The sequence below is a fragment of the Thermostichus sp. MS-CIW-23 genome, from assembly GCF_054059455.1.
This window is the reverse complement of the sequence record NZ_JBSSCC010000014.1, coordinates 1-56300: the sequence shown is the minus strand read 5'-3', so window position 1 is coordinate 56300 and position 56300 is coordinate 1. Positions and strand designations below refer to the sequence as shown.

The 56300-nt window shown below is 58.6% G+C and carries 52 protein-coding genes and 2 pseudogenes (1 of these 54 running past the window's edge); 26 read left to right on the top strand and 28 right to left on the bottom strand.

From position 1 onward, the window contains the following. Positions 1-40 carry the 5' end (the start) of a 4-hydroxy-tetrahydrodipicolinate synthase gene (dapA, locus tag ACVW0B_RS06940; RefSeq protein WP_457491302.1) on the bottom strand. It extends 881 nt beyond the left edge of the window, so the window shows 40 of its 921 coding nt (coding positions 1-40); its start codon is at positions 38-40; the stop codon falls past the left edge of the window. A 275-nt stretch (positions 41-315) separates the two neighbouring features. Here dapA and ACVW0B_RS06935 point away from each other — a divergent pair, with 275 nt between their 5' ends. Then, on the top strand, positions 316-942 hold the full coding sequence (locus tag ACVW0B_RS06935) for a nitroreductase family protein (RefSeq protein WP_011431721.1): 627 nt from the start codon (positions 316-318) through the stop codon (positions 940-942). Between the two features lie 51 nt (positions 943-993). Here ACVW0B_RS06935 and trpD read toward each other — a convergent pair whose 3' ends face one another. Further along, complete coding sequence (gene trpD / locus ACVW0B_RS06930) at positions 994-2025, bottom strand: anthranilate phosphoribosyltransferase (RefSeq protein ID WP_414329730.1); 1032 nt, start codon at positions 2023-2025, stop codon at positions 994-996. Between the two features lie 469 nt (positions 2026-2494). Here trpD and trmFO point away from each other — a divergent pair, with 469 nt between their 5' ends. Beyond that, positions 2495-3874: an FADH(2)-oxidizing methylenetetrahydrofolate--tRNA-(uracil(54)-C(5))-methyltransferase TrmFO gene (gene trmFO / locus ACVW0B_RS06925; RefSeq protein ID WP_414388594.1), complete on the top strand. Its 1380-nt coding sequence runs from the start codon at positions 2495-2497 to the stop codon at positions 3872-3874. A gap of 239 nt (positions 3875-4113) precedes the next feature. Here trmFO and ACVW0B_RS06920 read toward each other — a convergent pair whose 3' ends face one another. Further along, the gene (locus ACVW0B_RS06920) at positions 4114-5130 is read right to left on the bottom strand and encodes a phosphotransferase enzyme family protein (protein ID WP_457491291.1); all 1017 of its coding nucleotides are present in this window, start codon (positions 5128-5130) and stop codon (positions 4114-4116) included. Positions 5131-5489: 359 nt separating this feature from the next. Between ACVW0B_RS06920 and remA the strand changes: the two genes are divergently transcribed. The 6 genes and pseudogenes from remA (at position 5490) to ACVW0B_RS06890 (ending at position 10065) form a co-directional block, all read left to right on the top strand. Then, entirely contained in the window at positions 5490-5759 is a 270-nt protein-coding gene (remA, locus tag ACVW0B_RS06915; RefSeq protein ID WP_414330335.1) for an extracellular matrix/biofilm regulator RemA, read from the top strand. 99 nt (positions 5760-5858) lie between these two features. Next, a complete protein-coding gene (gene gmk, locus ACVW0B_RS06910) occupies positions 5859-6506 on the top strand; it encodes a guanylate kinase (protein WP_369791759.1) in 648 nt (215 codons plus the stop codon). 210 nt (positions 6507-6716) lie between these two features. Beyond that, positions 6717-7235, top strand: a pseudogene (locus tag ACVW0B_RS06905) (RNA-guided endonuclease TnpB family protein); the annotation flags it as partial. A gap of 68 nt (positions 7236-7303) precedes the next feature. Beyond that, positions 7304-7762, top strand: coding sequence for an adenosylmethionine decarboxylase (gene speD, locus ACVW0B_RS06900; protein WP_414328672.1), 459 nt, complete (start codon positions 7304-7306; stop codon positions 7760-7762). A 119-nt stretch (positions 7763-7881) separates the two neighbouring features. Further along, on the top strand, positions 7882-8820 hold the full coding sequence (locus ACVW0B_RS06895; protein WP_414328671.1) for a fused MFS/spermidine synthase: 939 nt from the start codon (positions 7882-7884) through the stop codon (positions 8818-8820). Positions 8821-8913: 93 nt separating this feature from the next. Next, a complete protein-coding gene (locus ACVW0B_RS06890) occupies positions 8914-10065 on the top strand; it encodes an NAD-dependent epimerase/dehydratase family protein (protein WP_457491290.1) in 1152 nt (383 codons plus the stop codon). Here the strand turns inward: ACVW0B_RS06890 and ACVW0B_RS06885 are convergent. From ACVW0B_RS06885 to ACVW0B_RS06845, 9 genes are all read right to left on the bottom strand, one after another. Next, a complete protein-coding gene (locus ACVW0B_RS06885; protein WP_457491289.1) occupies positions 10062-10973 on the bottom strand; it encodes a histone deacetylase family protein in 912 nt (303 codons plus the stop codon). The two genes, ACVW0B_RS06890 and ACVW0B_RS06885, sit on opposite strands and share 4 nt — an antisense overlap. Positions 10974-11030: 57 nt before the next feature. Then, positions 11031-11351, bottom strand: coding sequence for a hypothetical protein (locus ACVW0B_RS06880; RefSeq protein ID WP_457491288.1), 321 nt, complete (start codon positions 11349-11351; stop codon positions 11031-11033). Between the two features lie 596 nt (positions 11352-11947). Then, on the bottom strand, positions 11948-12319 hold the full coding sequence (gene rsfS / locus ACVW0B_RS06875) for a ribosome silencing factor (RefSeq protein ID WP_011431734.1): 372 nt from the start codon (positions 12317-12319) through the stop codon (positions 11948-11950). Positions 12320-12361: 42 nt separating this feature from the next. Then, positions 12362-12955 carry a bis(5'-nucleosyl)-tetraphosphatase (symmetrical) YqeK gene (yqeK, locus tag ACVW0B_RS06870; protein WP_457491287.1) on the bottom strand — a complete coding sequence of 198 codons (594 nt, stop codon included), beginning with the start codon at positions 12953-12955 and terminating at the stop codon, positions 12362-12364. Positions 12956-12959: 4 nt separating this feature from the next. Continuing rightward, positions 12960-14771: a translation elongation factor 4 gene (lepA, locus tag ACVW0B_RS06865; RefSeq protein WP_414350006.1), complete on the bottom strand. Its 1812-nt coding sequence runs from the start codon at positions 14769-14771 to the stop codon at positions 12960-12962. A 329-nt stretch (positions 14772-15100) separates the two neighbouring features. Beyond that, entirely contained in the window at positions 15101-15628 is a 528-nt protein-coding gene (locus ACVW0B_RS06860) for a low amplitude/bright protein LabA (protein WP_011431737.1), read from the bottom strand. Between the two features lie 150 nt (positions 15629-15778). After that, positions 15779-16765: a glycine--tRNA ligase subunit alpha gene (gene glyQ, locus ACVW0B_RS06855; RefSeq protein WP_414356301.1), complete on the bottom strand. Its 987-nt coding sequence runs from the start codon at positions 16763-16765 to the stop codon at positions 15779-15781. Positions 16766-16817: 52 nt separating this feature from the next. Beyond that, entirely contained in the window at positions 16818-17582 is a 765-nt protein-coding gene (locus ACVW0B_RS06850) for a peptidase (protein WP_457441515.1), read from the bottom strand. 60 nt (positions 17583-17642) lie between these two features. Further along, positions 17643-19052, bottom strand: a complete 1410-nt coding sequence (locus ACVW0B_RS06845) for a DUF697 domain-containing protein (RefSeq protein WP_414328677.1) — start codon at positions 19050-19052, stop codon at positions 17643-17645. Between the two features lie 231 nt (positions 19053-19283). Between ACVW0B_RS06845 and ACVW0B_RS06840 the strand changes: the two genes are divergently transcribed. The 7 genes and pseudogenes from ACVW0B_RS06840 (at position 19284) to ACVW0B_RS06810 (ending at position 28088) form a co-directional block, all read left to right on the top strand. Beyond that, entirely contained in the window at positions 19284-19568 is a 285-nt protein-coding gene (locus tag ACVW0B_RS06840) for a DUF427 domain-containing protein (protein ID WP_414328853.1), read from the top strand. 58 nt (positions 19569-19626) lie between these two features. Beyond that, positions 19627-20211 (top strand): TolB family protein, encoded by a 585-nt coding sequence (locus tag ACVW0B_RS06835; RefSeq protein ID WP_414380455.1) that lies wholly within the window; start codon positions 19627-19629, stop codon positions 20209-20211. 49 nt (positions 20212-20260) lie between these two features. Next, positions 20261-21445: an LL-diaminopimelate aminotransferase gene (locus tag ACVW0B_RS06830; protein WP_457491286.1), complete on the top strand. Its 1185-nt coding sequence runs from the start codon at positions 20261-20263 to the stop codon at positions 21443-21445. Positions 21446-21554: 109 nt separating this feature from the next. After that, complete coding sequence (locus ACVW0B_RS06825; RefSeq protein WP_457491285.1) at positions 21555-22298, top strand: hypothetical protein; 744 nt, start codon at positions 21555-21557, stop codon at positions 22296-22298. 247 nt (positions 22299-22545) lie between these two features. After that, the gene (hisD, locus tag ACVW0B_RS06820) at positions 22546-23859 is read left to right on the top strand and encodes a histidinol dehydrogenase (protein WP_414422451.1); all 1314 of its coding nucleotides are present in this window, start codon (positions 22546-22548) and stop codon (positions 23857-23859) included. A 201-nt stretch (positions 23860-24060) separates the two neighbouring features. Then, positions 24061-25289: pseudogene (locus ACVW0B_RS06815) on the top strand (RNA-guided endonuclease InsQ/TnpB family protein). Between the two features lie 387 nt (positions 25290-25676). Beyond that, positions 25677-28088: a glycoside hydrolase family 10 protein gene (locus ACVW0B_RS06810; RefSeq protein WP_457491284.1), complete on the top strand. Its 2412-nt coding sequence runs from the start codon at positions 25677-25679 to the stop codon at positions 28086-28088. A 55-nt stretch (positions 28089-28143) separates the two neighbouring features. Here ACVW0B_RS06810 and ACVW0B_RS06805 read toward each other — a convergent pair whose 3' ends face one another. Continuing rightward, positions 28144-28569: a hypothetical protein gene (locus ACVW0B_RS06805; RefSeq protein WP_457491283.1), complete on the bottom strand. Its 426-nt coding sequence runs from the start codon at positions 28567-28569 to the stop codon at positions 28144-28146. 148 nt (positions 28570-28717) lie between these two features. Between ACVW0B_RS06805 and ACVW0B_RS06800 the strand changes: the two genes are divergently transcribed. Continuing rightward, positions 28718-29317 (top strand): pseudouridine synthase, encoded by a 600-nt coding sequence (locus ACVW0B_RS06800; protein WP_457491282.1) that lies wholly within the window; start codon positions 28718-28720, stop codon positions 29315-29317. A 267-nt stretch (positions 29318-29584) separates the two neighbouring features. On the opposite strand, the gene ACVW0B_RS06795 is transcribed toward ACVW0B_RS06800, so the two are convergent. From ACVW0B_RS06795 to ccsB, 5 genes are all read right to left on the bottom strand, one after another. Further along, entirely contained in the window at positions 29585-30934 is a 1350-nt protein-coding gene (locus ACVW0B_RS06795) for an adenylosuccinate synthase (RefSeq protein ID WP_011431751.1), read from the bottom strand. A gap of 211 nt (positions 30935-31145) precedes the next feature. Then, positions 31146-32645, bottom strand: coding sequence for a S41 family peptidase (locus tag ACVW0B_RS06790; protein WP_457491281.1), 1500 nt, complete (start codon positions 32643-32645; stop codon positions 31146-31148). Between the two features lie 165 nt (positions 32646-32810). After that, positions 32811-34493: a trigger factor gene (gene tig / locus ACVW0B_RS06785; protein ID WP_457491280.1), complete on the bottom strand. Its 1683-nt coding sequence runs from the start codon at positions 34491-34493 to the stop codon at positions 32811-32813. Positions 34494-34569: 76 nt separating this feature from the next. Beyond that, positions 34570-34953 (bottom strand): LapA family protein, encoded by a 384-nt coding sequence (locus ACVW0B_RS06780; RefSeq protein WP_011431755.1) that lies wholly within the window; start codon positions 34951-34953, stop codon positions 34570-34572. Positions 34954-35037: 84 nt separating this feature from the next. Beyond that, the gene (gene ccsB, locus ACVW0B_RS06775; RefSeq protein WP_457491301.1) at positions 35038-36090 is read right to left on the bottom strand and encodes a c-type cytochrome biogenesis protein CcsB; all 1053 of its coding nucleotides are present in this window, start codon (positions 36088-36090) and stop codon (positions 35038-35040) included. A 225-nt stretch (positions 36091-36315) separates the two neighbouring features. On the opposite strand from ccsB, the gene ACVW0B_RS06770 reads away from it, so the two are divergent. Beyond that, on the top strand, positions 36316-37704 hold the full coding sequence (locus ACVW0B_RS06770) for a hypothetical protein (protein WP_457491279.1): 1389 nt from the start codon (positions 36316-36318) through the stop codon (positions 37702-37704). Positions 37705-37960: 256 nt separating this feature from the next. Here the strand turns inward: ACVW0B_RS06770 and ACVW0B_RS06765 are convergent, their stop codons facing one another. After that, the gene (locus ACVW0B_RS06765; protein ID WP_457491278.1) at positions 37961-39115 is read right to left on the bottom strand and encodes an AI-2E family transporter; all 1155 of its coding nucleotides are present in this window, start codon (positions 39113-39115) and stop codon (positions 37961-37963) included. A gap of 124 nt (positions 39116-39239) precedes the next feature. Between ACVW0B_RS06765 and xseA the strand changes: the two genes are divergently transcribed. The 3 genes from xseA (at position 39240) to folD (ending at position 41654) form a co-directional block, all read left to right on the top strand. Beyond that, on the top strand, positions 39240-40469 hold the full coding sequence (xseA, locus tag ACVW0B_RS06760; RefSeq protein WP_457491300.1) for an exodeoxyribonuclease VII large subunit: 1230 nt from the start codon (positions 39240-39242) through the stop codon (positions 40467-40469). After that, positions 40450-40686 (top strand): exodeoxyribonuclease VII small subunit, encoded by a 237-nt coding sequence (xseB, locus tag ACVW0B_RS06755; protein ID WP_414408568.1) that lies wholly within the window; start codon positions 40450-40452, stop codon positions 40684-40686. The genes xseA and xseB overlap by 20 nt, the downstream gene beginning before the upstream one ends. 92 nt (positions 40687-40778) lie before the next feature. Continuing rightward, positions 40779-41654 carry a bifunctional methylenetetrahydrofolate dehydrogenase/methenyltetrahydrofolate cyclohydrolase FolD gene (gene folD, locus ACVW0B_RS06750; RefSeq protein ID WP_457491277.1) on the top strand — a complete coding sequence of 292 codons (876 nt, stop codon included), beginning with the start codon at positions 40779-40781 and terminating at the stop codon, positions 41652-41654. Positions 41655-41927: 273 nt separating this feature from the next. Here the strand turns inward: folD and ACVW0B_RS06745 are convergent, their stop codons facing one another. The 4 genes from ACVW0B_RS06745 to ACVW0B_RS06730 all read right to left on the bottom strand — a co-directional run bounded on the left by ACVW0B_RS06745 (position 41928) and on the right by ACVW0B_RS06730 (position 45537). Then, positions 41928-42404, bottom strand: a complete 477-nt coding sequence (locus ACVW0B_RS06745) for a hypothetical protein (RefSeq protein WP_457491276.1) — start codon at positions 42402-42404, stop codon at positions 41928-41930. 338 nt (positions 42405-42742) lie between these two features. Next, a complete protein-coding gene (locus ACVW0B_RS06740; RefSeq protein WP_457490562.1) occupies positions 42743-43360 on the bottom strand; it encodes an Npun_F5749 family FMN-dependent PPOX-type flavoprotein in 618 nt (205 codons plus the stop codon). A 48-nt stretch (positions 43361-43408) separates the two neighbouring features. After that, positions 43409-44683 carry a GNAT family N-acetyltransferase gene (locus tag ACVW0B_RS06735; RefSeq protein WP_457491275.1) on the bottom strand — a complete coding sequence of 425 codons (1275 nt, stop codon included), beginning with the start codon at positions 44681-44683 and terminating at the stop codon, positions 43409-43411. Positions 44684-44883: 200 nt separating this feature from the next. Then, the gene (locus ACVW0B_RS06730) at positions 44884-45537 is read right to left on the bottom strand and encodes a DUF3386 domain-containing protein (protein WP_011431766.1); all 654 of its coding nucleotides are present in this window, start codon (positions 45535-45537) and stop codon (positions 44884-44886) included. Between the two features lie 345 nt (positions 45538-45882). Between ACVW0B_RS06730 and murA the strand changes: the two genes are divergently transcribed. The 3 genes from murA (at position 45883) to sixA (ending at position 50275) form a co-directional block, all read left to right on the top strand. Continuing rightward, on the top strand, positions 45883-47205 hold the full coding sequence (gene murA / locus ACVW0B_RS06725; protein ID WP_457491299.1) for a UDP-N-acetylglucosamine 1-carboxyvinyltransferase: 1323 nt from the start codon (positions 45883-45885) through the stop codon (positions 47203-47205). Positions 47206-47390: 185 nt separating this feature from the next. Further along, complete coding sequence (locus ACVW0B_RS06720; RefSeq protein WP_457491274.1) at positions 47391-49526, top strand: lytic transglycosylase domain-containing protein; 2136 nt, start codon at positions 47391-47393, stop codon at positions 49524-49526. Between the two features lie 137 nt (positions 49527-49663). Further along, positions 49664-50275, top strand: coding sequence for a phosphohistidine phosphatase SixA (gene sixA, locus ACVW0B_RS06715; protein ID WP_457384650.1), 612 nt, complete (start codon positions 49664-49666; stop codon positions 50273-50275). A gap of 61 nt (positions 50276-50336) precedes the next feature. Here sixA and ACVW0B_RS06710 read toward each other — a convergent pair whose 3' ends face one another. Beyond that, entirely contained in the window at positions 50337-50630 is a 294-nt protein-coding gene (locus tag ACVW0B_RS06710) for a DUF3082 domain-containing protein (RefSeq protein ID WP_457491273.1), read from the bottom strand. 84 nt (positions 50631-50714) lie between these two features. On the opposite strand from ACVW0B_RS06710, the gene ACVW0B_RS06705 reads away from it, so the two are divergent. Next, positions 50715-51407 carry a J domain-containing protein gene (locus ACVW0B_RS06705; protein ID WP_457491272.1) on the top strand — a complete coding sequence of 231 codons (693 nt, stop codon included), beginning with the start codon at positions 50715-50717 and terminating at the stop codon, positions 51405-51407. Here ACVW0B_RS06705 and ACVW0B_RS06700 read toward each other — a convergent pair. From ACVW0B_RS06700 to ACVW0B_RS06690, 3 genes are all read right to left on the bottom strand, one after another. Further along, entirely contained in the window at positions 51399-52268 is an 870-nt protein-coding gene (locus ACVW0B_RS06700; protein ID WP_457384648.1) for an SDH family Clp fold serine proteinase, read from the bottom strand. The genes ACVW0B_RS06705 and ACVW0B_RS06700 overlap by 9 nt on opposite strands. A 70-nt stretch (positions 52269-52338) precedes the next feature. Beyond that, a complete protein-coding gene (locus ACVW0B_RS06695; RefSeq protein ID WP_457491298.1) occupies positions 52339-53220 on the bottom strand; it encodes a hypothetical protein in 882 nt (293 codons plus the stop codon). A gap of 1 nt (position 53221) precedes the next feature. Next, positions 53222-54193 carry a fatty acid desaturase gene (locus ACVW0B_RS06690; RefSeq protein ID WP_011431774.1) on the bottom strand — a complete coding sequence of 324 codons (972 nt, stop codon included), beginning with the start codon at positions 54191-54193 and terminating at the stop codon, positions 53222-53224. A gap of 368 nt (positions 54194-54561) precedes the next feature. Here ACVW0B_RS06690 and psaK point away from each other — a divergent pair, with 368 nt between their 5' ends. Together psaK and ACVW0B_RS06680 are read left to right on the top strand one after the other, a co-directional pair. Beyond that, positions 54562-54807 (top strand): photosystem I reaction center subunit PsaK, encoded by a 246-nt coding sequence (gene psaK, locus ACVW0B_RS06685; protein ID WP_414332568.1) that lies wholly within the window; start codon positions 54562-54564, stop codon positions 54805-54807. Positions 54808-55043: 236 nt separating this feature from the next. After that, a complete protein-coding gene (locus tag ACVW0B_RS06680; protein ID WP_414350277.1) occupies positions 55044-55181 on the top strand; it encodes a photosystem II reaction center protein K in 138 nt (45 codons plus the stop codon). A 338-nt stretch (positions 55182-55519) separates the two neighbouring features. On the opposite strand, the gene ACVW0B_RS06675 is transcribed toward ACVW0B_RS06680, so the two are convergent. Beyond that, the gene (locus ACVW0B_RS06675) at positions 55520-56059 is read right to left on the bottom strand and encodes a DUF3611 family protein (RefSeq protein ID WP_414332564.1); all 540 of its coding nucleotides are present in this window, start codon (positions 56057-56059) and stop codon (positions 55520-55522) included. Positions 56060-56300: the final 241 nt, after the last annotated feature.

The following is a 56300-nucleotide window of genomic DNA, read 5'->3' as shown; positions in this document are numbered from 1 at the left end:
AGGGGGTAACCATGGCCGTCAGCACCCGACCGAAGTTCACCGATTGCTTCTCCCCATCAACCACACCAATCCGACGATTAACCGGGCGACCCAGATGAGACCAGTTTGTTTTTCCATCATACCTGCCTTTGCGTTAGGGATCCCGCTTGCCTGCCCTGCCAAGGCCCAGTTTGTGCCTCACCCGGTTGCCACAGGCTGGATAAAAGGGAGATAACAAAGAAGACAGACCGTTTGAACACGGAATGTATAGCCATTTGCCAATCCTGCCCCTACCTTTGGGGGGAGCAGCCTTTCTACCGACACTTGAGGATCCCTATGGACGCCCTAACTGCCCTGAAAGAGCGCATTTCCGCCGACAAATTGGATCCCAGCCGCCGTTTATCGGAAGCGGAGATCCGAGAGCTGGTGGCTTATGCTACGGAAGCTCCTTCTTCCTTCAACATTCAGCACTGGCGGTTTGTTGCGGTCACCGACCCGGAAGACAAAGAGCGCCTCAAATCTCTGGCCTACAACCAACAGAAGGTGGCGGATGCATCGGTGGTGTTTATCATCCTGGGGGATCTGCGGGGGTATGAGAAACTGCCTGAAATTGTGCAAAGAAGCGTTGCTGCCGGGATCCTCCCCCCCGAAAAAGCGGAAGGCTGGGTGAACATGGCCCAGGCAACCTATCTCCACAATCCCACCTTGGCGCGGGATGAAGCGATTCGCTCTGGGGCGATGGCTGCCATGGCGCTGATGATCGCGGCTCAGGCCAAGGGTTTGGTGAGCGGGCCGATGATCGGCTTTGATCCGGAAGGGGTAAAGCGGGAGTTCGGCATTGCCGACCGCTACGTGCCGGTGATGCTGCTGGCGGTTGGATATGCGGCAGCGGGTAACCTGCCGCGCAAGCCTCGCTTGGGGGTGGATGAAGTTCTGGCCTTTGGGCGAGGGCGGGAGTTTTAGCCCTAGGCTCAGGTGGGATCCCTGTCGCCCTCTCCTGGGCTCCTACCGGCATCAAGCCTTGAGAAAATGAACCAGCTGTTGTAAGCGATCCCAAGCGGCACCCCTGGCGAGAATCTCGCGAGCTTGGGCGATCCCGGCTCTCCAATCGGGGGCCACTCCGGCCACCTGCAGGGCCAAAGCAGCATTCAAGGCCACCACATCCTGCTGGGCAGGCGTCCCGGATCCCTGGAGAACTTGGGTGAGGATGGCGGCATTTTCCGCCACATCCCCCCCCTTGAGAGCTTGGGTGGGTGCCAGGGTCAGCTCGTAATCTGCAGGGTTCAAGACTTCCGTCCGTACCAGCCCACCGGACAGGATGCCCAGATCGGTGGGTTGATCCAGACCGGCCTCGTCGAGACCTTCGCGGCTGTGCAACACAATGGCCCCTTCCCGTCCCAACAGGCGCAGGGCCTCTGCCATTACCGGCACCAGCTCCTGGGCGTAAACCCCGATCACCTGGCGGTTGGGATAGAGGGGGTTGACCAAGGGCCCCAACAGGTTGAAAATGGTGCGAACCTTGAGGGCCCGCCGATAGGGGATCACCGCCCGCATGGCCGGGTGCCACTGGGGAGCAAACAAAAAGGTGATGCCCACTTCCGCCACAGCCGCCCGCACCCGCTCTGGCTCAGCCCCCAAGTTCACCCCCAGGGCCTCCAGCACATCCGCCGAGCCGACCTTGCCAGAGGCGGAACGGTTGCCATGTTTAACCACCGGGATCCCGGCTGCACTGACCACAAAGGCCACCGCCGTGGAAATGTTAAAAGTGCCGGCCCCATCGCCGCCGGTGCCACAGGTATCCACCAGGAGAGGCAAGTCCAGCGGGGATCCCAGCGAAGCCCGCTGTAGCACTCGTGCCATGCCGGCCAGTTCACCAGCGCTCACACCCTTGGCTTGCAGGGCCGCCAGAATCGCCCCCGACACCACATCTGGCACTTGGTTCTGGAGCCAACCGTTCATCAACTGTTCAGCTTGGGCTTCGCTGAGAGATTGCCGATCCAGCAACTGCCCCAAAAGCTGTGGCCAAAGGTCAGCCGTTTCCGTCATGGGTCGGGATCCTGGGTGTCAGCGGGTACTTATAGTAGCGTATCCCGCCTCTGGGTCACTTGCCTCGTGCAGGTCGGGCCATGCTGAGGGTTAGCTAATCCGCCCAGAAGCTCCGCCCTCCTTATTGCTACGCAACGCGACGCAACCACTTTAGCGGCGCGGAGCGCTATGCCTCAGCGTAAGGGTCGGGATGAAAGGCGGTCTTTGTTCTATAATCAACCTGGCTGTACAAAACGGCTTTGCCGGAATCTGGTACAGCTACGCGGTGGGACATTCCGTGTCTGCTCGCTGAGGGTTCTTGTGATAGCTCCCCGTTGAAGCGAGAAGCGCACACTCTTTCGCTTTAGCAGCGCGGAGTGCTTTGCGTCAGCATGAGTGCGGGAGTATGTCACCATAGTGGGTTTGACCTGAGCCGTTTCCGGCCCTAGCAGGGTGCGTTCTATTCTTCTCTTCCCTCCCGGAGGTTGTGATGAACCCTCCAACTAACCCAAGGGCTTGCAGCCCGCTTGCACGAGCGGGAGCCTTTGCCCCCATCCATGTTGTGGGCGGGGGGTTGGCGGGGACAGAAGCTGCTTGGCAAATTGCCCAGGCAGGGTTGCCTGTCATCCTTTCGGAGATGCGCCCCGTGCGTCAGAGCCCGGCCCATCACACCGATCAGTTGGGGGAGCTGGTGTGCAGCAACTCCTTTGGGGCTGCAGCCAGCGATCGGGCGGCAGGGCTACTCAAGGAAGAACTGCGACAACTGGGATCCCTGGTGATCGCGACGGCGGATTGCCATGCAGTGCCGGCAGGAGGGGCATTGGCAGTGGATCGGGCCCGCTTCAGCCAGGCTCTCACGGAAGCCATTCAAAACCATCCCCGCATCACCCTGCGTCGGGAGGAGGTGACGGAGATCCCGGAGGGCATTGCCGTCCTCTGTACCGGCCCTCTGACCAGCGATCCCCTGGCCAAGGCACTGCAAGCCTTTACGGGCCTGGAGTACCTGAGCTTTTTCGATGCTTCTAGCCCCATTGTTACCGGGGATTCGTTGAACCGAGCGGTGGTGTTTCAGGCTTCCCGCTACGACAAGGGGGAAGCAGCCTATCTCAACTGCCCCATGACGGAAGCGGAGTACGAACGGTTTTGGCGGGCGCTGGTGGAGGCGGAGCAGGCGCCCCTCAAGGATTTTGAACGGGAGGAGCGCAAGTTTTTCGAGGGCTGCTTGCCGATTGAAGAAATGGCGCGCCGGGGCAAAGACACCCTCTGTTTCGGCCCCTTGAAGCCGGTGGGGCTGGTGGATCCGCGCACGGGATCCCGTCCTTACGCGGTGGTGCAGTTGCGGCAAGAGGACAAAGCAGGGCAGCTGTGGAACTTGGTGGGCTTTCAAACCAACTTGAAATGGGGAGAACAGCAGCGGGTCTTTCGCCTCATCCCCGGCCTGGAACAGGCGGAGTTTGTCCGCTTTGGGGTGATGCACCGCAATACATTTTTGAATTCGCCCCAGCTTCTGTGGCCGACCTTGCAATTTCGTCGCCGACCCACGCTGTTTGCCGCCGGCCAGTTGGTGGGCACCGAGGGCTATGCCTGCGCGGTGGCAGGGGGATGGTTGGCCGGACAGAACGCCGCCCGCCTGGCTCTGGGGTTGCCCTTGATCACGCTGCCCCCCGAAACAATGATGGGATCCCTGTTTCAATTCATCAGCAGCGCGGATCCCAAGCATTTTCAGCCGATGCCGGCCAACTTTGGGCTGTTGCCGGATTTGGAGGGGCGCCAGCTTCGCAACAAGCAGGAGCGCTATGGCCGTTACCGGGATCGGGCTTTGGCTGCTCTGAAAACGACTGGGTTGGTGCGCCAAGTGCAAACCGCCTAGGGGAGCTTGGAGCGTGTTCCCGACCATTGCGATCCAAGTCAAAGTCGAGATTGAGCGTTATCGTCATTTGAAACTAGATTGAGACACTTCCTAAGCGTTTCGCGACCGCCCCCAGCCCCTCTCCCTCTGGGGGAGGAGAGTCGGGAAGCAATGCCACAGAAATATTTAGAAATGTTTCATTCCTATGCCGCGGTAGCAGATCCCAAAACGAGCTGTCAAAAGCTGGGCAAACCTGTTGGCTACCTTCCCTCTTTCCGCTGCTCACAAGACAAAAGGGCGCGCATGGACTCCAACAGTTGGGGTGCCCTCTGGGTTAGGTCTTGATAGAGGCAAATTTGCTGTTGGCAGCGGGCCAGGTTATGGGCTTTGCGGCTGGGGTAGCGCTGGGGATCCCAATTCCAGTAAGCGTCTTCAAACCAATCCTGCAAAAAGCGCATCCCCAATTCCAGGGTAATCAGTTGGATCCCTTGGAGAAGGAGTTCCGGTTGTAGGGCGTGCAAGTTCCCGGTTTGGGCATAGCCCCGCAACCCGGCCAGGATCGCCTCTGGCTGAAGGGTATTTCCTCGTTTGCCCCAGGAGCGCAGGGCATCCCCCAATTCAACATAGAGATTGTGATACATAAAGGTGTCCAGATCCACCAGGCCCACAAATCGCCCCTGCTCATCGAACAAAAAGTTGTTGAACTTGAGATCGGCATGGATGATTTGAGTTGGGATCCCCGAGGGCAGCAGAAGATTGGGCACAGTTTCGATTAAAAACTGCCATTCTGCCTGCACTTCTGGGGCCGGCTCATACTGGCGTAGCTGTTGCCAAAGGTGAGCCGTATCGTGAAAATGCGGGATCTGGAAGCGAAAACGATAGTCCATCTGGGCCAAGAGTCGATGCAGGCGTCCAACGGCTGCCCCCGCCTCTTCTAGATAGCCCCAATTGGGAGGAGTTGGGTGACAGGATCCCGGCAGACAATCCATGACCCGCCACAGCCCTTCTGCCCAGGACAAGTGCAGGGATCCATCGCGAGCGCGACGGAATCGGGGCACAGGGAAGCCGTGTTGTCTCAGCCATTGGCCGATGGCTTGACCATCTTCAGTGACAGCAGGATCAAATCGGGGATGAAGGCGCTGGACGATGAAGGATCCCTCAGAGGTGTTGAGTTTCCAAGTTTGGTGAATGAGGCCCACTCGGATGGCTTCGGGTGGCTCTGGATCCCCCAGTTGAAAGTGCTGGACAAGGGGATCCAGCCAAGTCAGGTCAAGCATAGGCAAGGAAGAAATCTATTCAAGCTTGGGGTGCTGGGTCGATCTTTTCGTTTTCAGAGCTGCCTCAAACTGCTTACCACAGCGGCGGCCTTTGAGGCTTACAGTTCAAGTTCTATTGAAGTGGCTTCATGTTGACGATTTTACCGTCATCGATAAACAGGGCAAGTTGTTTGGGAGGGTGCAGCTTGTTATGCAACCACAGCCTTTTTGCGGCTCACCCGAACGGGACTTGTCGCCAGAACTCACTGCCCCATTGGCCGAGAACTCAGGTGTCGTTGTGGCAAACCCGCGAAAGAGCCCCATTTGCTACCTTAATGAAGGTTGCTGGCCGGACAACCGTTAGGTTCCCTCATCACCCCATGGATACCCGCCTAATCAACATTGGCTTTGGCAACATCGTCGCCGCTGGGCGTGTGGTCGCCATTGTCAGTCCCGAGTCAGCTCCCATCAAACGCATCATCAGCGATGCCCGCGAGAGGGGCCAGTTGGTGGATGCTACCTATGGTCGTCGTACCCGCGCTGTCATCATCACCGATTCCGGGCACGTCATCCTCTCCGCCATCCAACCCGAAACCGTTGCCAACCGCTTCCTGACGGCCAAGCCCGGTTTGCCAGACGAAACCGAGTGAAAGCCATCGCTGTGAGCCGTTTGAGAAACCAGAAGTGAGATATCCTAAAACAAACCCAAACAAGTCAATTGCCCAGCCGTCTTGCGTCGGTCTCTGTCTATGCCAACCTCTCCTACCCCGGTTTCCTCTGAGTGTACGCAGCAGCAGGGATCCCTTCCGGCTCCTACCCCGCGCGGTCGCTTGGTGGTTTTGACAGGGCCCAGTGGAGTGGGTAAGGGTACGCTGGTCAACCAGTTGCGCCAGCGCCACCCCGAGCTGTATCTCTCGGTTTCGGTCACCACCCGCCCCCCCCGCCCCAGCGAACAGGAAGGCGTCAACTACTACTTTCGCAGCCGGGAGGAATTTCTCAACTTGATTGAAGCCAACGAGCTGTTGGAATGGGCACAGTATGCGGGCAACTTTTACGGCACTCCCCGCGAGATCGTGTTCCAAAAACTCAATCAGGGTCAGGATGTGCTGCTGGAAATTGAGCTGGCGGGGGCCCGTCAGGTGAGGCAACAGTACCCAGATGCCATTCGCATCTTTCTCTGTCCCCCTTCTCTGGAAGAGCTGGAACGTCGCATCCGCGAGCGCGGACAAGACTCAGAGGCCAGCATCGAGCGCCGCCTGGAACAGGCCCGCAAGGAATTGGATGCCCAAGACGAATTTGACTACGTGATTGTCAACGACAACCTGGAGCAAGCGCTGCAGGAGCTGGAAGCCCTGCTCTATCCCCCCTCTCCCTCTTCAAAGGAGCAGCAGCCCTAGCTTCTCCAGCCCCTTCCCGGAACGCTGGTGTCGGTGGTGCAGTGGCTCCAGATTGGGCCTAGGGTTAACTTTCGGTTAAGAAAAAAGCTGCTGGGGAGGGTAGTTTGGCTTTACCAAAAAACTGGGTCTGAAGCCCCGCTCTAAGGCCTACGGCCCGCTGACGCGACTAGGGCGGCTTTTATCTCGTTAGACCTTTGCTAAGATGCACTCATGCGCGTCCTCGAAGCCAAGCTCCTCAACGGCACAGCAGCACAGTACCAAGCCCTGGACGAGGCCATCCGGACTGCTCAGTTTGTCCGCAACAAATGCCTGCGCCACTGGATGGATAACCAGGGGGTGAACAGGGCCACGTTGTACTCCCTCTGCAAAGACTTGGCCAGAGAGTTCCCCTTCGCTCAGAAGCTGAACTCCTCTGCCCGGCAAGCCAGTGCGGAGCGAGCCTGGTTTGCCATCTCCAACTTCTACCGCCGCTGCAAGGAGAAGGCAGCCCGGGAGGGCTATCCCAGGTTCCAGAAACATTGCCGCTCCGTGGAGTACAAAATCTCCGGCTGGAAGCTCTCCCAAGATGGAATGTCCATCACCTTCACGGACGGCTTCCAGGCAGGCACCTTTGCCCTGTACTGCAACGGCGAGGCGCGGCGGGACATCCTCACCCTGAAAATCAATCGGGTGCGGGTAGTGCGGAGAGCCGATGGCTACTACGCCCAGTTCTGCCTGATTGTGAGACAATGGTAAAGCTGCGCTTTCTGTGCAGCCTCTGGTTCTAATCAGTTCTATCTGGCCAATTAGGGGATAGTATGCTGCACACACTATCTGGCCAATTAGGGGATAGGTCTCCAGCTCTGATCGGGATCCACTGTATCCTGGAGCTTTACGACTGCCCGGCCAAACTTTTGGATGATGCCTCCCTGGTGCAACAGGCTTTGCGGGAGGCAGCGAGACGCTCCAACTCCACCTTTTTGGGAGAGCTGTGCCATCCATTTGAGCCACAGGGGATTACAGCCCTCGCTCTTTTGGGGGAATCCCACATCTCCATTCACACCTGGCCCGAAGCGGGCTACGCGGCGGTGGATGTGTTCACCTGTGGTCGCCACACCCGACCGGAAGCGGCCTGTGAATATCTGATCGACGTGTTTCAAGCGCGACGATATTCCCTGCGCAAGGTGCCCCGCCGCACCGCGCAACCGACACTCCTGGAAGAGGCCCCAGACTCGGCTGAGGTGCTCACCTGTGAAGCGACCCGACGAAGGCGCTGAGATCTTCGCCAATCGCAGCTTTTTCCAAACTGTCATGGGGGCCATCTGTAGGCTGGGTGGGATCCGATTCACCCCAGAGGTCAGTCTATGTTGCTGGAAAAAGCTGTAGCGAGGTGCTTATGAGCAGCCCGAGAAGTTTCTTCTGGGTTCAGGAGTACTTTACCCCTTGGGACTACACCGCCCGTGCCGTCACGCGCATCTTGGCCTACCGAAAAACCCCTTTCCAGGAGATGCTGATCGCCGAGACGGGGGCCTTCGGCAAGGGTCTGATGCTGGATGGGCATTGGCAATCCACTACCGTGGATGAGTTTCTGTACCACGAGGCTTTGGTTCATCCGGCTATGGTGCAGGTTGTCCAAGCGGGCGGGATCCCCCGGCGGGTACTGGTGTTGGGGGGGGCAGAAGGGGCAACGCTGCGGGAGGTGCTGCGTTGGCGCTCGGTGGAGCAGGTGGTGATGGTGGACATCGATGGGGAGGTGGTGGCAGCCTGCCGAGAGCACCTGCCGGAAATGCACCAGGGATCCTTTGAAGATCCGCGGGTGGAGGTGGTGATTGCCGATGCCTTGGATTTTCTCCAGGAAACAGGCCCCATTTGGGATGTGATCCTTTCCGATCTTTCCGATCCCATTGAGTCCGGCCCTGCCTACCGCCTCTTCACCCAGGAGTTTTTCCGCCAGATCCGCTCCAAGTTGCAGCCAGATGGGGCTTTCACCATCCAAGCCGGGCCGACGGGGCCGGTTGAGCTTCATCAACACACCCGCATTGTTCGCACCCTGAAAACGGTGTTTGCCGCCGTGCAGCCCTACGCCATCTATGCCCCCACCTACGGTGGCCCACTGGGTTTTGCCCTGGCAGCTCAGGATCCCATCTCCCCCAGGCCAGAACCGGAGCAGATCGACCAGATGCTGAGCCAACAGTTGGATCCCGAGCGAGGGGCACTGCAATTCATCGATGGCATCACCCTTCTGGGCCTCTACCAAGTCCCAGCTCACCTGCGCCGTGCCATTGCCGCCGAGACCACGGTTTATACCCTGGACAACCCGCCTCGCATCGAATAAGGGGCTATCCAGCACCCCGAAGGGATCCCAGGAGAGTTTGTCTTTGGTGCCATAACTTGGTAGATTCGTCTGCAGCCGAATTTTGCTTCCCTAATGAGAGTCTTGGTTATTGGTGGTGACGGATACTGTGGCTGGGCGACGGCCCTATACCTATCCAACAGGGGTTATGAGGTGGCCATTCTCGATTCCTACGTCCGCCGCCTCTGGGATCTGCAACTGGGGGTTTCTACCCTGACCCCAATTGCCCAGCTAGAGCAACGGGTGGATTGCTGGAAGGGGCTAACCGGCAAGGACATTCCCATCTTTGTCTGCGACGTTACCAACTACGAAGCCCTGATCTCCTGCATGCGCCGCTTCCCGCCGGAGGCCATTGTTCACTTTGGCGAGCAGCGCTCTGCCCCTTACTCGATGATCAGCCGCGAGCATGCGGTGATGACCCAGGTGAACAACGTGGTGGGCACCTTGAACATCCTCTACGCCATCAAGGAGGAATTTCCCGATTGCCACCTGGTGAAGCTGGGCACCATGGGCGAGTACGGCACCCCCAACATCGACATCGAGGAGGGGTACATCACCATCGAGCACAATGGCCGCAAGGATACCCTGCCCTACCCCAAGCAGCCGGGATCCATGTATCACCTCTCCAAAGTACACGACAGCCACAACATCCACTTCGCCTGCCGCGTCTGGGGCCTGCGCGCCACCGACCTCAACCAAGGGGTGGTATACGGCGTGCTCACAGAAGAAACCGGCATGGACGAGGTGCTGATCAACCGTCTCGATTACGATGGCGTATTCGGCACAGCTCTGAACCGCTTCTGCATTCAAGCGGCCGTGGGCCATCCGCTGACAGTGTATGGCAAGGGCGGCCAGACCCGCGGTTTCCTGGATATCCGCGACACGGTGCGCTGCGTGGAGCTGGCCATTGCTCACCCTGCCGAGCCGGGCCAATTCCGGGTGATGAACCAGTTCACAGAGCAATTTAGTGTTGAGCAACTGGCGTTGCTGGTGCAAAAGGCGGGAGCCACCATGGGCCTGAAGGTGGAAATCAACCACCTGGAGAACCCCCGCGTCGAGCTGGAAGAGCACTACTACAACGCCAAAAACACCAAGCTCCTAGACCTGGGCCTCCAGCCCCACTATCTGTCCGATTCCCTCTTGGATTCGCTGCTCAACTTTGCTCTCAAGTACAAAGACCGCGTGGATGTACGGCAGATTTTGCCCAAAGTGAAATGGAGGGGTTAAATCTCCAGACAAGCCTGGGCCAAACTCAGCCAGCCGCGCGCCAGGTTGTCCAGGTCATAGCCTCCTTCCAGGCCGAAGAGGGTTTTGCGGGTCACCTGCTCCAGGCAGAGGCGGGCCATGCGGCCAAAGGCTTCCGGCTCTAGCTGCATACCAGCCAGGGGATCCCCTTTGGCACAGTCGAAGCCGGCGCTCACCAGCAGCAAATCCGGCTGGAACGCTTGCAAGAACGGCAAGATCTTCTCGTCGAGGGCCTTTTTGTAGGCCAACCAATCCGAGCCGGCAGGCAAAGGCACGTTGCAGAGGTTGCCGTGGATCCCGGTTTCCTGGGCCAATCCCGTGCCGGGGTAGAGGGGAAACTGATGGATGGAGGCATAGGCCAGTTGGGGATAGCGCTCCACCACCGCCTGCGTGCCGTTGCCGTGGTGAACATCCCAATCGAAAATCGCCACCCGCTTCACCCCCGGCTGATCCAGCGCCCACAGCGCCGCAATGGCTGCGTTGCTGAATAAACAAAACCCCATTGCCCGTTCCGGCTCTGCGTGATGCCCAGGTGGACGGCACAGCACCAGCGCTGGCTGAGCGGTGGTCAAAACCGAGGCAGAGCCGGCCACCCAAGCCCCCACAGCCAGGCGCGCCGCTTCAAAACTTCTCTCCGAGAGAGCAGTGTCGGCATCAATGTGTCCCCCACCTGCTGTTGCCAACTCAGCCACCTGTTGAATGTGCTGACGCGAGTGTACTCGCTCCAGCTCTGCCAGCTCCGCCAAGGGGGGATCCCGCCATTCCAACTGGTTGGCAAAAGGGGCACCACGCAGCGCCTTAACAATGGACTGCAAGCGAGCCGGACGCTCGGGGTGAAATGGCCCAGTATCGTGGCTGAGGAAAATATCGGAATAGTAAACAGGCAACATGGGCAGAGGCAACAAGCTAAGGCAACGCCTTTGCAGTGTAGCTTAAGCCCGCCCCCTCTATCCGTAGAAGACCTCTGACATGGATCCCGCATAGGGGTCAAGGCCAAAAGAGGCTTGTTGGAGTTTTTGATTGACCACATCCCGCACTACCGACCGCAGCAATTCCAGCTCAGAGGAATTGAGTTGATCGCGGCTGGGACACTCATCGGCAGCCAGCCACATGTAGATGGGGGGGACCCGGTTTAGGATCTGCTGCATCATCGCTTCCCGCTCCCTAGCGTCATGAAACACCTGTTGATGGGGGTGCTCAGTGGAGAGGATAGTTTCCAGTTCTCCCAATGCCAGGTACTCGACGATATTAACCAACATCTTTTCCATGATGAATGTCCCTCCTAAAAATCCCTGTCGCTCTTAAAAACAGACATTAAACAAAAAACGCTGCTTCCCCATCTTCCTCCGCTGCTTTTGGCACCGGATTTTGCCTACAAGCCGACCATTTAAGCCGGTTGCAGTTAAGTCTGCCGTCGGGAAGAAGTTGCGGTTTCGTTCGTAAGATCCTCTTGTGCAGCCAATCCTTGCCTCCTCTATTCGCCTCGTTTGCCTTTCCACTTGCCGCTGAAAGCAGCCAATAGGAGCCATCAGCAGCTGGAAAATCTTTTTGCTGGTATTCAGTACCAACGAAGAATTATCAGCGTTCAAGAGAAACAAGGTAGAGCGTTTAACAAAGACTATAGAAACTCGACTGCAAAAGGCAGGAAGATCTTACTCAGCTATTTGTCATTCACTACCCTAACACGTGACTGTGTAAGAAATTGCGGGAATATTAAGAAACTTACATATTTCTTGACAATTGACTAAAACTTCTGTCTGTCAAGGAGGCCCTGGAAGGCAGTTAAAGAGTTGTAAAGAGCAACTCTTCCCTTGGCTCCAAGCTCTGAAGAACTGCCAAATCCAGGGATCCAAAACAAATAGATTTAGCCTGCTATGGGCAGATCGACTCGCTGAGCCTGGATCCAGAAAGACTCTAGGTCATAGTAGTCCCTTTCCTGTTGCATAATCACATGGACAATGAGATCGGCATAGTCGATCAGTATCCAAGAGGCCGATTCCTGCCCTTCGATGCGGCGCGGAGTTTGTTTCCACTCGTCCCAAACCTTTTCCTCAATTGCTCGGGCAATGGCGCGGACTTGCGTGAGCGAGTAGCCGCTGACCAGAAGAAAGTAATCTGCCAAAGTGGAGACTTGGGATACATCCAGCAGAACGATATCGCCACCTTTTTTCTCTTCTGCCGCGCGAGCTGCACTCAGCGCCATGCAATAGATGGGATCCCCAGCAGGGGCAGGCATGAGATGTAGCAACTAAAACCCTCCTGAAACGACTGAGTTAACCTAGGACACCGCTTTTTCTAAAGGATGTAACAAAAAATGATTCCGAGTCATGAGTGTGCGCGGATGAACCACCTGATTCCGGTCTAGCAAAAATTTTAGGCTCAAGTCACATACTCCCACTACGGTTTTAGACAAATCTACAAAAGCCATCTGCCGCAACCGCTCCAATTCTGGGCTGTTGCCCCGATTCGGCTCCAGGGCATCGGCCACGAAAACCACGCAACTGAGCGGATCCATGCCGGGCCGACCCAACGTGTGGTTGGCAATGGCCGCCAAAATCTCCGGATCCTGTACCTGAAACTGCTCCCGCGCCACCAGGGATCCCACCTCAGCGTGCAGGATGTGAGGTTCGGCCCGCTCAATTTCATCCAGCTCCCGTTCCTGAGCCACCTTTTTCAGCAGTTGCTCCGGCGGGAAAGCCTTGGCCAAGTCGTGCATCAGCCCTGCCCAAGCAGCTTTCTGCTCATCCAGCCCGTAGTGGGCCGCCAGTTGCCGGGCCATCCCCTCTACCCCCAAGATATGGCGGAGGCGAGGAGGAGACACCCGCTCCTGTAGCCAGGCCAACACCGCTTCCCGCCCCAGTTGAGTGCCCATGGCCCTAATCATTTTGCAACTTCAGCACGGCCATAAACGCTTCTTGGGGCACATCCACCGTTCCCACCGCCTTCATGCGTTTTTTCCCCTCTTTTTGTTTTTCCAAAAGCTTGCGTTTGCGGGTCACATCTCCTCCGTAGCATTTGGCCAAGACGTTTTTGCGCAGGGCCGGTATGGTTTCACGAGCAATCACCTTAGAGCCAATTGCCGCCTGAATGGGCACTTCAAATTGATGGCGTGGGATCAGCTCTCGTAACTTGGCAACTAGGGAACGGCCTACATAAAAAGCTTTGTCCCGATGCACAATTGTGGATAGAGAATCCACCACATCGCCGTTGATCAAAATGTCCAAACGCACCAAATCATCGGCGCGATAGCCAATCATTTGGTAGTCCATGCTGGCATAACCACGAGTGCGTGATTTCAATTGGTCGAAAAAGTCGGTGACCACTTCCGCCAGAGGCAGCTCATACACCAGCGTAGTCCGACCCTGCGCCAGATATTTCATGTCTTTAAAAGTGCCGCGTTTGGTCTCACACAGCTCCATCACGGTACCGACAAATTCCTCAGGAAGAATCACCTCTACCCTGACAATCGGCTCCTCAATGCTGGTGCGCTCGTTGGGGGGAGGCAGCTTGCTGGGATTGTCCACCCGAATCACAGAGCCGTTGTTGAGGGTAACTTGGTACACCACCGTCGGAGCTGTGATCACCAGATCGAGATTGTACTCCCGCTCTAGGCGTTCCTGCACCACCTCCATGTGCAGCAGGCCCAGAAAACCACAGCGGAAGCCGAAGCCCATGGCGCTGGAAATTTCTGGCTCAAAGTACAGGGCAGCATCGTTGAGCTTGAGCTTTTCCAGAGCCTCTTTGAGTTCGGCGTACTGATCGGAGCTGCTGGGGAACAGGCCACAAAACACCATCGGCTTGGCTTCTTTGTAGCCGGGCAGGGGCTCAGGAGCTTTGCGATTCACCAGTGTGATGGTATCCCCAACACGGGCGTGTTCCACGCTCTTGATGGCGGCGGCCATGTAGCCCACCTCGCCCGCATGTAGGGCATCCACCGGCTCTTGGTTGGGACGCATCACCCCCAGCTCGGTAATCTCGTATTCTCGGCCAGAGGCCATAAAGCAAATCTTGTCCCCCGTTTTCACCTCCCCGTCCATGATGCGCACATAGACGATCACGCCGCGATAGGCGTCGTAGTAGCTATCGAAAATCAAGGCCCGCAGGGGCTCCGCCACTGTATCCCGTGGGGGGGGCACCCGCTGCACAATGGCCTCCAGAATCTCTTGAATGCCAATACCCACCTTGGCAGAGGCCAGGATTGCCCCGCTGCAATCAAGGCCGATCACCTGCTCAATCTCCGCAATCACCCGCTCCGGCTCGGCGCCCGGCAGGTCGATTTTGTTGATCACCGGAATAATTTCCAGGTTGTTCTCCAGGGCCAGGTACACATTGGCCAAGGTTTGGGCTTCCACGCCTTGAGAGGCATCCACCACCAGCAGCGCCCCTTCACAGGCGGCCAGGGAGCGGGAGACTTCGTAGGTGAAGTCCACATGCCCCGGCGTGTCGATCAGGTTCAAAACATAATCTTGGCCGTCTTGGGCACGGTAGTTCATGCGGGCCGCTTGCAGCTTGATGGTAATGCCCCGTTCCCGCTCCAGTTCCATGCTGTCCAGCAGTTGTGGCTTCATCTCGCGGGCTGAAACGGTGCCCGTTTCCTGCAGGAGGCGATCGGCGAGGGTGGACTTGCCGTGGTCGATGTGGGCGATGATGGAAAAGTTGCGAATGCGGGAGACAGGAACGCCGGTCATAAAAACCTGATCAGGGCAAAGATTTTTTACAATGCTAGCCTGTCTGGCCCTCTGCCTAAGCCAAGGTTGCCCAGAAGTTAGCTGCTGAGGGGAGAAGATACAGCTCTTCTGTCGGGCACCGGAGCGTCCTCCGCATTGGCCGGGACTGCTTTTTTCCGGCAACGCCGACGATGCCCGGTACAACGGACGTGCCGCTTGTGTGGCAGGGATGGGATCCGTGAAGATGGAAAAAGCCAGAACGAACTTAGGCGGTGTTGTCGCCAGCTCGCCAGGAGGCTATGGGTCTGACCCGACGGCAGAGGAAGCAGTCCAGAACCCTGCCCAAAGCACTACTTGTCTAACTTCTCAATGTAGGGGCGAATGTCATTGAGGTCGATGTAGCGGTCGGTGGCGTTGCGCAGCTCGCGGGCGATCATCCCTTCGGTGGAGACAACTGTAATCAGCGTGTTTTTGGAACGCAACAGCTCGACGGCCCGCTCAAAATCTCCATCGCCGCTAAATAGAATGATCCTATCGTACTGGCCAACGGTGTTGAACATATCGATTACTATTTCGATATCCAGATTTGCTTTTTGGGAGTACCGACCGGAGTCTTCATCTCGATATTCTTTGAGGATCTTGGTGCGCACAGTGAAGCCCATGCTGATCAGAGCGTCTCGAAAGGCCCTCTGATCATGGGGATCCTTGATGCCGGTGTACCAAAAGGCGTTGACCAATTCAACATTCGGCTGTGATCTAACAAAATAATCCAGCACCCGGCGTGGGTCAAAAAACCAGCCATTTTTCTGTTGAGCATAAAACATATTATTGCCATCAATAAAGATGGAAACCCGAGTGACGGGATGATGGTAAAACATAAAGCTTTTCCGAAAAAAGTAAGGTGAACTGGTCAGAAAAAGAGGATGAAAACGAGGTCACTGACTTTCCACAAGAGCCATTTGGGCAGCCAGCACCTTGCTGACACCAATCTCTTATCATAGCCAAAGGTGGGATCCCTTTCTCAAGAATTAACTCTGGGGAGAGGCACCCCTGTAAACCAAAGCGGGTTCCGGTTGCCGCAGGGCATAGCTGGATCCCGGTCGATCGGCTTGGCTAACGTACAGCTCCGCCAATTGTCGAGCCAGGTTACGGATGCGCCCAATGTAGAGGGTGCGCTCGGCTACAGCAATGACACCACGAGCGTCGAGCAGGTTAAAGGTGTGGGAGCACTTGAGCACATAGTCGTAGGCGGGCAGGAGCAGAGACACGGCCAACCGATCCGGCAACACCTGTTTCTGCAGTTTCTGTTGGGTGGTTTCGATCAAACGCTTGGCCTCGGCTTCGTAGAGCCGGAACAATTCCAGTAGCATCTCCGGATCGGAATACTCGAAGTTGTAATAAGATTGCTCGACCTCATTTTGGAAATAGATTTGTCCATAGGTAATCCGTCCCAGAGAAGGATGCTCATTCCAGCAGAGATCGAAAACCGAATCCACCCCCTGCAGATACATGGCCAGGCGCTCTAGCCCATAGGTAATTTCTACAGAAACCGGGCGACAATCTTGTCCGCCCACCTGCTGAAAGTAGGTGAACTGGGTTACTTCCATGCCGTCCAGCCACACTTCCCAGCCCACGCCCCAAGCCCCCAAGGTGGGAGATTCCCAATCATCTTCCACAAAGCGAATATCGTGCTCTGCCGGATTCACGCCCAGAGCTTGCAGGCTATCCAGGTACACATCTTGAATGTCGTCGGGGGAGGGCTTGATCAACACTTGGTATTGAAAATAGTGCTGCAGGCGATTGGGGTTTTGACCGTAGCGTCCATCGGTGGGGCGGCGACAGGGTTCGACATAGGCCACTCGCCAGGGATCCGGCCCCAAGGCGCGCAAAAACGTGTGGGGGCTCATGGTGCCGGCGCCTTTTTCCAGGTCGTAGGGTTGTAGGATCAAGCAGCCCTGCTCCCCCCAAAACTGTTGCAGGCGAAAGATCAAGTCTTGAAAGGTGTGGGCTGACATGGCAAGGGTTGGGCAGAGATAGAGCAACCCCTATCCTACCAATCTCCTCCTCTCAGTCGAGCAGCTCTTCCCGATCAGCTGGATCCGAGTAGTCCCACTCGATGGGGGGCATTTGGTCGAAGGCTTGTTTGAGGGCGCTCTCCCACAGTTTGCGCATCTTGGCCAGGTAGGGATCCCCGGTGCGCAGGCGCAGACGGTGGGTGACCTTGAACTGATCCGCTTGCACCATCACCAAATCGATGGGGGGGCCGACGGAGATGTTGGATTTCATGGTGGAGTCAATGGAGAGGAGAGCGCATTTGGCCGCATCTGCTAGCGAGGTTTCGTAGGAGAGGGTGCGATCCAGGATGGGTTTGCCGTATTTGGTTTCCCCCACCTGCAAAAAAGGGGTTTCCGGGGTGGCCTGGATGCAGTTGCCCTGGCTGTAGATCAAAAAGAGGGCCGGCTCCTCGCCTCGGATCTGTCCCCCCAACAACAGGCTGCACTGGGCGTCGATACCGTCCTTTTCCAGCCAGGGTCGGTCTTGCTCCTGGATGTAACGAATTTTGGATCCCAGGTAGCGGGCCACGTCGTAGAGATAGGGGAAGGTGTGGAGATTGGAACTTTCCTGTTGGCGCAGATCCCGCTGCACTTCGGTCAAAACGCCCTGGGTGATGGACAGGTTGCCGGAGGTGCAGATCAAGATCACCCGCTCTTCGGGCACGGAAAAATCGAACAGCTTTTGATAGGTGGAGACGTAGTCCACCCCGGCGTTGGTGCGGGAATCTGCCGCCATCACCAAGCCAAAGCGGGTGATGATGCCAAGGCAGTAGGTCATCCGAACGATGCGGCTCGGCTCTCTGATTGTAGAGGCGATTGTAGAGGCGATTGTAGAGGTTCAGGGGAAAGCAAATCCGATTTTGTGGCGGATTTCCTCCCGCAGGCGGGCGGTAATCGAGGCTTCGTCCAAATCGGCCAAAATCTGGGCTATGGCGGCTTTGGGCCCCTCTGGCCCCCAACTGGCTCCCTGGGCCAGGTAGCGGCGGGCGGACTCGCCGATGGCATAGCAGGAAAACCCGGCCAACACCGCCTGCGTCAGGGCCACGGAACCGTAGGCTCCCAGAGAGAATCCCCCCAGCAAGGTTTTCAGGGATCCCAGGCCCAACAGCGCCACCCACTCGCCGGCGCCCAGGCTGAGCATGCTGAGGATGATCTTCTGCAGCAGTTGTGTGGCTCCTGCAGTGCTCATGGGCCAGCCGTACAGGCGGGCCAGGCGCAGGATCAGGGTGACATCGATGGCCAGCCCTCCCAAGGTATCGAGCAGGGTGATGGGGTTGAGGGCAACCGCCAGCGCTTTGGTGCGGGCGGCTGAGGCGATGAGGTCTTGGGCTTGCTGGGCACGGGTTTGCAGCTTGCGCTCAATTACCTGCTGGTTAACCCGATCAGCAAACAGGAGGGCATTCAAGGCCAGCAGCGAACGCCCCTCCCGATGCAGGACTTCCAGGATTTTCAGGCGCAGCTCATCCACCTGCGGGGATCCCACTTCCATTTGGGCAGCAAAGCTCCCATCCGGCCTTTGTACCAGGCGGGGCACGCGAGGGGAGGCCGCCACCATGACGATCTCGTTGGGAGAAAGGAGCTGCCGCACCCGTTCGTTGCGGATCTTGTCGTAAATGGCCTGGCGATCTGCCTCTGGGTACTGGTCGATCTTGTTGAACACCAGCAGCATAGGCTTGCCCGCCTCCCGCAGGGTGGCCAGGGCCTCAAACTCCACCCGCGTCAGATCCCCGCAGACGACAAACAGGATCAAATCCGCCCGCTGCGCCACTTCTCGGGCCAGCCGCGCCCGCTCTTCGCCGTCTACTTCATCCAGGCCGGGAGTGTCGATCAGCTCCAGACGGGATCCCTGCCAATGGGCGACCTGTACCGACTGCACCGAGGAAGGGGGGAGGCGGGATCCCTGCAGGGATGTGCCAGAGAAGGAGGACTGGGGGCGGGTTTCCCAGCTGATGTTCCAAGTTGCCGCTTGCTGGGTACGGGTGATGCCATGGGTGGGCCCCGTCTCAAAGACTGGCTCGCCCAGCAGGGCATTGAGCAGGGAAGACTTGCCTCGCCCCACCAGACCAAAGGCGGCGATGTGGATGACCTCGGTTTCCAGCTTGTCCAAGAGCGCTTGCAAGCTCTCCAACTCCCCTTCTAAGCCCGCGACCTCTTGGGGGCGCAGATCCAGTTGGGCCACCCACTGGCGCAGGCTGCGCTTGGCTTGTTGGTAGTTGAGGTCATCTTGTAGGGTGTTGCGGCGAGCCATAGCCGTAGCGCTCAATAGCGGTAGGAAGCAGCCCTTAAAAGACTCCACTTTGCTCTCGGGATCGGCAGGCTTCCCCACCGGACAGAGAGCTTCTCATCGGACAATACAAGGGACAATACAAGACGATCATAAGAGGAAGGGAAGAGTTAAGCTCAAAGCAAGGCGGCCTCAGCCGCCGGGATCCGCAACTCAAAAATCCGATATCCAAAACTTGGCAAGAGGAGGTTTTCCATGCCCAGGGCTATCTGGAATGGGGTAGTGGTGGCGGAGACAGACCGCTACGAAACCGTAGAAGGCAACATCTATTTTCCGCCGGAATCTCTGCGCCGGGAATACTTCCAGCCCAGCTCTACCCACACCACCTGCCCCTGGAAGGGGGAGGCCAGCTACTACACCCTCGTGGTCAACGGCCAGGAGAACAAAGATGCCGCCTGGTACTACCCGGATCCCAAACCCGCTGCGGCCAACATCCGGGGCTATGTGGCCTTCTGGAAGGGTGTCAAGGTGGAGCCCTAGCCGGAGCCGAGTTTGTCAACTGGGTATGATGGGAAAAGTGGGTTGGAGAGGCGATGCCATGCTGACCAATGGCCGGATCCTGTTTGGCGCGGCCCGGTGGGCGAGAAAGCTGGGCCTGGCCGGATTGAGCTTGGTGCTGTTGGGCTGCAGCCCCGCAGGTTTTCGCACCCCGCGTCCCAGCCTGACCAACAGTGGCCTCAACAGCATCTTCCCCGATGGGGAGCCTGCTTTCAACGGAGATGGCCGCTACCTGGTGTTTTCCTCGGCCCGCAGCGGCAGCCAGGATATTTTTCTCTACGACACGGTGGAACGTCGCTTGGTGGATCTGCCCGGCCTCAACTCCAGCGACGTGGCGGCCACCTCGCCCGACATCAGCGCCGATGGTCGCTACATCGTCTATGTCTCCAATGCTCTGGGCAAGTCTGAGATTTTTCTCTACGACCGCGAAACCCGCAGGATAGAAAACATCAGCAGCCGGGTGCCAGGAGATGTGCGCAACCCCACCATCAGCGGCGATGGCCGGTTTATCGCTTTTGAGAGCAACGGCCAAGGACAGTGGCACATCGAGATTTTCGACCGGGGGCCGGCGGCCAGCACGCGTCCAACCTCACCTTCTTCCCCCACTTCTGGCGACAATCCCTGAGGGGATCCTCAAGCTAGGATAGACCCCCCTGCTTTGCAAGAGTTGTTGCATGTCGATTCCCCTCGCCCAGCGACTTCAGCCCCTCGGCGGCAATGTGTTTGACCAAATGGATCGAGCCAAGCGAGAGGCTCGTCGCTCTGGCCTGGATGTGATCGATCTGTCTCTGGGATCCTCCGATCTGCCCCCACCTTCAGACTCCTTGGCGGCCATCCAATCGGCTCTGTCGGATCCCTCTACCTATGGCTACACGCTGTTTCACGACACGGCGGACTTTCGGTCTGCCTGCGCCAAGTGGTACAGGGGCAAGTTCGGCCTGGAGATCGATCCGGAAACAGAGGTGCTGCCGTTGATCGGATCCCAGCAGGGAACGGCCCTCTTGCCCCTGGCCCTGCTCAACCCCGGCGATGTTGCTTTGGTTGCGGATCCGGCCTATCCCTCTCACGTGGGCGGGATCCATCTGGCGGGCGGGATCCCCTACTACCTGCCCCTGCGGGCGGAAAACCGCTTCTTGCCCCGCTGGGATCGGATCCCGGCAGCGATCTGCCGGCAGGCGCGGCTGCTGGTGTTGAACTACCCCCACAACCCCACCACTGCCACCGTCGCCCCGGAGTTTTGGCAAGAAACCCTGCAGTTTTGTCAGCAGTACGACATCGTTCTGGCCCACGATTTTCCCTATGTGGACTGGCGCTTCGACGGCCAGGTGGCCCCTTCCGCGCTGCAGGCGGATCCCGATAAAACCCGCACCATCGAGTTTTTTTCTCTTTCCAAGTCCTATCACATGGGAGGGTTCCGGGTGGCCTACGCCATTGGCAGCCGAGAGCTGATCCGAGCCCTGCGATGGGTGAAATCCACCATCGACTTCCATCAGTACCAGGGCATTCTGCGGGGGGCAGCAGCGGCTTTGGCAGTTCCCGATAGTTTTTTGGAGCGCTGGCGGCAGGTGTACCGAGAGCGACGGGATATAGCCGTGGCGGCTCTACACCGCATCGGTTGGCCTGTGCCTTTGCCGGAGGCCACCATGTATCTGTGGGCGCCTTTGCCGGAGTTTTATCGCGGCTCTTCTGCCCAGTTTTGTTTGGACTTGGTGAGAGCCACAGGGGTTGCCCTGTCTCCGGGTTCTGGCTTTGGCCCCAGTGGGGAAGGCTATGTCCGCTTTGCTTTGGTGGTCGAGGGATCCCGTCTGGAGGAGGCGGTGGGACGGATCGAGGCGTTTTTGTCCCGGTGCATTTCCTAAATCCCAAACATCAATCCCAAACATCGAGCATCCAGCTCTCGGTTGGTTGTGCTCGCCCACCCTCGGGCAATCTAAGTCAGGATAAGAGTGTTACCCAAGTTGAGTGGGCATGGAGAAGGAAACGCTCGACAGTTTTTTGTCCATCCGCGGGGTGATGGGGGTGGCGCTCTTGAGTCGGACAGGTCGCCCTTTTTTCTACCGCTCTTTTCAGGATTTGGATAGCCGACAGCAGCAAGCCCTTACCGAAGGGCTGTTTCAAGTTTTGCAGACCATGCCCCCAGGACTTGACTATTTTGACTTTCAGTTTGCCGAGCAGCGGGTTTTCGTTTACCCCCTTGGGCCGGAATGGGCGCTGCTGGTGGCGGTGAATGACGAGCTGGTGATGCCTGTTTACACCTTGGCCGTGAACCGCCTGCGAGCCGAGCTGCAGCAGGATACGCCAAAGGGCTTGGCCACCTTTCGCCTATTGACCAGCCAGGCGGAGGCAGGCCGGAACGCTACCCAGCCCAGTTCTGCCCCTGCGGCGGGCCCGCGCATGGAGATGGATGTCTTCGTGCAATCTCTGAACCGTCTCTGCCAGATTACAACCGGCTATTTGGGCAAGGCGGTGATCGTCAACTATTGGAAGGCAGCACGGCAGGAAGTGGTGGAACGCCAGGGATCCAAAGCAGAATGGCTGAACCAGTTCGAGATCGAGCGCAGTGGCCAGATCCACTACCGGGGATCCCTCAAGGAACTGGACGAATCTCAGCAAAGGGTGCTACGGGATTGGGTGCTGGCTTTTTTCCGTCGCTGTGAGGAGGTAATCCACGATTTTCGCAACTTGATCAAATCGACAGAACTGGGCCTATGAAAAAGGGGCAGGCTTTTTCCTAAGTAGGGCTATCGGCGAACTCTACCCGGCTCTTGGTCGAGGAAAATCCAGGCTAAGCTATGACCATGATCAACCCGGATCGCGCCAGGTGCAGACGGAATCCCTGCTTGGAGATGTTTCCTCTTGTCGCCGAAACCGGTGCAGCCGAAGATCTGCATTTGCTACCGCGATGCCGCCGGATCCCTCGTTAGTATGGGGTTACGGCGCGCTATGCGAAGGAGTTGCCATGCTGAGAATCGTCACCCAGCTAGCCGAGGCTGAAGCCGAGCTTAGACGGATCTCGGAGCGCACTCAGGCTGACCAGAACCTGCACCGTGAAGCAACTGTGCGGGAGATCCTGCAAGCGGTACGCCGTCAGGGGGATCGTGCCCTGCTGGCCTATACGGCTGAGTTTGACCAGGTGGAGCTGAGCGTTGCCGAACTGAAGGTGTCTGGGGCCGAGCTGGAGGCGGCTTACCAGGCGGTGTCTCCGCAATTGCTTTCAGCCTTACGGCTGGCCAAGCAGCGCATTGAGGCTTTTCACCGGCAGCGGGTGCCCAGCAGTTGGGTGAGCTTTCCCGGCCCTGAGATCGTTTTGGGCAAGCAATACCGCCCTGTGGATCGCGCCGGCCTCTACATTCCGGGAGGGCGAGCCGCCTATCCCAGCACGGTGTTGATGAACGCCATCCCGGCCCAGGTGGCGGGGGTGCCCGAGATTGTGATGGTGACGCCACCGGGATCCGACGGCTCGGGGGGCAAGGGGATTAGCCCGGCCATTTTGGTGGCCGCCCAAGAAGTAGGCATCCACACCATCTATCGCGTTGGAGGGGCTCAGGCAATAGGGGCTTTGGCCTACGGCACCGAGACCATCCCCAAGGTGGACGTGATCACCGGCCCCGGCAACATCTACGTAACGTTGGCCAAAAAGCTGGTGTACGGCACGGTGGGGATCGACTCGCTGGCCGGGCCATCGGAGGTGTTGATCATCGCCGACGAGAGCGCCAACCCCCTTTATGTGGCTGCCGATTTGCTGGCCCAAGCCGAGCACGATCCCTTGGCGGCGGCCATCCTTCTGACCACCGATCTCCAGCTGGCCCAGCAGGTGCAGCAGGCGGTGGCCACCCAGATGGAGGCCCATCCCAACCGTCTGATGGTGGAAAAGTCGGTGGTGAACTACGGTCTGATTGCGGTGGTGCCGGATCTGTCAACGGCGGTGGCCTTGTCCAACCTGTTTGCGCCAGAACATTTGGAACTGCAGGTGGCAGATCCCTGGGCTTTGCTGGATCCCATTCGCCATGCGGGGGCCATTTTCTTGGGCCACCATACTCCGGAGGCGGTAGGAGATTACCTGGCTGGCCCCAACCATACCTTGCCCACCGCCGGTGCGGCCCGCTATGCCTCGGCTTTGGGGGTGGAAACTTTCCTAAAGCATTCCAGTCTGATTCAATACAGCTCAGCGGCTTTGCGGGAGGTGGCCAGCGCCATTCAGGCTCTCACACAAGCGGAAGGGTTGCCCGCCCACGGCCAGTCGGTACAGGTGCGGTTGGCGGAGGAGCGCTAATCAAGCCCTGGTCGCAGTTAGCTAGACCGCCGGGAAGCCCCACCCTCTGTTAGTGACTAGTGGCTAGTCACTATCCACTCACCACTATCCAGGGTGAGGGTCGGGATGAGAGGCAAGGACACGATGCTTTGTCCTTACTGGTGCTATGACCGGCGTAGCAGGATTTTATACGCTCATCATGAGAACTTTTATAAACTCATCATGAGAACTGCCTATCAATATCGCTTACGCCCTACCTCTAGCCAAGTTGCTCTAATGGAACAATAGCTAGAGTTGTTGCGGAAGCACTATAACTATCGCTTGGCAGAGCGCTTTGCGTGGTGGGAACACAATCGCTGTGATATCAATGCTTGTCCCCTAGTCTGTCATTTGCCTGAGCTGAAAGACAATCCCGGTTTCTACTCCCAAAAACGGGACTTGGTGAAGACGAAAGCCCTGTTTCCGCAGTACAGAGCCATCCATTCGCAAGTCCTCCAGAACTGCATAGAGTGAGTGCACAAAGCATTCGACCGCTGGCTGAAGGGGGACGGTAACGGCAAGCGGGCAGGGAAACCCAGATTCAAGGGAGTTGGGCGGTATCGCTCCTTCACTTTCCCCCAGATGCAACAGGACTGCATTTGCGGGCAGTTTATCCATCTGCCCAAAATCGGTGCTGTTCGCATAATTCAGCACCGTCCTTTGCCTGAGGGCTTTGTGATTAAGACCGCTGCCATCAGCCGCAAGGCAGACGGGTGGTATGTGACCTTGAGCCTGCAAGATTCGTCCGTCCCTGAGTTTACTCCTGAGTCTGCAACGCTGGAAAACACTACAGGGATCGACGTGGGACTGGACTCCTTTTTGGTGACCGACGCGGGGGAGTCTGTTCCAGTTCCCCAGTACTATCGCAAGGCAGAGCTCAGGCTCAAGAGGTTGCAGCGAGCCTTGTCTCGCGAGAAGAAGGGGTCAAACCGCCTATGGCTAGTGACTAGTGGATAGTGACCAGTGGATAGTGAATAGTGACTATCCACTAACCACTATCTCAGCGCAAAGATTTTCATGACAAAACAGCGAACTGGCTGGTAAGCAAGGGCAAGCATATTGGGTACGAAGCCCTGAATATCAAAGGTATTGCGAGGACGAAGCTAGCAAAATCCACCTATGATGCTGGGTGGGGACAATTTCTGCAAATGCTGGCAGTCAAGGCTGAAAGAGCTGGGCTGAGGGCGATTGCAGTGAATCCCAACGGCAGCAGTCAAAACTGCTCTCGGTGCGGTCAAAGAGTACCGAAGGCGGTTCAAGACAGGTGGCATTCTTGTTCCCATTGTGGGCTAGAACTAGAGCGCGACCACCATGCGGCCATCAACATCAAGCACAGGGCGGTGGGGCATCCCGTTCTTTTCGCGTCAGCGGGACGTAGTCCTCAAGCGCAGGAAATGTCCTTTTCGCGTTAGCGGCGCGGAGCGCTTTGCGTCAGCATGAGTGCGGGAGTATGTCACACTCCAAAATAAGCCCTATTTCTCAAGCTGGACAAGCAACGGGATCCCTCGCCTGCCCTAGCGCCGCCTGGGGATTTCCCCCTTCCACTGGCAGGGATCCTCACCAACATCATTGTTGAATTGAATAATGTTGAATGGTCTGGGCGGGTGCAGGTTCATATCCGCGCTCCTGACGGATGGTCTTCAAAGAAAGGAGATCCAATGCTGTTGGCGGTTCGGTTCCCCAGTCCTTTGGCGGGACGGAGTCCTCAAGCAGGCTGGTCTGGGATGGTGAGGGATCGTTTCTGGGGCTTCATCTTAAGATCCTTCAAGCCCCTGGCAGTTTGTCTGGGTTTCCTCTGGGTGGGTCTGCTGGTTTGGACGGGATCCCCGGTTGCCCACGGCCAAAGCGCTGTCCACGGTGCGGAGCACCTTCTGACGGTGGTACGCTTGCCAGGGCAGAACTGGGCCAATATCGAGCGGCAACTGCAGCAGAGCGGCCTCAGCTACCAGGTGATCGACGGGATCGAGCCAGCAGGTTTGCGGGGGCGCAGCACAGTCTTTTTGCCAAACGTGAATCGCCTAACCGTTGCTCAAGCCCATGCTCTCGCCGAATGGATGCAACAGGAAGGGGGTCAGTTGATCGTCAGCGGCCCGCTGGAAATCCCTGCTGAGGCACGGGATCCCTTACGCAGCCTGATTGGCGCCTACTGGAGCGGAGATATTCCTCTGGCCAGTACGGTGCGCCTGACAGAGTTTGCTGAAGCATGGGCCCGCAGCGTTCAGGCGGCCGATCGCGCCAGCGGTGCGGAGCACTTTGTGGTTGCCGGGGGAGCCCTCTTGCCCACCGGCCCGGAAAGTCGTCTGGTGGCCGTCTGGGAAGAGGTGGACATGGGGGACAATGCCTATGCGGTGATTGCCAGCCGCCAGAGTGTGTACCTGGGTTGGCGTTGGGGGGAGTTTCCCGAGGAGACGGCGCAGTTGGATCGGGAGTGGTTGCAAGCGGCTCTGCGCCGGGCCCAAGGCCGTTTCGCTGCCCTCAGACAGGCTGCTGCCACCCCATCCCCTTTGCCAGCGGTGCGGAGCACCATCAACACCCTGGAGTTGCTGGCCATGCGCCAAGAGCTGGGGAGCTTGCTGGGTCGGGTAGAGGGATCCCTGTTGCTGGCTCGGGCCACTCAAGGGGGGGTAGAAGCAGCCGAGTACAAGCCCATTTTGGAGCAAGCCCGCAGCGTGTTGCAACAGCTACCGGCCTGGGTGGAGGCAGGGCAATACGAGCAGGCGCGGCAGGCTTTTGAACAGGCACGGGCGGATCTGTGGGCCCACTACCCGGTGGATCGGTTGACGGCTTTGTCTGAGGTACGGGCCATTTGGCTGGATCGGAGCACCATTGTCGAGGCAGGCTCTGAGGCAGGGCTGGCTCAGATTTTCGATCGCCTGGCTCAGGCTGGCCTCAACACCGTCTTTTTCGAGACGATGAATGCTGGCTTTGCCATTCATCCCAGCCGCGTCGCCCCCCAACAGAACCCCCTCACCCGTGGCTGGGATCCCTTGCGGGCGGCGGTGCGCTTGGCTCATGAGCGGGGCCTCGAATTGCACGCTTGGATTTGGACTCTTGCGGTGGGCAACACCCGCCACAATCTGCTGCCGGAGATCAACTTGCCCCAAGACTACATCGGCCCGGTGCTGACGGCTCACCCCGATTGGGCCAATCTGGACAATCGTGGCCGTCTGTTCCCGCGCGGGCAGCCGGAAACCTGGCTAGACCCAGCCAATCCGCAGGTGCGCAGCTATCTCCTGGCTCTTACCCGCGAGCTAGTGCAAGACTACCAGGTAGACGGAATCCACCTGGACTACATCCGCTATCCCTTCCAAAACGCTGCCAGCCGCCAGGTGTTTGGCTTCGGTCGGGCCGCTCGTCAGGGGTTTCAGCAGTTGTCCGGCGTCGATCCGCTGGAGTTGGATCCCTTGAGGGATCGCTCCCTCTGGCAGTTGTGGACCCGCTACCGCACCCAGCAGGTGAACGAGGTGGTGGAGGCCATTGCCCGCACCGCCCGCTCCCTCAACCCGCGCGTGATCCTCTCGGCAGCTGTCTATGCTCTGCCCAAGCAGGAGCGCCTGCAAAGGCTGCAGCAGAACTGGGAAGAGTGGATCCAGGCAGGGGAGCTGGATCTGTTGATCCCCCTCACCTATGCGGGCAATACACGGCGTTTGGCGCAACTGGTGCAGCCCAATTTGGAAATTGTCAGCCGCTTCTCCACCCTCTTCGTCCCCAGCCTTAATTTGTTGAACTTGCCGCCCGTCGAGTTCTTGGATCAACTGCAGGTGGTGCGGGATTTGCCCACCGGGGGGTTTGCTTTATTCTCGGTGCGGCAGCTTACCCCAGAGCTGGAAGCCATCCTCAGGTCCTCCGCCATTGCCTCGACTCGCATTCCCTATCGGGATCCCTTTGGGGCTGTTCGGGATCGCTTCCAGGCGCTGCGGCAGGAGTGGATGTTTTTGCTCGAGCAGAAACGGTTGGGGTTGTGGGAGCACAGCCAATGGATGGAGCAAATAGAGCGGGTGCAGGGATCCCTGGCGGCCTTGGCAGCGGATCCCACCCCGGAAGCCCTGGAACAAGCCCGTCAGCAACTGGGCAACTTGAAAACCAATCTTGCCACTTGGATGCGGCTGGAATCTCTGCGCAACCCCTATCGAGTTCAAGTTTGGGGCAACCGTCTCGCGGCTTTGGAGATGATGCTGCGCTACGGAGAGCAAACCCTGATGAGGGCATGAAGCTCCCCTCTTGCGGGATGGGGATCCCATCTATCCCCAGAACCGAAAAAAACTGTTATGGGGTATCTTTCGGCATTTCCTCTGCGGGGTCAGGCCCTGCATCCGGCTCCTTGGGGAGAGCAGAGTCCTCAGGGCTGGGCAAGGACTCTGTCCTTCTGGCGCGAACCGCTTCCGGGGAGGTTTCTGGCTCCTCGTCATCGCTACGCGACGCTTCTGGGAACCCGTCAGCAGTGTGTGGCGCTGAAGCGGGCTGAGCAGCAACAGGTTCAGGAGCAGAAGGAGGAGGTGCAGCTGGGATCCCGGCTTCTTCTTCAGGAACGACCGCAGGTGGTTGAGCAGCTTCTCTTTCTTCTTTTTCTTCCTTTTGCCGTTCGTAGCGGCGGCGTTTGTTGCCCTCGTCCACCAGCACGTACACCAGGCTGAGGAGAGAGAGCCCCGCTGTTCCAATCAAAACCCAAAGTAAATTGTTGTCTATGGTCATGGGGTGAGCTCCGTCAAACGCTGCTGGCGGTGGAGGGATGTTGCTCCTTAAGGCTTGATCTTACCGTTGAAGCCGCTCTGCCAAATCTTTCTGCCAAATCTTAAAGATTGGAAAGATTGGGTTCACCAGTTTTGTCATTTTGTGTGTCATGCGCTATCTCAAGTTTTACAAACCCTATGGCGTGCTCACCCAATTCACCGACCAAGCGGGACGGCCTACCCTCAAGTCTTTTATTCCGGTGCCCAAAGTTTATCCGGTGGGGCGGTTGGATCGCGACAGCGAAGGGCTGCTCCTGCTGACCGATGATGGTCGCCTCAATGCCCGCTTGATCGACCCCAAGTTCGGCCATGAGCGCACCTACTGGGTTCAGGTGGAAGGGATCCCCACCCCCGAAGCCCTGCAACAGTTGCAACAGGGGCTGATCATCCAAGGGCGAAAAACGCGCCCGGCCCAGGTTAAGGTCTTGGCTGAGGAACCCACCCTGCCGCCACGGGATCCCCCCATCCGCTTTCGCCGCTCCATCCCCACCACCTGGCTGGAACTGACGCTGCGGGAGGGTCGCAATCGCCAGGTGCGCCGCATGACTGCCGCCGTTGGGATCCCAACTTTGCGGTTGGTTCGGGTTGGACTGGGGCCCCTCTCTCTGGCGGGGCTTGCTCCTGGCCAGTGGCAAGATCTCAGTGAGGTAGAACTGGCCCAACTGCGGCAATATTGTTTTTCTCAAACCATTAGAGTCATTTCAAGTTAGATTAAGACGCTTCCTATTCGCTCGGCAGTGAGGAGCTGGGAAGCAAGACAACGGAACAGTTTTATTCCCTCTTAAATGACTATAAACTAGGACACTGCATCCACACCTAAGACGTTGAACGCACAGGGCCGGAAGGCTTTTCTCCGTAGCTTAGGCGTTTCACCCTAACCTGAAATGACCATAACTTAACTCACATTGATCATTACTGAGCATTTGATCACTACATTGTTAATGATTGCCCTTGTTCCCAATTGTTCTTGAGCCCACTCAGTCGGGCATGAGGGCGTGGGCGCGCTTGCCACCATTGGGGTAGAGAAGGGCCCGCTTGGGGCCGTGGATGGGATCCTCGACGATAATCGTCTGGTCGCGGCTGGCCCCCAGAGAAACAATGGCAATCGGCACCTGCATCAACTGTGCCAAAAACTTCAGGTAATCATGGGCTTCGGGGGGCAAGTCTTGGATGGAGCGGCAATCTTTGGTGGAACATTTCCAGCCCGGCAGGGTTTCGTAGATGGGTTTGCACTGGGCGAAAACCCGGGCATCGCTGGGAAAGTGACGAATTTCCCGCCCCTGGTACTCGTAGGCCACGCACACCTTGATCTCATCCAAGCCATCCAGCACATCCAGTTTGGTGATGGCCAGGCAGTCTAGGCCATTGATTCGCACCGCGTAGCGCCCAATTACCCCGTCAAACCAGCCGCAGCGCCGTTGTCGCCCTGTGGTGGTGCCAAATTCAGCACCGGTTGCCCCCAGGTACGCCCCGATCTCATCTTTGAGCTCGGTGGGGAAAGGGCCTTCGCCAACGCGGGTGGTGTAGGCTTTGGCCACCCCGATCACCCGGTCAATGCTGGTGGGGCCGATCCCAGCGCCAATACAAGCGCCACCGGCAATGGGATGGGAGGAGGTGACGTAGGGGTAGGTGCCGTAGTCGAGATCCAACAGGGTGCCTTGAGCCCCTTCAAACAGGATGTTCTCCCGATCTTCGATGGCTTGGGTGAGAAGCAGAGCAGCATCGGTAACATAGGGGCGCAGCCGCTCGGCATAGGCCAGGTATTGCTCGATAATTGGCTCGGGATCCAAGGGCGGCAAGTTATAGATCTTTTCCAGCAAGACATTTTTGTAGGGAATGGCCCAACTGAGGCGCTCCCGCAGCTGGTCAGGGTACATCAAGTCCACGACGCGAATGCCCATGCGCTCGGCCTTGTCGGCATAGGTGGGGCCAATGCCCCGGCCGGTGGTGCCCAGCCGGTAAATGCCACGCCGCTCCTCTTCTGCGATGTCAATGACCCGGTGGTAGGGCAGGGTGACGTGGGCCGTTTCGGCAATGAACAGGTTGTCGGTGGAAATGCCCAATTGATGCAGTTGGTCGATCTCGGCCAGCAGAACCTCGGGATCGATCACCGTGCCGCTGGCGATGATGCAGCGTTTGTCGGGGTAGAGAATGCCAGAGGGGATCAAGTGTAGCTTGAAGGTTTGGCCCCCCACCACCAGGGTATGCCCTGCATTCACCCCACCTTGATAGCGGACGACCACATGGGCCTTTTCACTGAGGAGGTCGGTGATCTTCCCTTTTCCTTCATCGCCCCACTGGGCACCGACAACCACGACGTTTGCCAAGAGCTTCTCCTACAGTCCGTAGATGGCACAAAAAATCCCCTTTGCGGGGGTTGCTGCACTAATCTACCGCATCGCTCCGGGCGATGTTGAGAGATCAGGACAAAAAGATTAACAATCGATTAACTTTTCTCCGGCAGGGGACAACGTGGAGATGGGCGGGATCCCCGAACCCTCTGGCAAGCCAACAGAGATTCCCCAGTTGCCCTCGCCTTCAGCTCCCCGGCTTGAACAGGCCAATGGCCGTGACCTGGTTGGATCCCACCTCAAAGGCAAAGGCCAGGCCCAGGGCATCGTAGTTGACGTAGTAGCGGTCGTCGCGCAGATATTCTCGGCTTCCCTTGGGATAGGGTACCACCTCGTTGTAGCCGTTCCCGCCGGGCCCGCCGTAAACGGCGATCACTTCCGAATAGGTGGAGCCGATGCGGATCCCTTCGCCGGTCATGGCTTCCGGGTGGGTGGTGTAGATGCGGTTGGCGAAAAAGCTATCCACAATGCCCGGATGACGGTAGGTGAAGAGGATGTAGTCTTGTAGGTAAAAGATCTTCAAGTCGCTGTTGGGCTGAAACACATTGGCTCCAGAGGCCGCTGGGATCTGATCGACATTGCCCAGCAGGTGGGTATCGACGTTGCGGGTATCCATGCCCAGCTCAAAGCGACCGACTCGGCCCTCTTGCACCAGCACGGTAGGCCGTGGGGGCAGGGTGGGTCGCCGGGGGGGCAAGGCCAGCGCTTGCAGGCCGGCATTCAGCCAAGCATTGTCATCTCCTTCCACGGTCTGCAAAGGCACCAGACCCCGCTCCAAAGAGCGACCATCCCCTGTTTTCCAGGTGGCCACGGCCAGTTCCACCGCCGCGCCGGAGGGAAGGGCAAAGAAGCGGGTCTGTCGCTCGCTGCCTTGGGTGGGCTGTCCCAAGATAAGGGTGCTGCCGCTGGCTCCCAACTGGGCAGCCAGGAGGGTGGCCCCCTGGCGGGTGTTGCCATCCACCAGAACGGCCAACGGGATCCCGGCGGCAATGGGCAGATTTTCGCTGTTCCAGAGGGTGGGCTGCCGGAATCGGTCTTCGGTAATCAGCAGCGGCTGGACGGAGCGGGGCAAAAACAGGCGCGCCACATCTGCTACCACTTGGGGGTCGTAGCCCACCGAGCCGCGCAGGTCGAGGACAATGCCCTGGCTGTAGTCTTGGGTGTAGAGGGTTTGGCGGATCTGCTGAGCTGTGGCCGGGGTGAGATCCGGCACTGCCAAATAAACCTGGCGCGGGCCGATCCCGCGGGCTTGTACGGGAGGACGGGGACGGTTGAGCAAGTCCTTGAAAGCTTGCGGATCCCAGAAACGATCGGCGGGATCCCCATACTCCCGCAGGATCTCTTGAATGAACTCGTACTCCACCTCAATGGGGGGGCGGGGATCCCCGTAGCTTCGGGCCAACAGGCGGGTGTAAAGGTCGTTGTAACTGACTGCGGCAGCTTGGTTGCCTGCACCCAAGGACTCGTTGATGAACAATCCCACCAGATGGCGGAGATCCAGCCCGACCGGCTCACGGGGAGGGGAAGGGGCTGCCGGGATCCCTGGATCGGGAAACGAACCTTGGGGATCCGAGGGCATGATGGGCACAGGAGGCAAGGCCGATTGGCCCACAGCGCTGCCGGGCGAGATCCCGGCGATCAGGGTGAGGATCCCCCAAGCCCCAAGTACGCGCGCAAATCCCTTCATGGCAGCCTGCCCTCTTGCAGATGTTGCGAATAGGATAAACCCTAAACGCTCCCCTTTGCCACTGCCAGCAGTGGTAGATATCTATTTTTTGTGACTTGGAACACTAGGGGCTGCGCCCCCTTGCTTTTGAAGGAAATGCCCTCAGCCAGAAAATCCCCAGCGCATTCACTTGCCTTTTTTGTCCTTTTTGCTCGGCTTGGGCTTTTCTGCTGCCGGGATCTCTGTAGCGGTCTCTGCCGCTTTCTCCTCAACTGGGAGCGTTGCCTCTGCCGCAGAGGCTGAGACGGTTTCAGCAGGGGATGCTTCTACAGCCTTTTCTGTAGCTGGCTCGGCTTCCGCAGCTGCAGCTTCTCCATCCGTTTCCGCCCCCGTAGCCGTCTCTGATGAGGATTCAATTGCCTCAGGGATCCCAGATACCTCTGCTTCTGGCCCATCGGCCTCAAACTCGGCCTCTGGCACTTCAACCTTCTCCTCCGAGCCTGCCAAAGAAGTGGGCGCCTGGGTTGGATTCCCCTCGCTATCGACCCAGTTGACCGTGGTCTGAGACTTCAGCCAAGCCATCACCTTGTTGGTCAGCAAGCTTTCATAGACGGCTTGGCGTACTCGGCGTACTCGTTCCCGATCCAGCTTTTGGCCTTGCTGGGCATAGGCCGCCATCACCTCTTCCACCTCCACGTCCAACTCCGTGGAACCTACGGCAATTTGCTCTTGCCGAACGATGGCACTCAGGGCCAAGGTGCGCCGCAGCCGGTTGATGGCTTCGGGTCGGTGGCGCTCCATCAACTGGTTGAGGGTTTCAGGCGGCAGTTGGGACAGGAGCTTGCGGATCTCGCCTGGCGTGACCCCTTGCTGCTGTTGCAGCGAGTGAAGGCTTTGGGATAGCAGTTGCGTCGTTTCCTGCTCGACTAGGGTCTCGGGCAGATCCACCTCGGTGGTTTCCAGGATGGCGTTGAGGATGGCGGTTTCGAGGTTCTCCTCAGATTGTGTCAGGGCATCCTGTTCAAGGCGCTTTTGCAAGTGCTCCCGCAGTTCGGCCACTGTTTGAAAGCTGCTGATCTCTTGCACAAAGGCATCATCCAATTCGGGCAGCTCTTTGGCCTTGATCTCCTTCAGGGAGACGATGAAGGTAACCGTTTTCCCGGCCACCTCTTCTCTGAAGTAGTCGTCGGGGAAGGTGGCTGCGATCTCCTTGGTTTCGTCGAGCTGCATGCCCACGATGCCCGCCACAAAACCGGGGATGAAGTTGTCTTCCTTGAGTTCCAGCTGGAAGTCCTGGGTGGTCATCTCGTCGAGGGGATTGCCTTCTGCATCGCGGGCTGCAAAATCGATCACCACCACATCCCCCAACTGAGCAGGCCGATCTTCTACCGGCAAGAGGGTGGCCCGCTGATCCCGCCATCGGTCGATGAGCTGGTCAATTTGTTCAGGCTTGACGTCAACACGGGTTGCCGTAACGGTCAGCCCTTTGTATTGGCCAACGCGGGCTTCGGGGTACACCTCAACATATCCTGAGAAGCTGAAGTCTGCTTCGGGGTTGAACTGAGCCAAGAGCTGACCCACCTCATCATCCAGCTCGAACCGGCTAATGGGAGTGAGCTGAGCTTCCTTGAAAGCCTGTTGAATGGCCTCGTTGATTAGGTCATCGACAGCACTGGCCAGGATGCGCTCGCGGCCCACCTGACGCACAACAAGATTGCGGGGGGCCTTGCCCTTGCGGAATCCCGGAATTTGGATATTCTGCTCCAGTTGACGCAAGGTTTTTTCGTAGGAGCGCTTCACCCGGTCGGCTTCTACCACGATTTTGAGGCCAACCCGGCTGCCAGGGCGTTTTTCTTGGATAACCTGCATAGGAAGTATGAGCTAGGGAGAGGGGCAAGTAGAAGTTCAATTCTACCTCAACGGCCTGTGGGTCAACCTGGAGATTCTAGGCAGGGGATCCCTCGGTGGCCACTTCTTTTACGTCCTGGATGTCTTCTTGGGGTTCGGCGCGCTTGCTGGGGGGCAGTTGCTTCACTTTGGCTTCCAGCTCCACCACCATTTCCTTGAGTTCGGTGATGGTGACCTCCTTCTCCTGCAGTTGCCGATTTTTTTCCCGGGCTTCGATGCTGAACTGTACGCGCATCCAGAGGCTATACAGCCAGGCGAGGGCGGCCCCAATCCCGGCAGATGCCAGAAGTTCCATCACCAGAGGGCTTTCAACGCTGACGCCGGGGGCAAAAGTAACCGTGACCGGGGTGGCGTTTTGCATGGCAAAGAGGGCAATGGCCAGGAGGGCTGAAAACAAGATCAGGTAGTTGAACAGTCGCATCGTTTTTCTCCTCGAAGGGATCCACTACGGCTTGCCAGCACCAGAATACCCATAAACTCGGGCCGGTTTTTGAGAAAAATTCCCTCAGAAAAACCAGCCATAACTGTGTAAGCCTTTGCCCAGAAAGTTCACCCCCAGATAACACACCCAAACCACCCCAAAGCCTAAGCTGGCCAAGAGGGCGGGGCGTCTGCCTTGCCAGCCTTTGGTGATGCGGGCGTGCAAATAGGCGGCAAAGACCAACCAGGTAATCAAGGCCCAGGTTTCTTTCGGATCCCAGCTCCAGTAGGTACCCCAGGCTTCGTTGGCCCAAACGGCGCCGGCGATAATGCCGATGGTGAGCAGGGGAAAGCCCAGCCCGATGAGCCGGTAGCTGGTGTTGTCCAAGATTTCTGCCAGGCTCAGCCGTTGCCAGGGGATCCCTTCTGGGGCCGGTTGGGGAGGTAGCTCAGCCGACGAGGGGGCAGGGCGGGGGGAGCGGAGGCCGGCATAGGCCAGTTCCGAAGCAGGGGAGGGCAGGGTGGCCTCCGCCCATTCGGGATGGGTTTGGGGTTGGGGAGGGCGAAATTGCAGGCCGAGGGAGTTGCCCTTGAGATGGACATCCTGACCGCGGGTGACGATGAGAAAGCTGATGGAGAGAAGGGATCCCACCAGCAGCGCCGCGTAGGCCAGCAACATCACAGTCACGTGCATCATCAGCCAGTTGGATTGCAAAGCCGGCACGAGGGGCTGGGCTACCTGCATATCTTCCGGCAGCACCAAGGCAGCAAAGGCTACGATCCCGGTTACAACTGGGGCGGTCATGACCCCCACCCAGCGGCTGCGGCTCCAGTAGAGGGCCACCAAATGCAAAGCGGTGATCCCCCAAGCCAGGAAAAACAAAGACTCGTACAGATTACTCAAGGGGAAGTAGCCTGCATCGATCCAGCGGGCCGTCAACAGGGCGGCCATCGTCAAGTTTGCCCCGATCATCCCCGCTAGGCCCAATTCGGTTAGAAGCCGCACCTGGGGAAAAGCTGCCCCACCCCAGTAAAACAGCATGGCCCCCAAACAAATGGCAAACGCCACATTGTTGAGCAGAGCTTGCCACTGGGCCAGATCCATGCCCGCAAGAGCTGTTATCGCCAACAGAGCCATACACGACCTCAAAAGTGTCTCCGACCCGGCTGGAGCCAGGCCAGTTGATCCCATTCTAGGGCGGGGGAAGGGATCTTCCCCAAAGGACACATGCTGGTAATGTGGGGATGGCTTGTCTGCGGCTCGGCAGGATACAAAGAGCATTCGGATGTAAGGCTCATGCAAGAACACGCGGGAAATGCCAGGTTGAGAAGGTGGGGGTTGTTGAGATGGTGGATCTGTCTGTTGACCGCCCTCGTTTTGGCCTCTTGTGGGGGATCCCCGCCTGAACCCTCCCAGGAACAGCTTCCCCAGCTAGAGCGCGTGCCGGTTCCCCCGGAGATTGCCAAGCTGGATGCCCATTTGCAGTATTGTCGCCCGCAAGTTCAGATCCTCAGCCCCAAGCCAGGTGAGGTGTTGTCAGAGCGGCAGGTAACCGTTCGCTTCGCGGTGCAAGGGTACCCACTTTTCAAAGATCCGCAATTGGGTCTCGGCCCTCATCTGCACGTGGTGCTGGACAACCGGCCCTACATCGCCCATTACGATGCCGATGCTCCCCTCGTTTTCAAGGATTTGGAGCCGGGATCCCATACTCTGCGGGTGTTTGCCGGCAAACCCTGGCACGAGAGCTTCAAAAACTCTGAAGCCTATGCCCAGGTTAGCTTCCACGTGCTAGCTCCCACCCCAGAGTACGTGCCACAGCCGCAACTGCCCCTGCTCACCTACAACCACCCCACAGGCAGCTACGGGGCCGAGCCAATCTTGGTGGATTTCTGGCTGGCCAATGCCCCGGTGCGGGAGAGCCTGTTGAGTGACTTGCCACGGGACTGGCGGATCCGCTACACCCTCAACGGCCAATCTGGCCTGCTGGATCGCTGGGAGTCTTTTTATCTGAAGGGCTTCAGGCCCGGTCGCAATGTGATGGTGCTGGAACTGGTGGACAGCAAAGGGGATCCCATCCGCAATGTGTTCAACAGCGCCGCCCGCGAGATCACCTACACCCCTGGCGGCCAAGACACCCTCTCCAAGCTGGTTCGGGGGGAGCTAAAAGCCGAAGAGGCCCTGGCCATCGTCCAGCCCCAGCCCACACCCACGCCGACTCCGGAACCCACGCCCACTCCTACTCCGACGCCAACGCCAACTCCGACGCCAACACCAACTCCGACACCCACGCCCACTCCTACTCCGACGCCAACGCCAACTCCGACACCCACGCCCACTCCTACTCCGACGCCAACGCCAACTCCGACACCCACGCCCACTCCTACTCCGACGCCAACACCCAGCCCGACGCCCACACCCACACCCACTCCGACTCCAACGCCAGAGGCGACGCCCACGCTTGCACCTCGTCGCCAGCCGCGCTTTCAACTGGGCCGCCCCCGTCCGACACCAGAGGGGATCCCGGCTGTTCCAACGCCACCGCCCGTGGTGGCCACTCCTGAACCTGAGCTTACGCCTGAGCCCAGCCCAGAGCCCTCTCCGCAAGCTGTGCCCACTTCAACTCCCCAGCCTGTGGCTACGCCTTTGCCGCGCGTGACCCCCATTCCCTTCCAGGAGCGGCGGGTGCGACAGCAGGGGTTGCGGCTTTTCCCGCCGGGACTCCACAGTCCGGCCTTGCCAGGTGAGCAATAGCGGGACGGAGTCCTTGGTTGACAGAATGCCCTTCGCGCAGCGGGCCGTAGGTCTCACTGTTCTCCCAATGCCCCTCTGCCTGGGTGCGCAGTTGCCAGTTGTCGCGTTCTCACACCGGTCAAGCGCGAGGAGCGTGGAGCGACGGGAAAGAATCCCCCGGCTCTAGCCGTGGGGAGAACGTCGATTCCTGCCCAATGGAAGGGCCGGTCGTGTGGCTAAGCTGATGGGGTTGAGCCAAGCCAGGAGCATTGCCCCCTCAACCTTCTCGCACCGATTGCGGTCGCGGAATGGGATCCTGGTTTTCCGCCTGGGTGGAGCTTTGGATCCCGTTCTCTCTGCTTTCCAACCTGAGCAAGGGCCGCAATCGGGATCCCTGCCAGGGATCCAGGACATCCCGAATTAGCACCTCCTGAATCCACACCTGCAGGATTGCCGCCAAAGGCACGGCCAGGAACAGGCCCAGCACCCCAAAGAAAAAGGCTGAAGTAACTTGAGCTACTAGGGTTAGGGCGGGCAGGAGCGACACCTGTCGGGACATGACGATCGGGGTGAAGACGCTGCTTTCCAACTGCTGGATCAGGATATACAGTCCCAGCACTGCCAAGGACTTCCAAGGGGCATCCGTGAGGGCTACCAGCATGGGGGCTACCACGCTTAAGGTGGGGCCGATATTGGGGATGAAGTTGAACAATCCCGCCAGCACCGCATTGGCCAAGATCAGGGGCACCCCCAAAATCCACAGCCCGATCCCACTCAGCAGCATCACCAAGGTGCTGGTAAACAGGATCCCCATCAGCCACCCTCGCAGCGCCAGCTCACAGCGCTTGAGGATGTAGCGAATGCGGGGACGGTAAAAGGCCGGGAAAACCGAGACAAAAGCGCGACTGTAGGCTTGGGGATCCGCCAACAACAAAATGGTGAGGATGATTACAAACAATAGGTTGAGCAGGGTGCCGAAAAAGGCAGTGAAGGACTGGGAGAAAAAGTCGCGCACCTGTCGCACCAACTCGGTGGCCTGGGGCACCAAGCTATTGGCCAATTCCCGCAGCGTCGGCAGCTCAATATCCGTCGGCAAAGAGAGGATCAAGCTCTCGAACAGTCGCTGGGCCTGAACGATCCCGGCGGGCACCCCATCGGTAAACAGCCGCCGCAACTGCTCCGCCAGGGGGGGCACCACGATTAGCCCCACCAAGATCGCGGCCACCAAAACCGTCAAACTGGTGATGACAATTGAGGGGCCACGCCGAAAGCCGTAGCGCTGTGGGATCTGGGCCAAGGTATCCAATGCTACTGCCAACACAATGGCCGCGAACACCAACAGCAGGATCTGCCGGATCTGCCAAAGCAGAACTAGCAGGCCCAACAGCGCCCCTAGCCCCAGCCACTGGGCGAAGGTCACCCGCCAGCTCACCTCCTCTCTCGCCCGGTTGTCGCCTATTCTAGATGGGATCCCGACAAGTCCCATCGCTATTCGAGAACCCTGGATGCGCGATCCTGTCCCTTCAGAAGTGACTTTAGCCGCCCGCAGCAGTGGGATGGAGTTTTTGCTCACGGATGAAGCTCCCCTGCTCTCGGTGGGGGGAGTGTCCCGTTATTTGAAATCGCTGCTGGCCGGGGATCCCTACTTGGCCAGGCTGTGGGTGAGCGGGGAAGTATCCAGTTGCCAGCGCAACCGCAATGGCCACCTGTTCTTGACCCTGACCGATCCGGAAACCGGCGACGTTCTCAAGGGGGTGGTCTGGCAGGGCCAAACTTCCAGGCTCAGCTTCTGGCCGGAAGTGGGGCAACAGGTGCTCGCCCTTGGGCAACTTGGCATCTATAGCGGCGGCAGCCATTATCGCCTCGTCATCTGGCAATTGCTGCCTGCCGGGGAAGGGCTGTTGGCGTTGCGATTTCAACAGCTCAAGGCCCGCCTCAGTGCTGAGGGCTTGTTCGATAACCAACGACCTCTGCCTGTTCATCCCCAGTGCATTGCCGTCGTCAGTTCCCCCCACGCTGCCGGCTGGGGAGATATTCGGCGCACCCTCAACCAGCGCTACCCCGGGCTACGGGTGCTGTTCTCCCCAGCTCAAGTGCAAGGGGAGGCGGCCCCGGAATCAATTGTGCGGGCCATTCGACGGGTGGAGCGGGATGGGCGGGCCGAAGTGCTTTTGCTGGCGCGGGGCGGTGGAGCCAGCGAAGATTTGGCCTGTTTTAACGATGAGCGGGTGGTGCGAGCCATTGCCGAATGTCGGATCCCGGTGGTCACCGGGATTGGCCACCAGCGGGATGAAACCCTGGCTGACTACGCTGCCGACTACGCCGCCCATACCCCAACGGCAGCTGCCGAGCGGATCGTGCCGGATCTGGGGGAATTGCAGCGCCAGGGATCCCAGTTGCGCCAGAAGTTGATCGAACGCACTCGCCAAGCTTTGGAAAGGGCCCAGCAGCGTTTGCAGCAGGCCCAACACCACCTGGCTTACGTGCATCCAGAGCGGCTGTTGCAACAGGCCCAGGAGCGCTTGACCCAGCGCCAACATCGCCTGCTCCAAGCCGTGCGCCATCGCCTCCGGCAACACCAACAGCACCAACAGGCCCTACAAGATCGCCTACAAGCTCTCGATCCTGAAGCCATTCTGAAACGGGGCTATGCCCTGGTGCGAAATGAAGAGGGATCCCTCATCCGCACCCATCAACTGCCCCCCCAAACCCGCCTGATAATACAACTGGCCTCGGGAAGCCTGTGGGTACGAGTAGAGGAGAGCCATGAACCGCCGCAAACGTGAGGAGCCGTGGCGCTATGAAGCGGCCATTGCCGAAGTGGAAACTTTGATTGCCCAGATTGAGTCGGGGGAGCTGGATCTGGCCGAGGTGGTGGAGCGCTTTCAACAGGCCGCCCGAACCCTGAAAACCTGCGCGGACTTCCTGGAGCAAAAGCGGCAGCAGGTGGAGATCATCATCGAGCAATTGGGCCAAGAGGAAGAAGACCTGCCCGAATCATAGGGATCCCACCCGATCATTTCCCCTGCACTGCTGTTGCCATTCTGCTTCACTATGGATGGTCGTTGGATGGTTGTCTTTATCCTTGCGCCCCCATGCCCGCAAAAATCCTCGATGGCAAAGCCTTAGCCGCCCGTCTGCAAGCGGAGATGGCCGCCCAAGTGCAAGCTTGGATACCCCAGGTGGGGCGGCCACCGGGATTGGCGGTGTTGCGGGTTGGAGAGGATCCCGCCAGTGCGGCTTATGTGCGCGGCAAAGAGCGGGCCTGTGAGCGGTTGGGCATTGCTTCTTTTGGCCGACATTTTTCCGCCCAAGACTCCCCTGCCCATTTGCTCGACACCATCGACCAACTCAATCAGGACGAGCGGGTGGATGGCATCCTCGTCCAACTGCCCCTGCCCCCCGGCTGGGATCCCATCCCCCCCCTTCTGGCCATCAATCCCGACAAAGATGTGGATGGACTCCATCCCCTCAACCTGGGCCGGCTGTTGCGCGGCGAGCCCGGCCTACGCAGTTGTACCCCTTTGGGCGTGATGCGCCTGTTGCAGGCAGAAGGGATCCCGATTGCAGGCCGAAAGGCAGTGGTGGTCGGTCGCAGCATCTTGGTGGGCAAGCCCTTGAGCTTGATGTTGTTGGCCGCCGATGCGACGGTCACCCTAGCCCACTCCCGCACCCCCGACTTGGCAGAAGTGACCCGCGCCGCCGACATTGTGGTGATGGCCGTGGGCCGCCCCCGCCTATTGAGGGCAGACATGGTGAAACCCGGCGCGGTGGTCATCGACGTTGGCATCAACCGCATCGAGACCCCTGCCGGATCTGAGCAACTGGTGGGAGATGTGGACTATGAAGCGGTCAAAGAGTTGGCCGCTGCCATCACGCCCGTACCGGGAGGCGTAGGGCCGATGACGGTAACGATGCTGCTGGCCAACACCCTACAGAGCTATAAACTGCGCAGCCACTTACTTGTGTAGTCATTATTAAACAGGAATGAAACATTTCTGTTGCATTGTTCCCTAACTTCCCTCTCTCTCTGGGAGAAGAGCTGGGGTTGGTCGCGGCAGCGGCACAGAGCGCTTGGGGAGTGTCTCAATCTAGCTTGAAATGACTATGGTTTGGAGACTGTTCTCAAAATGTTCTGTTGCTTGGATCCTCCCCCTTTGGCCCAGAAGAGTGAGGAATGGAGAAGTTGCCCCAGAGGAGTTTGAGGTGACCGCTGCAAATGTCCAAGCTGCGCGCGGAGCACCCTAAGGCTGCAAGATCATCGACCAGGAGCCGCTCTCCCCATCCCAAAACGGGGCCAGAGACTCTCCCACCACATTTGGCCCCCAATAGCGGCGGGTTCCATCCAGGGCGAAAGCCACCACAATGTCTCCGGGGCCGATTTGCAGCGGTTCCTCTCCCAAGCTCAGCAGCAATCCTTCGCTGCCCCCTTCTCCAGGTGCAAAATCCCAGTGGGCTGTCTCTGGATTGATCATCCGTTCGCCGCTGCGCATCAAGATCACCAGCCGAACCGGATGGGGCGTGCGATTGCCGACACGAAAGGGTCCTGTGCGGGCGGAGGTGGGGACAGCCTGGGGGGGCAAGGCAGGTTCTGAGTGCAGAACAGGGATAACATTCCCCTCAACAGAATCTTCCAAGGCTTTCAGCGTCGGTTTCTCCAGAGTCTGTGCCCTCAATCCCTGCACAAGAACCCCTACCCCAACCAAAGCGACAGACAACACTAGGGATCCCTTGCCCCTCAAAGCTCTGTTCAGCAATGGGCCGCCGGCGAAAAAAGAGGCAACAGCCTGAGCGAATGAGCAGATCAAGACGCACATCGAGACCACTGCAAGCCAAAGTGATACGTGTCGAGTTAGACAAAAGGCATCAACTGCTGCCCTACCCCTGATAGACCAGCCATACGCGTACAGAGTTCCATCAGAGGATAACGCCCCCACCGTGCAGAACACGATCGTTCAGCTACGTTAACACGTCCATTCCTCATATTCCCTGTGCTTTGGAGGAACAAGGAATAAGGGATCCCCCACTCCAGACCAGGCTAAGCAAGTTTGGATCGCCTTCAGGGATTCACGGCCCGACGCTGCCACCCTTGGGAGGTACGTTCGTACACTGTCCGCAATTGGGGATAGATCTGATCCCCCTTAAGCTGCAAGTGATCCACCTCTGTTGGCTCCAGCAGTAATGCCACAAAAGTCTGCGGGGGCAGCGGATCTTTCTCTTTCGGCAACTCTTGAATAAAAGCCTCTGGCGGGGCGAGCGGCCCTTTGGGTTCCGGCCAAAACCAGAGGAGCCGTCCTTTTTCCGATATTTGTTGCCACAACTGCTGCCGCTGGCGCTGGGCCTGGGGATCCGGATGATCGGCGGCGATGGCCTCAAGGGTGCCAGCGATGCGGAATTGCTCGCGGGTTTTGCAGAAATACCAGCAGATCTGGGCTTGGGGGCAGTGGGCAATTTGTCGGATCTTCTCGCTGCGACTATCCACCGCCAATTGAATGCGGTCGGTATCGCCCAAAAACCCCCGGAAAACGACCGTGCGGTTGCGCGGATGCCCCTGGGGATCCACCGTGGCCAATTGCAAATACCGCACACCGGGATCGCTACGGTTCCGGTGCAGTGCCGCCTGAATCAGCGCCCGCCAAGAGGGATCCGCAGTAGAATTGCCCTTCGGGTCTTTCATCCGTTTTTCGCAAGGTGCAAGCAAGCCGGGATTGGGGCTCTCTCTCCCTTAGCTAGGGGGTGGAGAGGCCTCAGATTGGGAGTCTCTGGAGAGCCCTGGTGAAGACTCCACACCGCTGACGCGACCAGAGCTGGGATCCGGCTCGGTTGGGCTAATGGGATGAAAGTGGTGCTCTACCCAGCCCTCCGGCGGCCCCTCAAACCGCTCCGGCACCGGCTGCTTCACCTGTAATCCCCGCAACACCGCGTTGAGATAAGCACTATCCCAGGTAAAGAGGCGGCTTTCGCGGATTTTGTGCCACACCGAACGCGACATCAGCAACGTCCGCTCTACATCCTGGGCTCCCAGCTTCAGCAAGAACTCCTCCCGTTCCGGCTGGTAATCGGTGGAGGCCAAGGCCAGAGATTGCGGCGGATGAGCCTGAGTAAGCTGGGCCATCTTGGCCATGAGTTCGGGGTAAAGCCAAGTGTAGGCAGGGTGAACCGTAAGCTTGGCCACATGAGGTTGCTGCCCGGTGCGATCCAACTTCAAGTTGAAGTAGCCGATGGCGGTTTTGCGTTCGGGCTCGTAAACACACACTTCCACCCGCTCCGTCTGGCTAATGGCGCATTTGGCCTGCTCCAAAAGCCAATCCAGTGGGCTAGTGCGAAAATCGTTCACCTCACGGTCGTACACCTGGCGCACAGTGGCCGGCATGGATCCCGTATCCAGTTGGTAGATGGCATAGGCATCCCGATTGGTCACCGGCACCAGGTTGGGCAATTTGGGCTCGTGCTGGCTGAGAGCTGCCAGAATATCGGCTGGAATCGACCAGTAGGTGATCTGAGCCAAGGGTTGGAAGCCGTTGCGCCGGTAGAGCGCCATTGCCCCCTTGTTGTGGATGTTCACCTCCAGGATCCAGGTGCGAGCTTCCCGAAAGTGCTCCATGCAGTGTTTGAGCAGCCGGGATCCCACCCCCTGTCGCTGGGCAGAGGGCGCCACTGCGATATGATCGACCCGCCAGGTGCTGCGGGAATGGTTGAAGGGAGAAACCTGAATCACCCCCTGAATCTTGCCCTTCAGCTCCGCCACATGCACCGTAAACATGTGCTGAAAGCGATTGGGAAACAGGGTCAGGGTTTTCAGGGGCCCATACCACTGGCGCAACCGCCGCACTTGGCGACGAATATCCACCGAGCGGCTGCTGTACTCTTCATCAAAGGCTTGCGCCAAAATCTCTTCCACAGCCTCCAGATCCCCCAGTTGGGCGGGGCGAATGATCAGGTCAGGGGTACCAATGGGGGCTTCGGAATCCGGGTCAGGTTTTGCTGTGGTGTTGTCCATGCCAATCGCAGGCGGGAGAATATTCAAAGCATAGCTCAGGCTCTCTTGCTTTTTCTAACCGGGAGGATCATTCCGCAACAAAGCTTGAAAGCCTACAGACTGGCTTTCCCGTTATCGAGAAGGGCTTGATCCGGTAGCTGCCCAACAGTGACGAACGGGAGAGCTGGCCCCCTACCCTGCTGGGGTCAATGCCGGGTCGCTCACGCCCCAGTGTCCAGCAAGGTCAAGTTGCTGAAGGTGAAGCGCTTCTCCACAGGGCCGGTTTCCGTCTCCGTCTGGATACGCCGCTCCGAGAGGATGTAATACTTGCCCACTTTTGTGTACAGATCCTCGAATTGGCTGCGCCCGCCTTTTTGCTCGCCCGTTTGGGGATCGTGATAGACGGAATCGTAGCGGTGGGAAAGATAGCCTTCGCCGGTATCGTGGCTGCTGAAGGTGTGGATGGTAACCACCACTCCGTGGATATGCCGGTGCACCATAGTAACCTGGTTATCGCGCACGTGGTAGCGATCCCCTTCGGCTTTGCCCCCCACCAGGATCTCCACTGTGCCATCGGGCAGGGTTTGGCCGTAACGGAAGGTGTTGTTCCCATGGGTCTCGTCGAAGCTGCGGCGCACCCGGTGAATGGCAATCTCCCAGAGTTGGTTGTGAATGGCTTTTCGAGCTTCCTCATCTTCTACGCCCGTAACGGTGGCCTTTAGGTCTGCTCCCACTCGCACCTGCCCAACGAATGTGCGCTCCCCATCCCAATAGGTGACCTCGGCGCTGTAGCCCGGGAAAGCGGGATCCCAGGTGTAGCGGTTTTCATAGGCGGCCCGAAACAACTCTTGGGCAGAGACTTGAGTGGCAATCATCGGCTGTCTCCTTCCTGTTTTCCTTGCAAGCACTTCCCCTGAGCATCCATCATACCGCCCCCTGCTGTTGGGCTGCCCCCCAGTTGCCTTCGCTGAGAACCTGCATCTGGTGAACTGGCCTAGCCGCTCCCCTGTCCGCTGCTGCAGGATAGAAGCACAGCCATGGGAACTTCTTCCTCACACCCAATTTGGCTTGCGAGTTTAGCCGCTGCTGTGATCCCCAGAGTATTCTCTGAGAAGGGTTCGCCTATTTTTTGTGGGTGAGGAGGGAGATTGAAAGGTTTTGACAATCGCGTCAGCGGGGCGGATCCCCTAGAGCCTGGCCTGACGCCGCCCCAGACCGGCATGGCAACCGCGCCAGAGATGATGGGGCCAGTGCTGAAAATCATTGGCAAGCAGACCCTGAGTGGCCACATCCCTATTGGCGGGGCGAAAAACTCTGCCTTGGCGCTGATGGCCGGGGCCATCTTGGCTCCTGAGGCTTGTCGAATTCACAATGTGCCCCGTCTGCTGGACATTGAACGCATGGGGCAGATCCTGGCCACGCTGGGAGTTAAGGTTTCCCATGTTGGCAATACCCTGGACCTGGATGCCAGCTCCCTCAAAACCTCTCAAGCTCCCTATGAATTGGTCAGCCAGTTGCGGGCCAGCTTTTTCATCATAGGGCCTCTGTTGGCGCGGCTGGGGGTGGCCAGAGTTCCCCTGCCCGGCGGCTGTGCGATCGGGTCTCGTCCTGTGGATCTGCATGTGCGGGGTCTACAAGCCTTGGGGGCGACGGTACAAATCGAGCATGGGGTGGTTCATGCCTATGCCCGTAAACTGTTGGGAACCCGTATTTACCTGGACTATCCCAGCGTCGGTGCCACCGAGACCTTGATGATGGCCGCTACGCTGGCGGATGGAGAAACGGTGATCGAGAACGCCGCCCAAGAGCCGGAGGTGGCGGATCTAGCCCGTTTTTGTCAAGCCATGGGGGCCCGCATTCGCGGTGTCGGCACCAATACGGTTGTGGTGGTAGGGGTGCCCCGCTTGCATGGAACAGAGTACACGGTCATTCCCGACCGCATTGAGGCCAGCACCTATCTCATTGCCGGGGCCATTACCCGCTCTCACCTCACAGTTGGCCCTGTTATTCCCGATCATCTGCGGGCGGTGATCGCCAAGTTGCAAGCCATGGGTCTGCGGGTGGAAGAAGAGGGCCCAAACCGGTTGCGCATTGCCCCAGCTCAACTGAGCTCAGGCTGGCTGTGTCAGGCAACTGATATTCAAACGCTGCCCTATCCCGGTTTCCCCACCGATGTGCAGGCGCCGATCATGGCTTTGGCCGCCTTGAGCGAGGGCAGTTGCACCATTGAGGAGACAGTGTTTGAAAACCGCATGCACCACATTCCCGAGCTCAACCGCATGGGAGCCGATATTCGCCTGAAGAACCGAGTGGCCCTGATCCGGGGGGTGCCGTCTCTTTCCGGCGCTCCGGTGGTGGCTACCGACCTGCGGGCGGGTGCGGCCCTGGTGTTGGCCGGTCTGGCGGCTGAAGGCTGCTCCACGATCTACGGATTGCACTACATCGACCGTGGCTATGAAGCCATTGACGAAAAGCTGCGCAGTGTCGGGGCCAAGGTGTACCGCAGTGAAAGCCCGACAGGGATCCCGCAATTGGGGAAATGAGCTGTTTCACCGCCGTTTGAAGTTTGAAGAAATCGTTGCATCTCTCCCTGCCTATCGCCTGGCCACAATGCGCGGCGACCGCTTGCTGGGTGAGCTTTCCAGCCATGTTGCAAGTATCGAGTCGTCCGGTGGCTCAACGCAGTCGGGTTGAGTATCTTAGTTCAGAGGTGGTGGGGAGGTAAAGCATGGGGATCCTGACAAGTAACCAACGACGCTGGACAAGATGGGCTGCCGGTGTGCTGGCAGCAGGAGCGGCTCTGGGTGGAGCTGTCTGGGGCTTCTACACCTCATCCTGGGCAGAAACCGTAGAAGTGGCCTCTGCACGAGAAGGCAGGGATCCGACGCAACTGCCTCAAACTTCCACAGTGGCCTTTCTGCAAGCCTATGCAGCGCTACAGGCCGGCCAAGCGCAATCTGCCTTGAAGGATTTGCAGGGGCTGGAAGAGAGCCTGCCGGTTCTGAGGGAAGAGATTTGGAAGCTCAGGGCCCAAGCCTATGAACAGTTGCAGGACAAGGAAACAGCCCAAGGGATCTGGTGGCCCCAGATTTTGCAGGAATATCCCCACAGTCCTGTGGCCGCCTACGCCCTCTGGGGGATGGGCCAGGTGGATCGGCTGCGGCAGCAATTTCCCACCCACCCGCTGACTGGACGTGCCCTCAAGCATTTGCTGGAGCTGGATCCCGACCGCTATGACCTGCTGCGGGATTTGGCCCAACATCACCCGCAAACCCCTGGGCTAACGCCGTTGCTGGATCGCTGGCGGCAGGCTCAAGAGGGATCCCTCACGGCTTCCGACTGGCAGATCCTCGCCGATGCCTACTGGGAGCAACGGGAGTACGGCAAAGCTGCCCGGGCCTATGGGCGTGCCCCCGCCACCTCTCAGAACCTCTACCGCTGGGGCCGCAGCCACCAGATCTCGCGGGAGTTTCCCCAGGCCAAAGCGGCTTACCAAGCGCTGCTGGCACAGTTTCCCGATGGGCCAGAGGCTTCTCTCACCCGCCGCCGTTTGGCGGAACTGAGCGACCTGCCGACGGCGATCGACTTGCTTCGACAGGTGGGATCCGGCTCAGATAAAGAAGCTCCAGAGGCGTTGCTCAGCCTCAGCCAGCTCTATGATCGCAACGCCAGCCCCCAATCGGCCCAAGCCACCCGGCAAGCCCTTTGGGATCGCTTTCCGGCCAGCGAAGCTGCGGCCAATGCCGCCTGGACGGTGGCCTGGAGCCAAGCACAAGCAGGCAATCTCAGCCAAGCCATCGCCCTGGCCCAACAGATCGGATCTGCTCAGCGGGATACAGAAATGGGGGCACAACTGCTCTACTGGGCGGGCAAATGGCGGGAACAGCAGGGGGATGTGGCTGCAGCTCGGCAGACCTATCGGCAGGTACTGCGTCAGTTTCCCCACACCTACTACGGCTGGCGGTCGGCAGTGCAACTGGGCTGGCCGGTGGGGGATTTCTACAGCGGGCGCAAAAGAGTGGAGGTGGATTTTCAGCCGGTGCGCCAACCGTTGCCGGGGGTCTCTGCAGTTACGCAAACCCTGCATTTGATGGGAGCCAGCCAACTGGCCTGGGAACGCTGGCAGGGCGAAACTCCGGTGCAGCGGGATCCCCGCCAGATGAGCGTTGCCGAGCGCTTTGTTACGGGCATTTTGCGCAACAGCGCCGGAGATCACCTGCGGGGCATTAACCAGGTGGCTGCTTTGCGCTTTAGCGAAGAGCCGGATCCCTTGCTGGAGACGTTGAGGCAGCGCCAAGATTTCTGGCAGGCCATCTATCCGCTGCACTACTATGCCGGCCCAGACAATTCCTGGAGCGGGGATCCCTACGCCCAACCCGGCTTGGCCCACTGGTCACGGCAATTTAACCTCAATCCCTTGATGGTGGCGGCTTTGATCCGGCAGGAATCCCGCTTTGAGCCAGAGATCGTCTCGGCCTCGGGGGCTTTGGGCTTGATGCAGGTGATGCCCGCTACTGGCCGCTGGATTGCCCAGCAGATCGGCCTGGCCCAGTACAGCCTCACCAACCCCGCCGACAATCTCTACCTGGGATCCTGGTACTTCGACTACACCCACCGCACTTACCAAGACAACACCTTGCTGGCCCTGGCCAGCTACAATGGTGGCCCCGGCAATGTGGCCAGATGGCTGAACCGCTTTGGCTTCGGGGATCCGGACGTGTTTGTGGAGCAGATCCCCTTCCCCGAAACCCGGGGCTATGTGAAGTCCGTGTTTGGCAACTACTGGAACTACTGGCAGCTCTACACCCAGGAGGGGCGCACTCTGGTCAGCCAGCGACTGCATAACCCCTCGTCTTCTTCATGACTTCCGGTTTTGTCGCGGGAGTGCTGCCGTAAAGGGAGTGGGCTTTTTTCCCACAGTATTCTGGGAGAGTTACAGTTATTCCAAGATTTGGCAGTCAAGATTTGACAGTGCCGTTCGCGCTGACAGGACGGGGTTCTATGGTCTCTGGGTCTGAACAACAGGAGAGCGTTCGCGTTAGCGGTGCGGAGCACTATCGCGTTAGCGGTGCGGAGCACTATCAGGGGGCGGCAGAAAAGCAGACTGCCCGACAGGAATTGGCCGTGGATTTTATTCGCCATGGCATAGCCGAGGAACCCCGGCCAGAAGTCGAGGATGCCTTTCGGGCCCTTACAGACGAAGGTCGCAGGCGCTGCCGCAAGATTGCCCGCCAGCTCAAGAACATGGGCTGGAGGTGGGATCTCCTGCTCACCAGTCCCCTGGTGAGGGCTCGGCAGACGGCTGAGATCTTTTTGGACGAGAACCTGGCCGAAGCTGTGGAGGTGTTTGAACCGCTGGCTCCGGGCGGCAGTTTTGCTGACCTGGTGCGCTGGCAAGCAGAGCGGGAACCTCTGGCGTCTTTGGCTCTGGTCGGTCACCAGCCGGATCTGAGCCTGTGGGTGCAAACGGCCATTGGGCTGAACCCGGCCCATGCCGACGCGATCACCCTCAAAAAAGCGGGCCTAGCCCAAGTGCGCTTTGCCGAAGGCCGGATTGACTACCGCCAGGGATCCCTGACTTTGTTGCTCTCCCCCAAGGTGGTGCTGCGCTGAGAAGAAGCTGGCTCATCATGATAAACGCCCAACGAGTCGGCCAGAGGTTGTGCCCCTAGGTTCAGCGCTGAGAGGAGGTCAGCCGCTCTCCCAGCAATTGCACACAATAGGCCGCCAGCCCCAACCCCACCATGGCAAACATGAAGGCAATCAGGGAAACGGAACCGACCAGCAGGTAGCGCACCAGAATGCTGATTCCGCGGGCCAACGATCCAGTCTCCACCTCAATTGGCGGCAACTTGGCCAACATCGAGAGCAGCAGTTGAAAAAAACCGTAGCCCAGACTGACGGCGATGGCGGCCCCCAAGAGGGCACTGAAAGGATGGGGGGATCCCTGGGGCGAGGCGGAAGACATGGGGCAGCACCGGAAAACTCACCTTTATTCTAGGCTGCAGGTACAATGTGGAAGTTTCTTTTCTTTCCGGCAAGCCTAGGGGTTATGGAGAGCGGATCGGGAGTGGGATCCCACTACGAAGTTTTGGGCGTTTCCGTGGCGGCGACGGCGGAGGAGATCAAGTCTGCCTACCGTCGTTTGGTCAAGTATCACCATCCCGATAGCCTGCTGGCCAAAAAAGATCGGGCCACCGCTGAGCGCATCCGCCAGATCAACGCTGCCTACGCGGTGCTCAAGGATCCCCAATCTCGCCGCGAATACGATCGGCAACTGCACTCCAGCCGCACCTCACCCCGCCCCCAGCCGACGGGATCCCCCCGTGAAACCGTCAGCCACGAAGCCATCGCCCGCGCAGCCTGGATCCGACAGGTCTACACCCCTCTAAACCGAGTGTTGGGGCCCTTGTTGTCTTCCCTAAAGCCTCAGTTGAATGCTTTGGCGGCGGATCCCTTTGATCCCGACCTGTTGCAGTCTTTTGCTGACTATCTGGAAGAGTGTGCGCAGAAACTGGCCCAAGCCCAGCAGATCTTTGGCCGCCTCCCCAATCCCAGCAGCCTGGGGGGAGTGGCTTCTCGCCTCTACTACGCCCTCAACCACCTAGAGGACGCTCTAGAGGAGCTGCAGTATTTCCCCCTGAACTTCGACGACCGCCATCTGCACACCGGACAAGAGCTGTTTCGCCGGGCAAGAGGGCTGCGCCTGGAAGCCATGGAAGCTTACGCCAAGAGTTCACCCTAGGCCAGAGCGGGATCCCCCTCTGGGCAGAGCGGGGCGGGGATCATAGGGGATGGGGATGTACTGCACGGAAGGGCGGCCCATGGTGGCCTGTGGGTACAAGTCCATCAGGGCATAGATTTGGGGTGGCAACTCGGTAGAAATGGGCAGGCCCAACCTTTGGGCTTCTTCGGCGGTGATGGGGTAGTCGTGGGTAACTTGTCCGCTGGTTAGGTACTGGATGAGGGGCTCGATGCGTTCGGGGGCAATTTTGCGCTTGGGCACATCGTCCTTCAAGAGATCCCGCACGAAGTTCTGCACCTGTTGCATTGCTTTGCGGGCCAGATCCGCCAGGATCAAGGTTTGGTCGTCGATTTCGGCAATGGGTTTATCCGCCACCACCTGCAGAATACTGGCGGCAGCATACCCCCCCAACTGCGGATCCACCGGCCCCAGGACTGCATTGGCATCCATGACGATTTCATCGGCGGCCAGGGCCAGCATTGTCCCCCCCGACATGGCGTAGTGAGGCACGAAGACCGTCACTTTGGCCGGATGGCGGATCAGGGCGCGGGCAATTTGCTCCGTGGCCAGCACCAGGCCACCGGGGGTATGCAAAATCAAATCAATCGGGGTATTGGGTGGGGTAAGGCGAATCGCCCGCAATACCTGCTCGGAGTCCTCGATGCTGATGTAGCGGGAAACCGGGATCCCCAAAAAACTAATCGACTCCTGGCGGTGAATGAGCAGAATCACCCGGCTGCCCCGCTTTTGCTCCAACTCCCGAATGGCCATCAAGCGCCGGAACTCTTGGGCACGACGGTTCAGCAGAGGTTGCAAAGAGCTGAAGATCAGGAAAATCCAGAACAGGCTGCCCCAGTCCACTTTCGCACCTCAAGTGGGATCCCTTTGCTTCCAGGATAGGGGATAGCAAACCTTTGGTGATCCCTGAGCCTCATGAGTTGGGTTCAGACGCCGCAAAAAAGCGATCCAAAGCCTGCAGCAAATCCGGTACGGAAGCTTGGTCAATCCAGGATCGAATATAAGCCTGCTGCTCCGCCAAGTTTTCAATGCGGCCCAACTTTTGCATGGCCAAGTAGCGGGTTTCTGCCTCGGCGCGATTGGTTTGCAAGTCCAGCCGCTGCTCCGGGGTCAGCGGATACTCCGTTTGGGCCAACAGGTGATCGGCCACCATCATGAACAGCAGAGGCCCCGCCAATTCCACCTGGGGCTCGGCTTCTGGCTCAGAATCGGCAGCAGCGAGATCTTGGAGATCTTGAAAAAGATCCTGACCCAGTTGCAGCAGCTCCTCTGCTGAAGCCGCCCGCAGCACCGTCTCGGCAGTGGCCCGGAGCGGCTCTGGGGAAACCCTGTGGTGGATGGCCAATTCCGCCAGGGCCTGTTCCCATTGATCCCGTTGGGCTTGCACCACAGCCCGCTCTTCTGGAGAAAAGTCCAACCGCTCCAGCACCACCTGCAGAGCCACAGCCCCCACCAACAGGGGGGGGAAGCGCAGCACTGTAGAGGCGGATCCCGCCTGCTCCAAAAAGGCTTCCAAATCCGGGCCGGATCCCCTGTCCAGCAAGTCCTGCAAGTAGGCCAGCACCTCTTGGGGCGAGGTCAACCTGAGGATCCCTCGCACCTGTGCCCGCAAGTCTGCGGGGATCCCAAGGAGCTGCACCTGGACTTCGGCCCGCGCCTGCGCTTCTGCAATCAACTCCGGCAAATCTGCCGTTGCCCGACCGGCCTGCAACAAAACCTGGCTAGAGTCCTGCAACAGGCTGGCCGCTTCCACAAACAGCAGCACCTGCGGGACTTGCAGCGTTGGCCAAACCATGCTAGCCAAGCTGTGGATCCGCAGGGGATCCCTCCGATTCTGGATTGGCTGGAGCAGCGGGGTGAGCTGAAGTGGGCTTGTGCCAGTGCAGACCGATCAGAGCATCGTACAAAAAGCCCCAGAACTCTCCCTTCTCCCAGATCCCCAGCGTTTGCTGGCAGTTGCGCGCGTCCAGCTCAGGTTTGGCTGCCCAGTAGGCTGCTTGGTATTTGTACCAGGGAACAGAAGGCCAGAGATGGTGGATCAGGTGATAGTTTTGCCCCAACAGCAGAATGTTGGTCAGCCATCCGGGATAGACGCGGGCATTGTACCACCGCTCTTGGGATTGAAAAGGGCGATGGGGCAGGTAGTCAAAAAACAAGCCCAGCAAGAACCCCATGATAAAGGCAGGGGGTAGCCAATAGTTCATGATGTAGTCGGTGTAGCCGAAGTAGCTGGCCAGACCAAAGGTCAGGATAACCACCAGCCGACTCAAGCCCCACTCCAGCAGATCCCAGCGACCTTTCCGCCAGAGCTGCCGCTTAAAGAAAAACACCTCATGGTAGAAAAACCGCGGCGCGATCAGCCACAGCGGCCCTCCCGTTGAGACATAGTGATCGGGATCGTCTTCAGGATGGTTGACGTGGGCGTGGTGCTGCATGTGTACCCGCTTAAAGACGGGATAGACAAAACCCTGCAACAGGGCAGAGCCGTGTCCGAGTGCCTCGTTCAGAAAGCGGTTGCGGTGGGCCGAGCCATGGGAAGCATCGTGAATCACCGTGCCCAGAACATAGAGGGCCACAAAATTGAGCCAGAACACCATCCATTTGGGCCAGTGCCAAAAGGCGTACCCGCCAAAGCAAGAGGCCGAAAGCACCACCGCAGCCAAAAACATCAGCAAGGTGGGATTCCAAAATTCCGAGGGTGGCCCCAACAGCTCACGAGGCAATGCGAAAGGTTTTTGGGCTGGTTCAGCAGTAGCAGCAACAGTCATCGGCAGCCATCCTTAGGTGCGCACAGTGCAGACAGAGAGGATGGGTCGAGGCAGCGCGTCCCAGTCATCACACCGAAAAGAGATCGAAGAGATAAGTTTGTTAACTTTCGTTAGTATACGGCAGAGACCTGCCCAGCTTCTCAGCCCAAGCCTTATTTTCCTCACAACCCCAGCCCTGGGGGCACCTTCCTCTCCTGGCCAAGGATTCCTGAAGGATCCCGGCAACGGCAAACTGCCCCTGAAGCCAGAGAAAAGCCGTAGTGTGAGGTTTTGTTGCAATTCATGTGCAGATTGCGAGGGGATCCCATCCGGGGTTCAGCAGGAGCGGTAATCTAAGGGTCGGTCAACCTGAGTTGAGGACGAAAACCATGATGCCTGTTGTCGCGCCGCTGGCTTTGACCGCTCAAACCAGCCCCTGGTCCCCCCTGAGCGCCGTGATCATTCTGCTCTGCACAGGGCTGGCTTACCTGAGCTTCAAATCCTCTTCTGGAGTGGCCTCAGAGACCGGGCCAGTACTGGGAATGACCTGGCCGGAAGTCATTGGGGTTGCCAGTTTTGGCCACTTGCTGGGGGTGGGGGTCGTTTTGGGCCTCTCCAACATTGGCGTTCTTTAGGCTGACGCGAACGGAAGAGGGAACGCCTGGGGAAATAAGCACCGCTGTCGTGGAGGGACAACCCAACACAGTAAGTGCTGTCGCAGAACCAGGAACCAGAATCCCTTGCCTGTAGGCAGGGGGGTATGTCAAGTTTCTTGAACTTGGCCGGGATCCCTGCTTGGTGATGTTACACTCTATTTCGATTCTGAAAAAAGCAGTTCCTTCAGCCGCGTTTTCCCCTGAGGTTTGTTGCCATGTCAGCGATGATGCTCCTGGCCAGTTTGCCGGAAGGCTATGAATTGTTTGACCCGCTGATCGACATTTTGCCGATCATCCCTGTTCTGTTTTTCCTGCTGGCCTTTGTCTGGCAAGCGGCAGTGGGCTTTAAGTAAAGCCATTGCTTTTACTGAGGTCGCAAAGGTCTCAAAGGCCTGGGTGGTCTGGAGAAAACTCAAGCAAACCTAAAGGGCTTCCCCCAGCTTATCTCCCAAGTTGGGGGCTCTTTGCTTTGCCCATTTATGGTCATTTCGATTCAAACTAGGACACTGCACCCACGCCTAAAACGTTAAATGCACCGTGCCAGAAGGCCTTTCAAGGACTCCGTCCCGCTAGCGCGAACAGTAGCTCAGGTGTCTTGCCCTGAACTGGAACGACTGTAAACGACTATAAAAACAACAAGCCGTCTCGCCACTGTCCACATGACTCCCAAAGGTGGGCCAGGGATCCGGCGCTAGGGCTCACGGTCGAGGACACCGGTAATCCAGAGAACCCCTGCCAAGCAGACGAAGTGGGCAAACGTCACGTTGATGTTGGCGGCCAGCAGCAGCACTCCTGTCACCTGGTTGGCCTGGGTGCGGGAAAACATGCGCGCCAACAGCTCGCCCACTTGGGCTTCCATACCAATCAAAGCAAGGAAGGCCCCAATGAGGCTGACATAGGTGACCAACTGCAACTGCTTGGGCAAATCCAATTGGCTTAGGGCATCAGCAGAAGCTGAGCGGCGCTCCGCGTGGAGCAAGTAGCGCCAGTTGAAAAATAGACCGGCTGCCAGGGTGAGCAATGTAAACAAGGTGAACCAGAAGGCGATGACAGCCCCCAGCGAGTCATCTCGATAGACGGTATTTTGGCCGATTAAAAAGCCAAACCACAGCAGCAGCGCCGTCGCCCCCAAGATTGCCTGGAACCAAAACCCAAAGCGACGAGTCATGCGCAAACGAGACTTCATCCGCTCGATAGCCGCCCGTACTGACGGCGACATGGGCTCGTTCATCTTTTTCCCCGCTCGCCTGGATGAACACCAACGTTCGCTTCCAGCCTATCTTCATTCTCCGGCCCCAGTCACCAAATTTTCGGGCTGGAGGCCTGCACCATAGCCGCAGGCTTGGTGTCGGGAGGAAAGCCCTCCTCCATATAGGTTTTGCTGGTCAAAAGTCTGGATAAACTACAATAAGCCCATGAGCCAGACTATCTCTGTACGTTGCAAGCTGATAGTCCCACAAGAGTTGCGTCAA

What these genes read in the sequence shown, in the direction of transcription:
- sixA (WP_457384650.1), top strand. Translation starts at nt 49,664, where the DNA reads ATGGTCTCTGGGTCTGAACAACAGGAGAGCGTTCGCGTTAGCGGTGCG.
- ACVW0B_RS06805 (WP_457491283.1), bottom strand. Translation starts at nt 28,569, where the DNA reads ATGACCATAGACAACAATTTACTTTGGGTTTTGATTGGAACAGCGGGG.
- ACVW0B_RS06735 (WP_457491275.1), bottom strand. Translation starts at nt 44,683, where the DNA reads ATGGACAACACCACAGCAAAACCTGACCCGGATTCCGAAGCCCCCATT.
- hisD (WP_414422451.1), top strand. Translation starts at nt 22,546, where the DNA reads ATGCTGAGAATCGTCACCCAGCTAGCCGAGGCTGAAGCCGAGCTTAGA.
- ACVW0B_RS06740 (WP_457490562.1), bottom strand. Translation starts at nt 43,360, where the DNA reads ATGAAAGACCCGAAGGGCAATTCTACTGCGGATCCCTCTTGGCGGGCG.
- ccsB (WP_457491301.1), bottom strand. Translation starts at nt 36,090, where the DNA reads ATGGCTCTGTTGGCGATAACAGCTCTTGCGGGCATGGATCTGGCCCAG.
- ACVW0B_RS06840 (WP_414328853.1), top strand. Translation starts at nt 19,284, where the DNA reads ATGCCCAGGGCTATCTGGAATGGGGTAGTGGTGGCGGAGACAGACCGC.
- remA (WP_414330335.1), top strand. Translation starts at nt 5,490, where the DNA reads ATGGATACCCGCCTAATCAACATTGGCTTTGGCAACATCGTCGCCGCT.
- ACVW0B_RS06730 (WP_011431766.1), bottom strand. Translation starts at nt 45,537, where the DNA reads ATGATTGCCACTCAAGTCTCTGCCCAAGAGTTGTTTCGGGCCGCCTAT.
- ACVW0B_RS06895 (WP_414328671.1), top strand. Translation starts at nt 7,882, where the DNA reads ATGAGCAGCCCGAGAAGTTTCTTCTGGGTTCAGGAGTACTTTACCCCT.
- ACVW0B_RS06835 (WP_414380455.1), top strand. Translation starts at nt 19,627, where the DNA reads ATGCTGACCAATGGCCGGATCCTGTTTGGCGCGGCCCGGTGGGCGAGA.
- ACVW0B_RS06720 (WP_457491274.1), top strand. Translation starts at nt 47,391, where the DNA reads ATGGGGATCCTGACAAGTAACCAACGACGCTGGACAAGATGGGCTGCC.
- ACVW0B_RS06920 (WP_457491291.1), bottom strand. Translation starts at nt 5,130, where the DNA reads ATGCTTGACCTGACTTGGCTGGATCCCCTTGTCCAGCACTTTCAACTG.
- ACVW0B_RS06680 (WP_414350277.1), top strand. Translation starts at nt 55,044, where the DNA reads ATGTCAGCGATGATGCTCCTGGCCAGTTTGCCGGAAGGCTATGAATTG.
- psaK (WP_414332568.1), top strand. Translation starts at nt 54,562, where the DNA reads ATGATGCCTGTTGTCGCGCCGCTGGCTTTGACCGCTCAAACCAGCCCC.
- folD (WP_457491277.1), top strand. Translation starts at nt 40,779, where the DNA reads ATGCCCGCAAAAATCCTCGATGGCAAAGCCTTAGCCGCCCGTCTGCAA.
- murA (WP_457491299.1), top strand. Translation starts at nt 45,883, where the DNA reads ATGGCAACCGCGCCAGAGATGATGGGGCCAGTGCTGAAAATCATTGGC.
- ACVW0B_RS06800 (WP_457491282.1), top strand. Translation starts at nt 28,718, where the DNA reads ATGCGCTATCTCAAGTTTTACAAACCCTATGGCGTGCTCACCCAATTC.
- ACVW0B_RS06675 (WP_414332564.1), bottom strand. Translation starts at nt 56,059, where the DNA reads ATGAACGAGCCCATGTCGCCGTCAGTACGGGCGGCTATCGAGCGGATG.
- ACVW0B_RS06705 (WP_457491272.1), top strand. Translation starts at nt 50,715, where the DNA reads ATGGAGAGCGGATCGGGAGTGGGATCCCACTACGAAGTTTTGGGCGTT.
- ACVW0B_RS06860 (WP_011431737.1), bottom strand. Translation starts at nt 15,628, where the DNA reads ATGTTTTACCATCATCCCGTCACTCGGGTTTCCATCTTTATTGATGGC.
- ACVW0B_RS06880 (WP_457491288.1), bottom strand. Translation starts at nt 11,351, where the DNA reads ATGGAAAAGATGTTGGTTAATATCGTCGAGTACCTGGCATTGGGAGAA.
- ACVW0B_RS06830 (WP_457491286.1), top strand. Translation starts at nt 20,261, where the DNA reads ATGTCGATTCCCCTCGCCCAGCGACTTCAGCCCCTCGGCGGCAATGTG.
- ACVW0B_RS06710 (WP_457491273.1), bottom strand. Translation starts at nt 50,630, where the DNA reads ATGTCTTCCGCCTCGCCCCAGGGATCCCCCCATCCTTTCAGTGCCCTC.
- yqeK (WP_457491287.1), bottom strand. Translation starts at nt 12,955, where the DNA reads ATGGGCACTCAACTGGGGCGGGAAGCGGTGTTGGCCTGGCTACAGGAG.
- lepA (WP_414350006.1), bottom strand. Translation starts at nt 14,771, where the DNA reads ATGACCGGCGTTCCTGTCTCCCGCATTCGCAACTTTTCCATCATCGCC.
- ACVW0B_RS06825 (WP_457491285.1), top strand. Translation starts at nt 21,555, where the DNA reads ATGGAGAAGGAAACGCTCGACAGTTTTTTGTCCATCCGCGGGGTGATG.
- xseB (WP_414408568.1), top strand. Translation starts at nt 40,450, where the DNA reads ATGAACCGCCGCAAACGTGAGGAGCCGTGGCGCTATGAAGCGGCCATT.
- ACVW0B_RS06885 (WP_457491289.1), bottom strand. Translation starts at nt 10,973, where the DNA reads ATGTTGCCTGTTTACTATTCCGATATTTTCCTCAGCCACGATACTGGG.
- ACVW0B_RS06690 (WP_011431774.1), bottom strand. Translation starts at nt 54,193, where the DNA reads ATGACTGTTGCTGCTACTGCTGAACCAGCCCAAAAACCTTTCGCATTG.
- speD (WP_414328672.1), top strand. Translation starts at nt 7,304, where the DNA reads ATGCTGCACACACTATCTGGCCAATTAGGGGATAGGTCTCCAGCTCTG.
- glyQ (WP_414356301.1), bottom strand. Translation starts at nt 16,765, where the DNA reads ATGTCAGCCCACACCTTTCAAGACTTGATCTTTCGCCTGCAACAGTTT.
- ACVW0B_RS06695 (WP_457491298.1), bottom strand. Translation starts at nt 53,220, where the DNA reads ATGGTTTGGCCAACGCTGCAAGTCCCGCAGGTGCTGCTGTTTGTGGAA.
- rsfS (WP_011431734.1), bottom strand. Translation starts at nt 12,319, where the DNA reads ATGCCTGCCCCTGCTGGGGATCCCATCTATTGCATGGCGCTGAGTGCA.
- ACVW0B_RS06780 (WP_011431755.1), bottom strand. Translation starts at nt 34,953, where the DNA reads ATGCGACTGTTCAACTACCTGATCTTGTTTTCAGCCCTCCTGGCCATT.
- tig (WP_457491280.1), bottom strand. Translation starts at nt 34,493, where the DNA reads ATGCAGGTTATCCAAGAAAAACGCCCTGGCAGCCGGGTTGGCCTCAAA.
- ACVW0B_RS06850 (WP_457441515.1), bottom strand. Translation starts at nt 17,582, where the DNA reads ATGACCTACTGCCTTGGCATCATCACCCGCTTTGGCTTGGTGATGGCG.
- ACVW0B_RS06935 (WP_011431721.1), top strand. Translation starts at nt 316, where the DNA reads ATGGACGCCCTAACTGCCCTGAAAGAGCGCATTTCCGCCGACAAATTG.
- gmk (WP_369791759.1), top strand. Translation starts at nt 5,859, where the DNA reads ATGCCAACCTCTCCTACCCCGGTTTCCTCTGAGTGTACGCAGCAGCAG.
- trmFO (WP_414388594.1), top strand. Translation starts at nt 2,495, where the DNA reads ATGAACCCTCCAACTAACCCAAGGGCTTGCAGCCCGCTTGCACGAGCG.
- ACVW0B_RS06890 (WP_457491290.1), top strand. Translation starts at nt 8,914, where the DNA reads ATGAGAGTCTTGGTTATTGGTGGTGACGGATACTGTGGCTGGGCGACG.
- ACVW0B_RS06790 (WP_457491281.1), bottom strand. Translation starts at nt 32,645, where the DNA reads ATGAAGGGATTTGCGCGCGTACTTGGGGCTTGGGGGATCCTCACCCTG.
- xseA (WP_457491300.1), top strand. Translation starts at nt 39,240, where the DNA reads ATGGAGTTTTTGCTCACGGATGAAGCTCCCCTGCTCTCGGTGGGGGGA.
- trpD (WP_414329730.1), bottom strand. Translation starts at nt 2,025, where the DNA reads ATGACGGAAACGGCTGACCTTTGGCCACAGCTTTTGGGGCAGTTGCTG.
- ACVW0B_RS06845 (WP_414328677.1), bottom strand. Translation starts at nt 19,052, where the DNA reads ATGGCTCGCCGCAACACCCTACAAGATGACCTCAACTACCAACAAGCC.